At 62.4% G+C, this 57671-nt stretch carries 46 protein-coding genes and 4 tRNA genes (2 of these 50 running past the window's edge); 36 read left to right on the top strand and 14 right to left on the bottom strand.

Features of this window, described 5'->3' with window-relative positions:
- Together C8348_RS10730 and C8348_RS10725 are read left to right on the top strand one after the other, a co-directional pair.
- Positions 1-1592 carry the 3' portion of a valine--tRNA ligase gene (locus tag C8348_RS10730; RefSeq protein WP_106753317.1) on the top strand. The gene continues 1240 nt to the left of window position 1, outside the view, so only the last 1592 of its 2832 coding nucleotides appear in the window; the start codon falls outside the window, past its left edge; it ends in the stop codon at positions 1590-1592.
- Positions 1593-1732: 140 nt separating this feature from the next.
- The gene (locus tag C8348_RS10725) at positions 1733-2263 is read left to right on the top strand and encodes a DUF2155 domain-containing protein (RefSeq protein ID WP_425270816.1); all 531 of its coding nucleotides are present in this window, start codon (positions 1733-1735) and stop codon (positions 2261-2263) included.
- A 243-nt stretch (positions 2264-2506) separates the two neighbouring features.
- On the opposite strand, the gene aat is transcribed toward C8348_RS10725, so the two are convergent.
- The 6 genes from aat to C8348_RS10695 all read right to left on the bottom strand — a co-directional run bounded on the left by aat (position 2507) and on the right by C8348_RS10695 (position 7898).
- A complete protein-coding gene (gene aat, locus C8348_RS10720) occupies positions 2507-3205 on the bottom strand; it encodes a leucyl/phenylalanyl-tRNA--protein transferase (protein ID WP_106753315.1) in 699 nt (232 codons plus the stop codon).
- 28 nt (positions 3206-3233) lie between these two features.
- Positions 3234-4580 (bottom strand): acetyl-CoA carboxylase biotin carboxylase subunit, encoded by a 1347-nt coding sequence (gene accC / locus C8348_RS10715; RefSeq protein ID WP_106753314.1) that lies wholly within the window; start codon positions 4578-4580, stop codon positions 3234-3236.
- Positions 4581-4591: 11 nt separating this feature from the next.
- Positions 4592-5062, bottom strand: a complete 471-nt coding sequence (gene accB / locus C8348_RS10710; RefSeq protein WP_106753313.1) for an acetyl-CoA carboxylase biotin carboxyl carrier protein — start codon at positions 5060-5062, stop codon at positions 4592-4594.
- Positions 5063-5086: 24 nt separating this feature from the next.
- Positions 5087-5527, bottom strand: a complete 441-nt coding sequence (aroQ, locus tag C8348_RS10705; RefSeq protein WP_106753312.1) for a type II 3-dehydroquinate dehydratase — start codon at positions 5525-5527, stop codon at positions 5087-5089.
- A gap of 125 nt (positions 5528-5652) precedes the next feature.
- Entirely contained in the window at positions 5653-6411 is a 759-nt protein-coding gene (locus C8348_RS10700; protein WP_106753311.1) for a DsbA family protein, read from the bottom strand.
- Between the two features lie 53 nt (positions 6412-6464).
- A complete protein-coding gene (locus tag C8348_RS10695; protein WP_244293982.1) occupies positions 6465-7898 on the bottom strand; it encodes a M48 family metalloprotease in 1434 nt (477 codons plus the stop codon).
- 308 nt (positions 7899-8206) lie between these two features.
- Between C8348_RS10695 and C8348_RS10690 the strand changes: the two genes are divergently transcribed.
- Together C8348_RS10690 and C8348_RS10685 are read left to right on the top strand one after the other, a co-directional pair.
- Positions 8207-9322, top strand: coding sequence for an aminotransferase class I/II-fold pyridoxal phosphate-dependent enzyme (locus tag C8348_RS10690; protein WP_106753310.1), 1116 nt, complete (start codon positions 8207-8209; stop codon positions 9320-9322).
- Positions 9323-9381: 59 nt separating this feature from the next.
- Positions 9382-10194 (top strand): hypothetical protein, encoded by an 813-nt coding sequence (locus C8348_RS10685; RefSeq protein WP_106753309.1) that lies wholly within the window; start codon positions 9382-9384, stop codon positions 10192-10194.
- Positions 10195-10273: 79 nt separating this feature from the next.
- Here the strand turns inward: C8348_RS10685 and C8348_RS10680 are convergent, their stop codons facing one another.
- Entirely contained in the window at positions 10274-12973 is a 2700-nt protein-coding gene (locus C8348_RS10680; protein ID WP_106753308.1) for an Rne/Rng family ribonuclease, read from the bottom strand.
- 779 nt (positions 12974-13752) lie between these two features.
- On the opposite strand from C8348_RS10680, the gene C8348_RS10675 reads away from it, so the two are divergent.
- The 4 genes from C8348_RS10675 (at position 13753) to C8348_RS22525 (ending at position 19090) form a co-directional block, all read left to right on the top strand.
- Positions 13753-15063, top strand: coding sequence for an N-acetylmuramoyl-L-alanine amidase (locus C8348_RS10675; protein WP_244293979.1), 1311 nt, complete (start codon positions 13753-13755; stop codon positions 15061-15063).
- 169 nt (positions 15064-15232) lie between these two features.
- Complete coding sequence (locus C8348_RS10670; RefSeq protein ID WP_106753307.1) at positions 15233-17674, top strand: penicillin-binding protein 1A; 2442 nt, start codon at positions 15233-15235, stop codon at positions 17672-17674.
- 125 nt (positions 17675-17799) lie between these two features.
- Positions 17800-18934, top strand: a protein-coding gene (gene prfB / locus C8348_RS10665; RefSeq protein ID WP_106753306.1) for a peptide chain release factor 2 whose coding sequence is annotated in 2 segments (ribosomal slippage) — positions 17800-17868 and positions 17870-18934 — 1134 coding nt in all. Because the reading frame shifts where the segments join, the coding sequence is not laid out codon by codon here.
- A gap of 24 nt (positions 18935-18958) precedes the next feature.
- A complete protein-coding gene (locus C8348_RS22525; protein ID WP_279629386.1) occupies positions 18959-19090 on the top strand; it encodes a hypothetical protein in 132 nt (43 codons plus the stop codon).
- A gap of 130 nt (positions 19091-19220) precedes the next feature.
- Here the strand turns inward: C8348_RS22525 and C8348_RS10660 are convergent, their stop codons facing one another.
- The 3 genes from C8348_RS10660 to bcp form a co-directional block, all read right to left on the bottom strand.
- Complete coding sequence (locus C8348_RS10660; protein WP_157950419.1) at positions 19221-20555, bottom strand: M23 family metallopeptidase; 1335 nt, start codon at positions 20553-20555, stop codon at positions 19221-19223.
- A gap of 114 nt (positions 20556-20669) precedes the next feature.
- Positions 20670-21506: a ferritin-like domain-containing protein gene (locus C8348_RS10655; RefSeq protein ID WP_106753304.1), complete on the bottom strand. Its 837-nt coding sequence runs from the start codon at positions 21504-21506 to the stop codon at positions 20670-20672.
- Between the two features lie 32 nt (positions 21507-21538).
- The gene (bcp, locus tag C8348_RS10650) at positions 21539-22006 is read right to left on the bottom strand and encodes a thioredoxin-dependent thiol peroxidase (protein WP_106753303.1); all 468 of its coding nucleotides are present in this window, start codon (positions 22004-22006) and stop codon (positions 21539-21541) included.
- Between the two features lie 220 nt (positions 22007-22226).
- Here bcp and C8348_RS10645 point away from each other — a divergent pair, with 220 nt between their 5' ends.
- Positions 22227-25475: a YhdP family protein gene (locus C8348_RS10645; RefSeq protein WP_198647005.1), complete on the top strand. Its 3249-nt coding sequence runs from the start codon at positions 22227-22229 to the stop codon at positions 25473-25475.
- Between the two features lie 277 nt (positions 25476-25752).
- On the opposite strand, the gene tyrS is transcribed toward C8348_RS10645, so the two are convergent.
- On the bottom strand, positions 25753-27006 hold the full coding sequence (gene tyrS / locus C8348_RS10640; RefSeq protein WP_106753301.1) for a tyrosine--tRNA ligase: 1254 nt from the start codon (positions 27004-27006) through the stop codon (positions 25753-25755).
- Positions 27007-27189: 183 nt separating this feature from the next.
- On the opposite strand from tyrS, the gene C8348_RS10635 reads away from it, so the two are divergent.
- Entirely contained in the window at positions 27190-28416 is a 1227-nt protein-coding gene (locus C8348_RS10635) for a hypothetical protein (RefSeq protein WP_157950418.1), read from the top strand.
- 264 nt (positions 28417-28680) lie between these two features.
- Here the strand turns inward: C8348_RS10635 and glnA are convergent, their stop codons facing one another.
- Both glnA and C8348_RS10625 read right to left on the bottom strand, forming a co-directional pair.
- Positions 28681-30090 (bottom strand): type I glutamate--ammonia ligase, encoded by a 1410-nt coding sequence (gene glnA, locus C8348_RS10630; RefSeq protein WP_106753299.1) that lies wholly within the window; start codon positions 30088-30090, stop codon positions 28681-28683.
- Between the two features lie 120 nt (positions 30091-30210).
- On the bottom strand, positions 30211-30549 hold the full coding sequence (locus tag C8348_RS10625; RefSeq protein ID WP_106753298.1) for a P-II family nitrogen regulator: 339 nt from the start codon (positions 30547-30549) through the stop codon (positions 30211-30213).
- Positions 30550-30963: 414 nt separating this feature from the next.
- Here C8348_RS10625 and C8348_RS10620 point away from each other — a divergent pair, with 414 nt between their 5' ends.
- The 7 genes from C8348_RS10620 (at position 30964) to C8348_RS10590 (ending at position 39840) form a co-directional block, all read left to right on the top strand.
- The gene (locus C8348_RS10620; protein WP_244293977.1) at positions 30964-32535 is read left to right on the top strand and encodes an NAD(P)H-hydrate dehydratase; all 1572 of its coding nucleotides are present in this window, start codon (positions 30964-30966) and stop codon (positions 32533-32535) included.
- Positions 32536-32633: 98 nt separating this feature from the next.
- Positions 32634-32718: transfer RNA gene (locus tag C8348_RS10615), tRNA-Leu, on the top strand.
- Positions 32719-32932: 214 nt separating this feature from the next.
- A complete protein-coding gene (tig, locus tag C8348_RS10610) occupies positions 32933-34303 on the top strand; it encodes a trigger factor (protein ID WP_106753297.1) in 1371 nt (456 codons plus the stop codon).
- 210 nt (positions 34304-34513) lie between these two features.
- The gene (gene clpP, locus C8348_RS10605; RefSeq protein ID WP_106753296.1) at positions 34514-35149 is read left to right on the top strand and encodes an ATP-dependent Clp endopeptidase proteolytic subunit ClpP; all 636 of its coding nucleotides are present in this window, start codon (positions 34514-34516) and stop codon (positions 35147-35149) included.
- 207 nt (positions 35150-35356) lie between these two features.
- Positions 35357-36619 (top strand): ATP-dependent Clp protease ATP-binding subunit ClpX, encoded by a 1263-nt coding sequence (gene clpX, locus C8348_RS10600; RefSeq protein WP_106753295.1) that lies wholly within the window; start codon positions 35357-35359, stop codon positions 36617-36619.
- Positions 36620-36946: 327 nt separating this feature from the next.
- Entirely contained in the window at positions 36947-39376 is a 2430-nt protein-coding gene (gene lon / locus C8348_RS10595) for an endopeptidase La (protein WP_198647004.1), read from the top strand.
- A gap of 188 nt (positions 39377-39564) precedes the next feature.
- Positions 39565-39840 (top strand): HU family DNA-binding protein, encoded by a 276-nt coding sequence (locus C8348_RS10590; RefSeq protein ID WP_106753294.1) that lies wholly within the window; start codon positions 39565-39567, stop codon positions 39838-39840.
- A gap of 247 nt (positions 39841-40087) precedes the next feature.
- Here the strand turns inward: C8348_RS10590 and C8348_RS10585 are convergent, their stop codons facing one another.
- On the bottom strand, positions 40088-40468 hold the full coding sequence (locus C8348_RS10585) for a VOC family protein (protein WP_106753293.1): 381 nt from the start codon (positions 40466-40468) through the stop codon (positions 40088-40090).
- 39 nt (positions 40469-40507) lie between these two features.
- Here C8348_RS10585 and C8348_RS10580 point away from each other — a divergent pair, with 39 nt between their 5' ends.
- From C8348_RS10580 to nuoN, 19 genes are all read left to right on the top strand, one after another.
- A complete protein-coding gene (locus C8348_RS10580) occupies positions 40508-41047 on the top strand; it encodes a winged helix-turn-helix transcriptional regulator (RefSeq protein ID WP_106753292.1) in 540 nt (179 codons plus the stop codon).
- Positions 41048-41328: 281 nt separating this feature from the next.
- Positions 41329-41404: transfer RNA gene (locus C8348_RS10575), tRNA-Val, on the top strand.
- Between the two features lie 436 nt (positions 41405-41840).
- Positions 41841-41917 (top strand) — tRNA-Asp (locus tag C8348_RS10570).
- Between the two features lie 45 nt (positions 41918-41962).
- Positions 41963-42039: transfer RNA gene (locus C8348_RS10565), tRNA-Asp, on the top strand.
- Between the two features lie 429 nt (positions 42040-42468).
- Entirely contained in the window at positions 42469-42834 is a 366-nt protein-coding gene (locus tag C8348_RS10560; protein ID WP_106753291.1) for an NADH-quinone oxidoreductase subunit A, read from the top strand.
- Positions 42825-43406 carry a NuoB/complex I 20 kDa subunit family protein gene (locus C8348_RS10555; RefSeq protein ID WP_198647003.1) on the top strand — a complete coding sequence of 194 codons (582 nt, stop codon included), beginning with the start codon at positions 42825-42827 and terminating at the stop codon, positions 43404-43406. The genes C8348_RS10560 and C8348_RS10555 overlap by 10 nt, the downstream gene beginning before the upstream one ends.
- 126 nt (positions 43407-43532) lie before the next feature.
- Entirely contained in the window at positions 43533-44138 is a 606-nt protein-coding gene (locus C8348_RS10550) for an NADH-quinone oxidoreductase subunit C (RefSeq protein WP_106753289.1), read from the top strand.
- Between the two features lie 10 nt (positions 44139-44148).
- The gene (locus C8348_RS10545; protein WP_106753288.1) at positions 44149-45333 is read left to right on the top strand and encodes an NADH-quinone oxidoreductase subunit D; all 1185 of its coding nucleotides are present in this window, start codon (positions 44149-44151) and stop codon (positions 45331-45333) included.
- A gap of 224 nt (positions 45334-45557) precedes the next feature.
- Entirely contained in the window at positions 45558-46730 is a 1173-nt protein-coding gene (locus C8348_RS10540) for an NADH-quinone oxidoreductase subunit E (RefSeq protein WP_106753287.1), read from the top strand.
- A 9-nt stretch (positions 46731-46739) separates the two neighbouring features.
- Positions 46740-48041 (top strand): NADH-quinone oxidoreductase subunit NuoF, encoded by a 1302-nt coding sequence (gene nuoF, locus C8348_RS10535; RefSeq protein WP_106753286.1) that lies wholly within the window; start codon positions 46740-46742, stop codon positions 48039-48041.
- Between the two features lie 28 nt (positions 48042-48069).
- Positions 48070-50139 (top strand): NADH-quinone oxidoreductase subunit NuoG, encoded by a 2070-nt coding sequence (nuoG, locus tag C8348_RS10530; RefSeq protein WP_106753285.1) that lies wholly within the window; start codon positions 48070-48072, stop codon positions 50137-50139.
- A gap of 16 nt (positions 50140-50155) precedes the next feature.
- Positions 50156-51205 carry an NADH-quinone oxidoreductase subunit NuoH gene (gene nuoH, locus C8348_RS10525; protein ID WP_106753284.1) on the top strand — a complete coding sequence of 350 codons (1050 nt, stop codon included), beginning with the start codon at positions 50156-50158 and terminating at the stop codon, positions 51203-51205.
- 4 nt (positions 51206-51209) lie between these two features.
- Entirely contained in the window at positions 51210-51440 is a 231-nt protein-coding gene (locus C8348_RS10520) for a hypothetical protein (protein ID WP_106753283.1), read from the top strand.
- A 22-nt stretch (positions 51441-51462) separates the two neighbouring features.
- Positions 51463-51951 (top strand): NADH-quinone oxidoreductase subunit NuoI, encoded by a 489-nt coding sequence (nuoI, locus tag C8348_RS10515; RefSeq protein ID WP_106753282.1) that lies wholly within the window; start codon positions 51463-51465, stop codon positions 51949-51951.
- Between the two features lie 123 nt (positions 51952-52074).
- Positions 52075-52689 (top strand): NADH-quinone oxidoreductase subunit J, encoded by a 615-nt coding sequence (locus tag C8348_RS10510; protein WP_106753281.1) that lies wholly within the window; start codon positions 52075-52077, stop codon positions 52687-52689.
- A gap of 90 nt (positions 52690-52779) precedes the next feature.
- A complete protein-coding gene (nuoK, locus tag C8348_RS10505; RefSeq protein ID WP_106753280.1) occupies positions 52780-53088 on the top strand; it encodes an NADH-quinone oxidoreductase subunit NuoK in 309 nt (102 codons plus the stop codon).
- Positions 53089-53094: 6 nt separating this feature from the next.
- Entirely contained in the window at positions 53095-55122 is a 2028-nt protein-coding gene (gene nuoL / locus C8348_RS10500) for an NADH-quinone oxidoreductase subunit L (protein ID WP_244293976.1), read from the top strand.
- The gene (locus C8348_RS10495) at positions 55122-56648 is read left to right on the top strand and encodes an NADH-quinone oxidoreductase subunit M (RefSeq protein ID WP_106753279.1); all 1527 of its coding nucleotides are present in this window, start codon (positions 55122-55124) and stop codon (positions 56646-56648) included. The genes nuoL and C8348_RS10495 overlap by 1 nt, the downstream gene beginning before the upstream one ends.
- 27 nt (positions 56649-56675) lie before the next feature.
- Positions 56676-57671, top strand: the 5' portion of a protein-coding gene (gene nuoN / locus C8348_RS10490) for an NADH-quinone oxidoreductase subunit NuoN (RefSeq protein ID WP_106753278.1). It continues 447 nt past the right edge of the window; the window shows 996 of its 1443 coding nt (coding positions 1-996); the start codon lies at positions 56676-56678; the stop codon falls past the right edge of the window.

Here is a 57671-nt window from a genome sequence, read left to right as displayed (position 1 = left end):
TCCGCGAAGGCCGCACAAAGTTCGTTCCCTCGAACTGGGACAAGACCTATTACGAGTGGATGGAGAACATCCAGCCCTGGTGCGTCTCGCGCCAGCTGTGGTGGGGACATCAGATTCCGGCCTGGTATGGGCCGGACGGCAAGGTCTTCGTCGAGATGTCGGAAGCCGAGGCACTTGCCGCCGCCAGCGCTTTCTACGGCAAGCCGGTCGAGGTGACAGACACCGAAGCGGCCATTGCCTCCTGGGAAGCCGGGGCAGGAGACAAGGTCCTCATGCACCGCGACGAGGACGTGCTCGACACTTGGTTCTCCTCCGCTCTGTGGCCCTTCTCCACGCTCGGCTGGCCGGACAAGACACCGGAGCTCGCCCGCTACTTCCCGACGTCGGTCCTCATCACCGGCTTCGACATCATCTTCTTCTGGGTCGCCCGCATGATGATGATGTCGCTGCATTTCATGAAGACCGAGCCGTTCGAGACCGTCTACATCCATGCCCTCGTCCGTGACGAGAAGGGGCAGAAGATGTCGAAGTCGAAGGGCAACGTCATCGATCCGCTGCAGCTGATCGACGAATTCGGTGCCGATGCGCTGCGCTTCACGCTGGCTGCCATGGCGGCGCAGGGGCGCGACATCAAGCTGGCGACGAGCCGGGTCGGCGGCTATCGCAACTTCGCCACCAAGCTCTGGAACGCGGCCCGCTTCGCCGAGATGAACGGCTGCAAGCGCGTCGCCGGCTTTGATCCCGCCCGTACCAGCCACACACTCAACCGCTGGATCGCGACAGAGGTCGGCCGCTGTGCTGAAGAGGTCACGGCAGCACTCGAAGGCTACCGCTTCAACGACGCAGCCAACACGGTCTACCGTTTCGTCTGGAACACTTATTGTGACTGGTTCCTGGAACTGGCCAAGCCTGTGTTCAACGGCGATGATGAAGCGGCAAAAGTGGAAACGCGGGCCACGGCTGCCTGGACGCTGGACGAGATCCTCAAGATCCTGCACCCCTTCATGCCCTTCCTGACCGAAGAGCTGTGGGAGCGTCTTGGCGAGGAGACGGGCAAGCCCGAGCAGATCCTGATGTTGACCCGTTGGCCGGCTCCGGCTCTGGCCGACACGGTTGCTGCAGACGAGATCAACTGGCTGGTCGGCCTGATCAGCGAGATCCGGTCGGTCCGCTCCGAGATGAATGTACCGGCAGGTGCGCAGGTTCCGATCGTTGTCGTCGGCGCCGATGCTGTTAGCCAAGGCCGCCTGGCGACCCATGACGGCGCCATCCAGCGGCTTGCCCGGGCAAACAGCCTGACCCAGGCAGATGAATTGCCGAAGGGCGCAGCGCAGATCATATATGGCGAGGCAACGATCTGCCTGCCGCTGGCAGGCGTCATTGACCTGGCCGCGGAGCAGGCGCGCCTGAACAAGGAACTGGCCAAGGTCACCGACGAGATCGGTCGCATCGAGAAGAAGCTGTCGAACCCGGCCTTCATCGAAAAGGCGAAAGAAGAAGTGGTCGAGGGAGAACGCGAGAAACTCGTCGAACTCACTGCCCGCAAGGTCCAGACAGAACTGGCCCTGAGCCGTCTGGCGCAGATTGGCTGACAAAACCGGGGCCTCGCACTCTGCGGGGCTCCGACTGCTTTGCTGGCCTTTTCGGGGCCGCAATCGGGTGTTAATTGCCCTGTTGGTTTCGTGCAGCAATTTCATTGCCGAAGGATGTCATGCGGCTTTCTATCAGGATGATGCAGATCGGGTTGGGCCTTGCCGTTCTGGCGGGCCCGTGTCTGTCGCCGGCCCTTGCCGACAAGATCGAGAACCCGGTTGCAGTGTTCGCCGGTCTTGACAAGATCACCGGACGGATCACCAGCTTCGATGTCTATATCGGAGAGACGGTGCAGTTCGGTGCGCTGCAGGTCACCCCGCGCGTCTGCAACACCCGGCCGCAGACGGAAAACCCGCAGACGACATCCTTTGTCCAGGTCGATGAGATCACGCTGAACAACGAGGTCCGGCGAATCTTTTCTGGCTGGATGTTCGCGGCCAGCCCGGGCCTGCATGCGGTTGAACACCCGGTCTATGACGTCTGGCTGACAGACTGCAGCCAGACCTCGACGGTCGCTCCGCCCGAAGGTTACTCCGGCCCGCCGGTTCAGGTGGTGGAGGAGAGCGCTGATACGCTGGGCGCTGGAGCCCCGGTTGCCCCCGATGCAGCAGCCGCGCCGCTGGATGCTGTTGCGGTGCCCGTGCCCCGGCCCAAGCCGCCGCTGTTCTGAGCAGGGCGGCCTGCGCTCATCAAATCTCTGACACGCCCTCTGTCGTCATCCCGGCCAAGCGAAGCGCCGAGCCGGGACCGGTGAGCAGCGGTATCGATAGTTCCATGAGCAAATACCGGCGAGGCTTAGGCTTTCCGGTCCCGGATCTTCGCTGTGCTGCGTCCGGGATGAGTCGGAGAGGGCGAGCTATGCGATCAGGACCGCCGGCTTTCGCCTCTCACCCTATCCTGATTGACGCCTCGATCAGGCCGTGACTGGAGCCTCTGAGCAACGGTCCAGGATATCCATGACCATCGCGCCTGTCGCAGCGGCAGGGAGGGCGGTGTAGTTGCCTTCATGCGGCAGCGCGGCCTGCAGCAGGATCTCGTAGTCCTGCTTGTCGACCTCGACCGCACCAAAGCGGGCGAGGTGCTCGGTGACAAACTGCGTGTCGAGCAAACGATAACCACCGGCCATGAGCCGGGCGGCAAGGTGCACGAGCGCAACCTTCGAGGCATCGCGCTCGAAGGAAAACATGCTTTCCCCGAAGAATGCGCCGCCCAGGCTGATGCCATAGAGCCCGCCGACCAGTTTGCCCTCGCGCCAGGCTTCCACCGTGTGGCAATGGCCAAGGTCGAAGAGGTCGCCGTAGAGGCGGCGGATTTCGCTATTGATCCAGGTCTTGCGCCGGCCCGGCGCCGGCGTGGCGCAGCCGTCAATGACGCCCTGGAACGTGCTGTCGATGCGGATCTCGAACAGATCGGCGCGGACGGTGCGGGCGAGACGCCGGGGCACATGAAACGTCTCGAGCGGCAGGAGACCCCGCCGCTCGGGTTCGACCCAGAACAGGTCCGGATCCTCGGCAGACTCTGCCATCGGGAAGATGCCGCAGGCATAGGCGCGGAGCACCAGCTGCGGCGTGATCTCGGGCAGGTCGCCGTTCTTGTTCTTGCGCTTTGCCATGACCGTTTCCGGGGCCTCAGGCCCCCGTTCAGGCCTTGTCTTCCGCCAGGTACTTCTCCAGCCAGTGGATGTCATACTGGCCGTTGGCGATGTCCTGGTTGTCGACGAGGTCGCGGAACAACGGGATCGTCGTCAGCACGCCGTCCACGACAAACTCGTCGAGGCAGCGGCGCAGGCGCATCATGCATTCGACGCGGTTGCGGCCATGCACGATGAGCTTGCCGATGAGGCTGTCGTAATAGGGCGGGATCTTGTAGCCCTGATAGACGCCGGAATCGACGCGTACGCCAAGGCCACCGGGCGGATGGTAGTAGGTGATCATGCCGGGAGAGGGCGCGAAGGTGCGCGGGTTCTCGGCATTGATGCGGCATTCGATGGCATGGCCTTCGAACAGGATATCTTCCTGGCGCAGGCCAAGTGTGCCGCCGGCGGCAATGCGGATCTGCTCGTTGACGAGGTCGATGCCGGTGATCATTTCCGTCACCGGATGCTCCACCTGCAGACGGGTGTTCATCTCGATGAAGTAGAACTCGCCGTCCTCGTAGAGGAACTCGACCGTGCCGACACCGCGATACTTCAGCTTGCGCATGGCATCGGCGACGATCTCGCCGATCTGGGAACGCTGCTCGGCGTTCAGGCACGGGGAGGGCGCTTCTTCCAGCACCTTCTGGTGACGGCGCTGCAGCGAGCAGTCCCGTTCGCCCAGATGGATGGCATTGCCCTGCCCATCGCCAAGGACCTGGATCTCGATATGGCGCGGCTTGGCGAGATACTTTTCCATGTAGAGCGCATCATCGCCAAACGCAGCCTTGGCCTCGGCGCGGGCCGTTGCCAGCGCGTTGTCGAGGTCATCTGCGGTGAGGGCGACCTTCATGCCGCGGCCACCACCACCGGCAGCAGCCTTCACGAGCACCGGGAAACCGATCTCGCGGGCGATGGCGTGGGCGTCGTCCTTGGGACCGACGGCGCCATCAGACCCGGGCACCACCGGAATGCCGAGGCGCTTGGCAGTCTGCTTGGCCTCGATCTTGTCACCCATGATGCGGATATGGTCCGACGTCGGGCCAATGAAGGTGATGTTGTGCGCTTCGAGGATCTCGGCAAAGCGGGCGTTTTCCGACAGGAATCCGTAGCCGGGGTGTACCGCATCCGCGCCGGTGATCTCGCAGGCAGCGAGCAGCGAGGGGATGTTGAGGTAGCTGTCGCGCGCCGGGGCCGGACCGATGCAGACGCTCTCGTCGGCAAGGCGCACATGCATCGCGTCGGCATCCGCCGTCGAATGTACCGCAACGGTGGAGATGCCGAGCTCCTTGCAGGCGCGAAGCACCCGGAGGGCAATCTCGCCGCGGTTGGCGATCAGGATCTTGGTGAACATGAGGTCGCCCCTTATTCGATGATGAAGAGCGGCTCGCCGTATTCAACCGGCTGCGCGTCCTTGACGAGGACCTGCTTCAGCACGCCGCTGCGCGGAGCCGGGATCTGGTTCATGGTCTTCATGGCCTCGACGATCAGCACCGTCTGGCCCTCGTTGACGCGCTCGCCGACTTCGACATAGGCCCGTGCACCGGGCTCCGGCGAGAGATAGGCCGTGCCAACCATCGGCGAGGGAACGACGCCGGGATGCTTGGCCGGATCCGAAACTTCGACCACTGCTGCGACCGGAACTGCGGAGGCAGCTGCCGCGACTGGGGCCGGGGCGGCATAGGTCGGGACAGAGGCCTCGATGCGCAGCTGGCGCGCGACCCGGATGCGGAAATCCTTCTGCTCCAGCTCGATTTCGGACAGGTTGGTCTCATCGAGGAGAAGAGCCAGCTCACGGATGAGATTCTTGTCGAAACCGTTGTTTTCTTTGGTCATCACGGAGTTCTTTCGGTTCTGGCGTCAAGCGCCGATCTTGTGTGCCAGGGCCTCGATCGCCAGGTCATAGCCCTTGGCGCCAAAGCCGCAGATCACGCCCAGGGCGACCGGCGACACATAGGAATGGTGCCGGAACGCCTCACGGGCGAAGACATTGGACAGATGCACTTCCACCGTCGGAATGGCCGCCGTGCGGATCGCATCGTGCAGGGCCACCGAGGTGTGGGTATAGGCCGCCGGATTGATGATGAGGCCGCGCGCGATGTCGCCTGCCTCCTGAATCCAGTCGACCAGGGTGCCTTCGCTGTTGGACTGGCGGAAGACGATGTCGAAGCCATGGCGCGCGCCAGTCGCACGGCACTGGGCCTCGATATCCGCAAGTGTGGTCCGGCCATAGGTCTCCGGCTCGCGCGTGCCGAGCCGGTTGAGATTGGGGCCGTTCAGAATGAACAGGGTTGCGGGCATTCCGTCTCCAGGGCCGCGAAGTCCGCTCTCTTATAGGGACTTGCAGGCGTCAGGAAAAGCCCAGATCAGGGGGCATGACCTTCATGCCCCCAGGAAGTGTAACGACAAGATGAATGGCGTCTGGGTCAGCAGCTTGATTGACCGCATTTGCGGACCGAGGCAATCGCCGTTTTCAAGCTGTCGTAGCCGACGGCGCCGGGAATGACCTCCGAGCCGACCACATAGGCGGGTGTGCCGGACAGGCCGAGCTGGTTGGCAAGGCCATAGACCTCCTCCAGCGTGGCCAGGATCTCGTCGGAGCGGATGGCCGCTTCAAGGTCCTTGACGGGAACGCCGGCGTCCTTGGCCAGCTCCAGGGCGACAGACCGGTCTGCCTTGCCGCGATTGCTCATCAGGGCAGAATGGAACACGCCGTATTTGTCCGGAGCAACTGCGTTCACGGCGATGGCAACCTGCGCGGCCTCGATGGATGCCTGGCCGAGCACAGGGAACTCCTTCAGCACAACCCGCAGGTTCGGGTCTTCCTCGATCAGCCGCTCCATGTCGGACATGGCGCGCTTGCAGTAGCCGCAGTTGTAGTCGAAGAACTCGACCAAGGTGACATCGCCCTTCGGGTTGCCCAGAACCACCTGCCGGGTGGAGTTGAACAGGATGCCGGAGCTGTCGCTCACCAGCTTCGCGGTCGCAGCTTCAGCCTCAGCCTTTTCGCGGCGATCCAGTTCGACCAGGGCATCGCGGACAATCTCTGGATTGTTGAGGAGATACTCCTTCACAATCGCTTCGACAGCAGCCTTGTCCAGCGGCTTGTCATTGGCCTCGGCAGGCAGCAACGGAAGGGTGAGGAGCATCAAGGTGCCAAGAGCGGCAGAAAGCAGGCGGTTCATCGTCGTCTCCGGCGGGACCCGACAGCCGGGTCCGTAGTTTTCAGGGGCGAACATCACCGCCCGAGCTTGGGGGGCTTATACGCGACAATATCATCGGCTTGCAGCCATGCGGGTGAACCGCGCTTCAAATTCTTTTGAGCCCGGGCGGCATAGCGTCGCGCGCCCTCCAAGTCGCCGGACATTGACAGACCCTGCGCGGTGGCAACATCCGCCTCGGCCTGCTTGCCCTGGCGTCCGAGGGCAATGGCGAGCTGGCTGTAAGCAATGCCGGAATTCGGATCGCGCTGGATCCCGGCCCGCAGCACTCGCTCGGCCTCCGGTAGCAGCGACATGTCATTCGCGCCCACGAGAGCATAGCCAAGCCAGATATGAAACTGGCCTTCGTTCGGGCGCAGGGCAAGCGCGCGCTGGAACGAAGGGATTGCCTCGCGCGGGCTGCCTGATTCGAGCAGGGTCTGGCCTTTGAGCTCATGGAAATACGGATTGTCCGGCTGCTGCCGGATCAGCGCGTCGATCTCCTTCAATGCCCCCTTGCCACGCGACTTCATCGCAGCAATGGCGCGGGCATACTGTGCCGGCAGGCTGGTGTTTGAACTGGAATAGGCACGGGCCACAGCATTGGGATGGCTGGAGAAGGCAATCAACTTGGCCCGTACCATGTCATGCCGGGCCTGGAGGGCTGGCGGTGCAGGCGTGTCAAAAAACTTGCTCTTGGCCGCAGCCTCCGCAAGCGCCGCATACCGCTCGCGGGCCATCGGATGGCTGAGGGCGTAAGGGTCGGCATATTTCGAGGCGACGAGTTGCTGGTCGGCGAAGCGCTCGAAAGTCTTCAGCATGCCCTTTGCGGACTGCCCGGTCATCTCGAGATACCGAAGCGCGGCCTTGTCGGCGGCGGCTTCCTCGCCGCGCTGATAGGCCAGCAGCGAGCGCTGACCGATGCTGCCGGCGCTCAGCGCCATGGCAGCGCCCCGGCCATCGATGCCGCCGGCCCCCTGGGACGCACCGGCGACGACTGCGCCGGCGCCCAGAACCGTGCCGATTACGGACATTATCTGCGCATTGGCCAGAGCCTCGCGCAGGCGCACCAGATGGCGGCCGGCGATGTGACCGGATTCATGCGCGATCACTCCGATCACTTCGCCGGGCGTTTCAGCATCCATGATGACGCCGATGTTGATGAACATGCGCCGGGCATCCGGAACGAAGGCGTTGAAGTCCTTGTCATTGACCAGAATGATCTCGACCTGCCCCTGTGCGATGCCAGCTGCCTTGAAGATCGGACGGGCATAGTCGCGCAGCAGTTCTTCGGTTTCCGCGTCGCGCACCAGCGGGATCTTGCGTCCCTGAGCCTTGGCACTCGCCATAGGGCCGGAGAAGGCAAGGGAGAAGGCTAGGGCACAGGCAAGCGCAAGCGCCAGAAAACGGCGGCAGGGCGCCCAGGTCCCGGGGGGGCGACGATCGGTCGGCTGCAGTGTCTTGTCGCTCACGGGCACGCGCACCTCTGGTCTCGTTGTCAACCGGAACAGACTTCGGCGATCGGGCGACACCCGCTCCGTCTGGGGAATGCTGCCTGAAAAGGTAGGCAGGACCGTCCGGCAGGTCAACCTCACCCCGACATGCCTACTCAACCCATGGAATGAGGCGACAGCGCGACAATGATGGAGTAGGGAAGCGGCCGGGGTCCGCGTTGCGGCGGACTTGCCCCTGATGCCGATGCCCAAGTTCGTGGAGTATTTCCGTGTCCTCGTCCCAGTTCGCCCCCTCCCGCCGCAGTTCTGTTCACCCTTTCATCGCGATGGACATCCTGGCAGCAGCCCGCAAGCTCGAGGCTGAAGGGCGCAGCATCATCCACATGGAAGTGGGGCAGCCCGGTGCACCGGCTCCGGCTCTGGTTCTGCAGGCTGCACGCCAGGCGCTGGAGAGCGGACGCCTTGGCTACACGGAAGCCGCCGGCATCCAGCCTCTGCGCAAGCGCATATCCAGGCATTACCTCGACACTTACGGTGTAGACGTGCCCGAGAACCGCGTCATGGTGACCACCGGTTCTTCGGCAGGTTTCAACCTCGCGTTTCTGGCAGCGTTTGATCCGGGCGACCGGATTGTCCTAACGGCACCGGGCTATCCGGCCTATCGCAATATCATCCGGGCTTTGGGGCTTGTGCCGGTCGAGATCGAGGTCGGGCCGGAAACCCGCTGGAGCCTGACCCCGGAGTTGATCGAGGCTGCCCGCGCAAATGGTCCGGTCAAGGGCGTCCTCGTTGCAAGTCCGGCCAATCCGACCGGGACCATGATGGCCCCTGAGGCCCTGGCGGATCTGGTGCGATATTGCGAGGAGGAAGGCATCTGGTTCATCTCCGACGAGATTTACCACGGGCTCGTCTACGAGGGGCAGCAGGCGACGGCACTGTCCACCTCCGACACCGTGATCCTGATCAACAGCTTCTCGAAATACTATTGCATGACCGGCTGGCGCATCGGCTGGATGATCCTGCCGGAATGCCTGATGCGTCCGGCCGAGCGCATTGCCCAGTCGCTCTACATCTCGCCGCCGGAACTGTCCCAGATCGCCGCCATGGCCGCTTTTGACGCGACAGCCGAGCTGGAACTGGTCAAGGCCGGCTATGCCGCCAACAGGGCCATGCTGCTCGATCGTCTCCCGCGCATCGGCTTCGACCGGCTGCTGCCCGTGGATGGGGCGTTTTACGTCTACGCGGACATCGGCGGTTTCTGTGACGATTCGCTCGGCTTTACCCGGGCCATGTTGACCGAGGCCGGCGTAGCGGCCACGCCTGGCGCGGATTTTGATCCGGTGCACGGTGCCAGTTTCATGCGGTTCTCCTTCGCCGGGGCGACAAGCGACATCGCAGAAGCGCTGGATCGTCTGGGCGTCTGGATGCAGCGGCGCGGCTGAACTCACGGATCGTCCTGTCCGGCGTCTCTCCCGGTGTGACCAACCTCCGGGAGATGCCAATGTCGTTCCAATTCTCCATCCTGAAACGTCTGATTATCGGGGCTGCCCTCGCGGCTGCGCAGGTTTCCGCAGCCCTTGCCGACAGTGCGGTGCTGATGACCTCGGCCATCTGCGACAACCCTCGGGATTCCATCGACAGCCAATGGTTCGCCCTGCATCACGGGGCAACGGATGTCTTTTTCATGCGGGAAGACACCGGTGCGGTCATTGCCATGAACGCGGCTGACGGGTTCGACACCTACACAGACATCTATGTTGTCTCGCATGGCAATGAAGACGATGTCGGGCCGTTCCCGAAGGCGGATTTTGCCGCGAACTTCCATGCGGCACATCCGAGCCGGCCGGACACGGTCTATTTCGACAGCTGCAATACGGCACTTGGCGCCGATACGGTGCTGGCGCTGACCAATGCCGCCTATGGCAATCTGGTTCCGGAGATCTTTGGGCCTGCAGGCCTTTGCAAGATTGTCGGCAACGGCAACCCAGACCTTGCCACGGCCGTCAGTCGCTATAACGCGGACCTGCTGCCGGAGAACCAGTTCGACGCGGTTGCCGGCAACATCATGGAGATCTGGCAGAATGGGGATTACGCGGGCACAGGCCAGCCCTGGGAAACGGCCTGCAGGCAGTTCGCTGATGATGCAGACATGGCCGGTCTCGAAGCGTTCCGGCTCGCGGTCCAGGCGACGTTTCTCAATGCGCCGGTCTATCCGATCGGCGAGAGCCACAACTACGGTCTGCTGATCCAGTGGAACACCGGAGGCGAGGAGTTCTTCCAATGCGGCACGGCCAATGGCGTTGCCTGTCCCTGAGAGGCAGGGCAAGGGGCTGAAATGAAAACACCTCCGGGAGCGATCCCGGAGGTGTTTTCAGTTTCAGGTGTCACGCGGCTCAGAAGAACGAGCGGCGCTGCCACCAGCCGGAACGCTTCGGCTTGTCATCGTCGCCGTCACCCTGGCCGTTGCCTTCGCTGGTCACGACCGGCGTCAGCGGGGCGCGGGGCCGGGCAGGGGCCTCGACAACCGGTTCGGCCGGAGCCGCGTCAGCAACCGGGGCCGCAGCGACAACCTCAGGCTCCGCAGCCTCTGCCTGGTCAGCGACCGTCTCGGCAGATGCCTCGCCGTCAGTGTCAGAGGTAGCTTCGGCCCTGTCGGACCCTTCAGCTTCCGCTACGGCCGGCGTTTCAACGTCCGCGGATGCGTCGGCTGCCGCACCATCCGTTGCAGCTACAACCGGCTCAGTTGCCCCTGCGAGGATCTCGACCTCGGCAGTCACGGCGCCCGGTTCGGTCGTCAATGCCCCGCTCACGTCAGTTGCTTCCGATGCATCGGAGGTGTCCTGATCGGCGGCCGGGGTATCGGACGCATCGGCATTGTCGTTCAGCGCCTGAACTTCGCCGTCCTCGGATCCCTCGTCGTCCAGACCGCCTTCGCGATCGCCATTGCGGCGGCCACGGCGACCGCCACGTCGGCCCCGGCGCCGCTTGCGCTTGGTTTCGCCATCGGCACCAATGGCCGACTGTTCGTCGCCATTGTCATCCCCGTCGCTGTCCTCGTCGCCGTCCTGGTCGTCGGAAGTCTCCGAGTCGCCTGCGGCCCGGGGGGCGGAGCGGGTATCATCCTGTTCGCCGGCCTGGCCGGCTTCAGGGCTGCGCCGGCGCTTGCGGCGGCGGCGGCGGCGGTTGCGTTCACCCTCGCTTTCGTTGTCACCGTCCTCGGCAGCCTTCGGGCCACGGGACCGCTTGGCATCAGGCGTGGCGACCTCTTCCTCGTCGTCCTCTTCTTCGTCCTCGATCTCCTCGACGATGTCATCCATCTCATCGATGGTGATCGTGTGCGGCTGGACCATCGGCGGGGGCGGCAGGGGAATGCGTTCGCGGTCGATCAGGGTCGAGCGCTCCAGCACATAATGCTGGCCATGGCCGATGTCCTCTGCCAGGACGCTGATCTCGAGGCCGAAGCGGGCCTCCAGATCGCCCAGATGCTTGCGCTTCTGGTTGAGGATGTAGAGGGCTACCGAGGCATTGGTGCGCACGATGATGTTGTGCGTTACGCCCTTCAGCAGGAAGTCTTCCAGCGACCGCAGCACATGCAGGGCAACCGACTCCACGGAGCGGATCATGCCGGTGCCATGGCAATGCGGGCAGACGGTGGTCGAGCTTTCCAAAACACCGGTGCGGATGCGCTGACGCGACATTTCCAGCAGGCCGAAGTGCGAGATGCGGCCGACCTGGATGCGGGCGCGATCGTTCTTCAGGCAATCCTTGAGCTTGCGCTCGACGGACCGGTTGTTCTTGTTCTCCTCCATGTCGATGAAGTCGATGACGATGAGGCCGGCCAGATCGCGCAGGCGCAACTGGCGGGTGATCTCTTCGGCGGCTTCAAGGTTGGTCTGGAGGGCGGTGTCCTCGATGTTGTGCTCGCGCGTTGACTTGCCCGAGTTGACGTCGATGGAGACCAGCGCTTCGGTCTGGTTGATGACGATGTAGCCGCCCGAGCGCAGGGTGACCTGCGGCGAGAACATCGCGTCCAGCTGCGGCTCGACGCCGAAGCGGGTGAAGATCGGAGTCGCATCGCGGTAGGGCTGGACGTTCTTGGCATGGCTCGGCATGAGCATGCGCATGAAGTCCTTGGCCTCGCGGTAGCCGTCTTCGCCTGCAACGAGAACCTCGTCGATGTCCTTGTTGTAGAGATCGCGGATCGAGCGCTTGATCAGGCTGCCTTCCTCATAGACGAGGCAGGGCGCCGACGACTTCAGCGTCAGGTCGCGAACGTTCTCCCACAGGCGCATCAGATATTCGAAGTCGCGCTTGATCTCGGCCTTGGTGCGGCTGGCGCCTGCGGTGCGCAGGATGACGCCCATGCCCTCCGGCACGTCCAGCTCCGAGGCGATCTTCTTCAGGCGCTTGCGGTCGGTCAGCTGGGTGATCTTGCGGGAAATGCCGCCACCGCGACCGGTGTTGGGCATCAGCACGGAGTAGCGGCCGGCGAGCGACAGATAGGTGGTGAGGGCCGCGCCCTTGTTGCCACGCTCTTCCTTGACGACCTGGACCAGCAGCACCTGGCGGCGCTTGATCACTTCCTGGATCTTGTACTGCCGGCGCTGGCGCTGACGGCGTTCCGGCACCTCTTCCATGGCGTCCTCGGCGCCGACGGATTCAACGTGATCCGCGTCGTCATCGCCGTGGCTGTCGTGGCCGTTCTCGCTGTCGCCGTTGGCTTCGCTGTCGCCTTCTTCGTCGGAATGATCGTCCTCGCCCCGGCGGGCCTGGGCAGCGCGCTCAGCCGCCTCGCGGCGTTCGTCCTCGGCGCGTTCGTCGTCGATCAGCGCCTGCCGGTCAGCCATCGGGATCTGGTAATAATCCGGGTGGATTTCGCTGAAGGCGAGAAAGCCGTGGCGATTGCCGCCATATTCCACAAAGGCGGCCTGCAGGGACGGTTCGACACGCGTCACTTTGGCCAGATAGATGTTTCCGCGTAACTGCTTGCGATTAGCCGCCTCGAAGTCGAATTCTTCAACCCGATTGCCACGGACCACGACGACCCGGGTCTCTTCCGGGTGCGCCGCGTCGATCAGCATCTTGTTTGCCATAGACTGGGATCTCCACGATCACCGATCCCTCTGGGCGCGGCGAACGCGCTCCATCTCTGAGGGCACGGCTGATCGTTTTCTTGTCGCTTGATGTGAAGATGAAAAAGGCGGGCCTGCGCGCGCTGATACCTGCGGACCGGCGGGCCCTGAAGGGATGATCCGCCGTTTGTCTTGTCCCCGCCTGCATCGCGAAAATCGTCAAGGCAGTGCCTGCCGTCGTTGAACTGGTGTTACGCTATGAGGCCTGGTGCGCCGGCCCTTGCCTTTGCACCCTGTCTCTGATGATCCGGATCCGGGCCGCACTCCCGGCAAGCAACCACGTCAAAAAGGCGGGCATTCCCGTGAAGCCTGCAACACGCTGCCGGTTGTTTCGCCATCCGGTCGGGCCGCAGAAGGCGGGGATGATTTGGCCTCTCCCCCTGCCGTGCGTCCGGTCAAACCTGCGATGACATGTGGAAAGCCATGCTGTTCCATCTGTCTAACCGGTATCGGTTGCAAACCGAAATCCGTAAAGTCCCTTTTACGGTCCGTTGCGCGCCTTGGCAAGCAATGGAAATGGTGGAGGTGCGCTTGCATCGAACGATGTCAAGCGTTAGCGAAAGGTTAACCTGAGAAGGGCAGCCTTGTCGGGCAATCAATCCGGCGAACTGGCGAAAGTTTGTGTCTGTGGATGCCGGTCTTCGCTTGTGGTGCCGCAAGGGCAGAAACGGCTGGAAACCGGCCATCGCGAGGCTTCAAAAGCCGCCGCTGGCCTGTTGGCAGAGTTGGAGCTTCACGGAATGTATCGCCGCCGCCGCCCGCTGACACATCCAGAAGTGTCCGTGCCGCGTCCGTTCGCCGGGCGGTACGGCGCATTTGCAATGATGTTTGCCGCCTTGCTGTTTACACTTGCTTTTTCTCCCCAGCCGGTTGATGCGGCCTCCCAACCGGTTGCAGCAGCGACCGATGCGCGAATCGCCGGGGACGAAACGCGGACGCGGTTCGTTCTTGACCTTGATGCGCCGATCGCATTTTCCGTCTCAAAGCTGGCCGATCCCTACCGCCTGATCATCGATCTGCCGGCGATGGACTTCCGCCTGCCGCCGCGCGCCGGGGAAGAGGGGCGAGGCCTGATCAAGGCCTGGCGCTACGGCTCCTTTGCTCCGGGCAAGTCCCGCATCGTGCTGGATGTCGGCGAGCCGGTCGAACTCGACAAGAGTTTCGTGCTTCCGGCTGTCGAGGATCAGCCGGCGCGGCTGGTTCTGGATCTGGTCAAGTCGGACCGTGCGGCATTCCTTGCCGCTGTAGAGGCGACGCGCCAGCCGGCTGCCGGCGCTGATCCCGTTGCGGCCCCGAAAGGTGATCGTCTCGATACGGGCGCCAAGACGAAACCCGTGATCGTACTGGATGCCGGGCATGGTGGCCTCGACACCGGGGCTGTTGGCGTCCATGGGACGCTGGAGAAGGCGGTTGTGCTCGAGTTCACCCGGGAGTTGCAACGCAAGCTCGAGGCGACTGGCCGTTACACAATCCATATGACACGCGACAGCGACACGTTCGTTCCCCTGCGCAAGCGCGTGACCATCGGCCGCGAAAAGAACGCTGACCTGTTCATTTCCGTTCACGCCGATTCTGTGCGCAGCGGCAAGGACATTGTCCGTGGTGCGACCGTCTATACCCTTTCCGACCGGGCTTCGGACGACATTGCTGCGCAGATTGCCGAGTCTGAAAACCTGTCGGACGTCATCGCAGGCGTGGAACTCAGCGCCGAACCGGCAGAGGTCACGGATATTCTCATCGACCTTGCCCGGCGTGAGACAAAGGTGTTCTCGATCCACTTTGCCCGCACCCTGGTCGAGGAACTGAAGAGCGCGGTCAAGCTGATCAACAATCCGCACCGCTCGGCCGGCTTCCTTGTGCTGAAGGCCCATGATGTGCCGTCGGTGCTGATCGAACTCGGATATCTGTCGAATGAGCATGACGAGAAGCTGCTGATCTCTCCAGAATGGCGGGAACGGACCGCCACAGCCGTGGCCGAGGCGGTCGACGCGTTCTTCCAGCCGCGGTTTGCGATGGAAAAGCCGGCCGCAGCGCAGGCCACAGCGCAATAGGCGTGCATCTGCAAGATGATGTGCCGGTGATGCCTCAGCATCGCCATATTGCTCAAGGACTAAGGAGCGTAGGGTCGCGCCCGCACCGAAAACCGGTGCCGCTCCGTCACGAGTGTGTTAGGTGGGGCGCCTGATGACCTGAGGCCTGGATTTAGGGCGAGCCGGACGCATGAAGTTTCTGATCAAGTTTTTCGGGTATCTGTTTGGCATCGGCGCCGTTCTTGCGCTGCTGGTGGCCGCCGGTGTCTGGGTCTATCTCGACAACCTTTCCACGGATCTGCCGGACTACACTGCGCTCAAGAATTACGAGCCGCCGGTGATGACCCGCGTTCATGCGTCCGATGGCAGCCTGATGGCCGAATATGCCAAGCAGCGACGCATGTTTCTGCCGATCCAGGCAATCCCGGATTTGCTGAAGCAGGCTTATATCTCCTCAGAAGACAAGAATTTTTACAGCCACGTTGGCATTGACCCGGAGGGGATTGCCCGCGCCACTGTCCGTTTTGTCCAGAACTACGGCTCAGGCCGCCGCCCGGAAGGTGCCTCGACCATCACCCAGCAGGTCGCCAAGAACTTCCTTCTGACCAACGAAGTGTCGATCGATCGCAAGATCAAGGAAGCGATCCTGTCGCTGCGCATCGAGCAGGCTTATACCAAGGACGAGATCCTCGAGCTGTACCTGAACGAGATCTATCTCGGGCTTGGTGCCTATGGCGTCGCGGCGGCCTCGCTGGTCTATTTCGACAAGTCCGTGCATGAACTGACGCTGGACGAGGTCGCCTATCTTGCTGCCCTGCCGAAAGCACCGAACAACTATCATCCGTTCCGAGGCCGCGAACGCGCCATCGAACGCCGCAACTGGGTGATCGACCGCATGGTCGAGAACGGCTACGTATTGGCTGCCGATGGGGAGAGCGCCAAGGCGCGCCCGCTGGAAGTCACCCCGCGCGAAACCGGCTCCCAGCTAGTTTTCGGTGAGTATTTCACCGAGGAAGTCCGGCGTGAGGTCGCCAATATCTATGGCGAGAACAGCCTCTATGAGGGCGGCCTGTCGGTTCGCTCGACGCTGGATCCCAAGATGCAGATGATGGCTCGCAAGGCGCTGATGGATGGTCTGCTTGACTTTGACCAGAAGCGCGGCAGCTGGCGTGGTCCGGTTGCGGAGCTTGCGCTGAGTGCAGATTGGGGCGTCGATCTTGGCAAGGTCGAGGCCCTGTCCGACCTGCCGGAATGGCGCCTGGCCGTCGTTCTTTCGGTCGGTAAGGACGAGGCGGATGTCGGTCTGCAGCCGGGGCGCCTTGTCAGCGGCCAGCTCGCTCCCGACCGCCAGACCGCGACGCTGAAACTCGCCGACATGAAATGGGCAAGGGTCAACAGCCGCGCACCGGCTGCCGTCAGCGATGTCCTGAAACAGGGCGATGTTGTCTATGTTGAGGCCGTGAAAGGCGAGTATCAGCTGCGCCAGGTTCCGAGAATATCGGGGGCGCTGGTGGCCATGGATCCGTTTACCGGCCGTGTCCAGGCGATGGTTGGCGGGTTCAGCTTTGCTCAGAGCGAGTTCAACCGGGCGACGCAGGCGATGCGTCAGCCGGGCTCCTCGTTCAAGCCGTTCCTCTATGCCGCCGCGCTCGACAATGGCTATACCCCGTCAAGCGTGGTGATGGATGCGCCGCTGGAACTGGCCGTTCCGGGGCAGGCTGTCTGGCGTCCGCAGAACTATGGCGGCAAGTTCTATGGTCCGTCGACCCTGCGTACGGGCATCGAGCTGTCGCGGAACCTGATGACCATCCGGCTTGCGCAGGACATGGGCATGCCACTGGTCGCCGAGTACTCCAAGCGCTTTGGCATCTATGACAATATGTTGCCGGTGCTGTCGATGTCGCTGGGGGCTGGCGAGACCACCGTGCTGCGCATGGTCACGGCCTATTCGATCCTCGCCAATGGCGGGCGCAAGATCACACCGACCCTGATCGACCGCATCCAGGATCGCTACGGGCGCACCATCTACAAGCATGACAGCCGCATCTGCGAAACCTGCTCCGACGCCGACTGGCGCGGCCAGGATGAGCCGGAACTCATCGACGAGCGCGAGCAGGTGCTCGACCCGATGACCGCCTATCAGATCACGTCGATGATGGAAGGCGTGGTCCAGCGCGGTACGGCGACCAGTGTCAAGGCACTCGGCCGTCCTGTCGCGGGCAAGACCGGCACCACGAACGAAGAGAAGGACGCCTGGTTCATCGGCTATACCCCGGACCTGGCGGTTGGCGTCTTCATCGGCTTTGACCAGCCCCGGCCGATGGGGCGTGGTGGCACGGGCGGTCAGGTGGCGGCCCCGATCTTCACCGAGTTCCTGTCCATGGCCCTCAAGGACAAGCCGGCGGTCGAGTTTCGCGTCCCGAAAGGCTTGCAGTTGATCCCGATCAATCGCCGCACAGGCTTGCGGGCAGTGGCAGGCGGGTCGGACACGATCCTCGAAGCCTTCAAGCCTGGCACCGCGCCGCCGGACACCTATTCCGTGATCGGCTTCCAGGATGAAATGGGCATTCCACGCACCGTTTCGCCGGAAGCGGGCGAGGCTGTGCTGACGGGAACCGGTGGCCTCTATTGATCGCCGAGACCGCAGTTTACACGGGCGCCCTGCGCAGTTAGGTTCACGCCCCAATGTTCCGGCCCGTCCCAAAGGCGGGCCGGTGCTCATTCAACCCTTCCGGCAACCCCGTAGCGAGGTATCCGATGCGCGCCGAAATGGAAGCCGTCGTCGACGAGATCAAGCAGGCCCTCAGCCTGCTGAGGAGGCATCTTTGACTGGGATCAGGCCCTTGTCCGGCTGGACGAACTGAACGCCCTCTCAGAAGATCCAAGCCTCTGGAATGACCCCTCCAAAGCTCAGAAGCTGATGCGCGAACGCCAGCAGCTCGAGGACGGCATCACCGGCGTTCGCCGGCTTGAGGGCGAACTTGCCGACAACATCGAATTGATCGAAATGGGCACCGACGAGGGTGACAAGTCGGTCGTCGAGGAGGCCGAGGCCGCCATGCGCAGCCTGAAGGCCGAGGTCAACAAGCTGCAGCTTGCCTCGCTGCTGTCCGGCGAAGCCGATGGCAACGACACCTATCTGGAAATCAACTCCGGCGCCGGTGGCACGGAGAGCCAGGACTGGGCGTCGATGCTGCTGCGCATGTACCGCCGCTGGGCGGAAAAGCGCGGCTACAAGGTCGAGTTGCTCGAATATCATGACGGCGAAGAAGCCGGCATCAAGTCTGCCACGCTGCTGATCAAGGGCGAGAACGCCTATGGCTGGCTCAAGACCGAGTCTGGCGTGCACCGCCTGGTGCGCATCTCGCCCTATGACAGTCAGGCCCGCCGCCACACGTCCTTTGCCAGCGCCTGGGTCTATCCGGTGATCGATGATTCGATTGACATTGAAGTCAATGAAAGCGACTGCCGCATCGACACCTATCGTGCCTCTGGTGCCGGTGGCCAGCACGTCAACACGACCGACTCGGCCGTCCGCATCACGCATATTCCGACCGGCATTGTCGTGCAGTGCCAGAACGACCGCTCGCAGCACAAGAACCGGGCCACTGCATGGTCGATGCTGAAGGCGCGTATGTATGAGGCGGAACTGCAGAAGCGCGAGGAAGCGGCCAACTCCGAAGCGGCCTCCAAGACGGCAATCGGCTGGGGGCATCAGATCCGTTCCTACGTTCTGCAGCCCTACCAGTTGGTCAAGGACTTGCGCACAGGCGTGGAAAGCACTGCGCCGAGTGATGTGCTGGACGGTGACGTCGACGTCTTCATGGAGGCAGCGCTCGCCCAGCGTGTCTACGGCAAGGACGAGGGAACCGAGATTCGCGACGTCGAGTAAGTCCGCGCGAATCAGGTCCTAGACATGACAGAAGCCGCCCGGGCAACCGGGCGGCTGTGGTTGATGACAAACCTCGACCTCTCCGAAGTCATCCCGGCCAAGCGCAGCGCCGAGCCGGGACCGGAGAGTTCAGGCCTCTATAATTCAATGAGTTAAGCCCGGAAAGACCTTTGCTCTCCGGTCCCGGATCTCCGCTTCGCTGCGTTCGGGATGACCATAGAGGGTTTGTCAGCAGTCTGAGCCGCCCAGGCAACCGGGCGGCTTTTTGAATATCAGACTTTGGACGTCAACGTTGCAGAAGGGCTGCGAGCCGGTCGCCGGCGATGACAAAGTTCGAGGGATCAAGCGGGGTTGCACCACGCCGCAGCTCGTAATGCAGATGCGGACCAGTTGACCGCCCGGTGCTGCCGACACGGCCCACCATCTCGCCTGCAAGGATCTCCTCGCCCTCGCTGACCATGATCCGGCTCATATGCGCATAGCGGGTGAGATAACCGCCGGGATGTTCGATCTCGACCATGTTGCCATAACCGCCCTGGTACGAGGCGGTGACCACGCGTCCAGCGCCGGCAGCGCGAATGGCCGTGCCATAGTCAGCCTTGAAGTCGATGCCGGTGTGCATGGCCAGCGTGCCGAGGAACGGATCCAGCCGGGGGCCGAAATCGCTGGAGACCTCGACATTGCGGATCGGCCGGGCAAGCGGCAGGCGCCGGGCCGTTCCACGCAACACGTCATAGGCTGCAATTGCCCGTTCGGCACGCCGCAGCCGATCGTCAAAATTTGTCGCCAGTGGTACGAATGGGCCGCCGACAGCTTCTGGCGCAAGGTCTTTCAGGTCGAGGCCGAGCGGCTGCAGAGTTGCCGCAAGCGTGCGAATGTTGCGTTCTGCATTGAAGGCAAGGGCATCAAGGGCCCGTTCGCTTTCAAAGTTCATCTGATCCAGTGTTGCGCCAAGCCCAAGGAGGTCATCGGCGCGTGCCTGCGGGGCGACGGCCGATGGACCCGAACCGGTTGCCGGGGCAGCGGCATCGTCGGCGCCGACATCGGACGAAGACCCGCGCAGCCCAAGCGAGGGGAGGGGGCCTGAGGGCAGCGGCGCAGGCTCGCCGCCAATGGCTTGGCCGTCGCCGGTTGGCAGGAAGGACAGGGCGCTGGAGGGCAGCGACGGCTTTTCGGCCGGAACCGGGGTGGCAAGCCCAGCTGTCAGCCCGGTGGCTGCGGCCTTGTCCAGGACGGCGCGAACACGGGCATGCTTGTCGGAGAGGCTGTTCTGCCGCTCGATCAGCGAATCGACCATTGTTTCAACCGACCGCCGCTCGAACACCTGCGAGCTGGCCAGCCGGTCGATCTCGGCCCGCAGGTAGGCAATGCGGTTCTCGTAGGACGCCTCGATCTGGTACCGCTCGCTCGCCCGGGCTGCAAGAATATCATCGCGCCAGAAAAGATAAGCCGTGGCGGACAGATAGCCGAGTGCAAAGACCCCGACACACCCAACAACAGAGCCAAGAACCCAAGGGCGGAACGTGAAGGTCCGGCTTCGGTCACCTGTGGTTATGGTGACATGGTGCAGGGACTTACGTTTTCCGAAGCCATGGCGGGAACTGGCTGTGGTGTCGGACATGTCGCTTGCCGTCATCCTCAAGGCAAGCTTCATGCCTGCCACTTGAGGTGATTAGAAAGCGGTAAGGTTAACAAAGCCCTTGCGGATTGACGAAACGGAAGCGCCCGGCCAGCCTCATCCGACGAGCTTCGCCAGTGGCCGGTAAAACCCGGGCGTCAGGCCGGCTTCGGATCGGGCGCGATCGTTGAAGGGCGGCTTCAAGGGGCCGCGAAAATGGGTCCGGACCAGTTCGTGGAATTTCGGTTCTGGCCGTTCACCGGTGCGGTCGCACAGGAACCGGAACCATTTCGCCCCGAACGCCACGTGATTCTTTTCGTCGCGGTAGATGACGCCCATCACCCGGGCGGTGGCATGGTCGCCGAGGGCCTCTGCCTTGGCGATCATCGGTGGCGTGATGTCGAGGCCGCGTGCCTCGAGCACCAGCGGAATGATCGCAAGCCGGGCCGCGAGATCGCGTCCTGTCGCCTGCGCGGCTTGCCACAGTCCGTCATGGGCCGGAAGGGCGCCATAGAACGAACCAAGCTCCGCCAGCCGGTCTTCCAGCATCGAGAAGTGCTTGGCTTCCTCCAGCCCCACCCGCACCCAATCATCATAGTAGGACCGCGGCAGGCGCGTGTCGGCAAAGCGGCCAATCAGGTCCCAGGTCAGGTCGACCGCATTCAGTTCGATATGGGCAAGGGAGTGCAGAAGTGCGATCCTGCCCGCTTCCCCTCCGAGCGCCCGCTTGGGCATGTCGCGTGGCGCCAGCAGAACCGGGTGCTCCGGCCGCCCGGGCCGGTCTGGCATCGGCCCGCTGAGCGACGGACTGCCGAGAGCCATCCGCCGGGAAAACCAGGCTTTTGCCGTGTCATAGGCGAGGCGGACCTTCTCGGCCGTGTCGGCGGTGCTGACGATGGCATTGGCGCGGGCAACGAGCGTGTCCGCGCGATCGGTTTCTGTGGACAGGGACATAAGGGTGGGGAACCGGAGACGGAGGGAAGGGCTCAGAGTGACTTGACGGTCTGCAGGACAGCCTCTGCGTGGCCAGGAACCTTTACCTTGCGCCAGATTGCGGCGATCTTGCCATCCGGCCCGATCAGGAAGGTACTGCGTTCTACGCCCATGTATTTTTTGCCGTACATGGCCTTTTCCACCCAGACGCCGAAGGCTTCACAGATGGCATTGGCGGGATCCGACGCGAGATCGACCGTCAGATCGTGCTTGGCCTTGAACCGGGCATTCTTCTTGGCCTCATCGGGAGAAATGCCGATTACTTCCGCGCCGGCAGCAGTGAACTCCCCCTTCATCTGGCTGAAGGCAATGCATTCCTGCGTACAGGCCGGCGTGTCGGCCTTGGGGTAGAAATAAAGGACAACGGACTTGCCCTGGAGCGAGGACAAGGACACGGACCGGTCCTCGCCGAGGGTGAGGTCGATCGTCGGGGCGGTGTCGCCAATCTGCAATTCGCTCATGCTGCCTTCCTTCCGTCATACTGCACCGGTTTATCCGGCACCTAAAAGGTCCGACCGGCCTCTGCGACAGAGGTTCCGGTTTTTGGCCGGGCTGAATTATCATAGTTTGCAAGCCGACTCGATCATTGGCCAAACTGCAAAAGGACAAAACGCGCTGACACAGCCCCAGCTCCAGACCACGTCGGACCTGCCAGCCATACGAACATCGGGTCGCGCCGGATTGCGTTGGCTGCGCCGGGTGCTGATTGCCCTGGTGCTGGTCGTCCTGGCTGGTGTCGGTGGCCTGGCGCTGCTCTTGGCGAATGGCGCGACGCCGATCCCTGGTGTTGCGAGCCTTATCGAGCAGCAGGCGAGGGGGGAGGGCGCCCGCTTGACCGTTGGCACTGTGCTGCTCGATCTCTTCGCGGACGGCGGCAGCCGGGTGATCATCGAGACTGCCGAGTTGACCGTCCCCGGAGAAGCCCGCATCGACCTGACGTTGCCGCGGGTTGTGGCCGTTCTTGAACTGGAGCCACTGCTGTCCGGCGCTTTGCGCTTCACCGCTCTCGACATTGATCGCCCGCATCTTCGCCTCAGACCCGATGATGCCGAGGCTGACATCCTGTCGATGGGCGAGATGATGGAAGCCGTTGACCGGATCGCCACCATCGTCGACGAGGAGTTCCGCAAGCGCGATCTCGCCGAGGTTCGCCTGCACAACGGCCGGGTCGATGTCGTTGGCCCGGTCCCCAGGCGGATCAACGAGATCGACGCTGTTCTTCGACGCGACGGCCAGGGTGGCATTCTGGCAGAAGCCGAGATTGCCGGTCGCATGGGGCTTTGGGATCTTGGCCTGCGCCGAGCCGTAAACCCTGAACACGGCCAACGCCAGATCGGTCTCTACATTCGCGACATGGCGCTGGCGGAGTTGTTTCCCGCCAACGAGCAGGTCGACAGCGGCAAGGGACTGGGCTTGCCTCTGGAGATCCAGTTCAACGCCAATCTCGGTGCCGACGGCAGGTTTGAGGCGGCCAATCTTGTGGCTCGCGGACAGGATGGCTGGTTCAGGTCCGGCCAGACCGTGATCCGCTTCGATGATGTGGCGCTGGCGCTCGGCTGGGGGGCGGGGCATCCAGGTGTGATCATTGGCAAGTCGCATGTCATTCGCGGGGATACGGAAATCTTTTTCACAGGAGCCGTGCGGCCACCTGCGAACGACGGGGCCGACTGGACATATGAAATCGACGCCGACCGGGCGCGGTTCGGCTCCGCTGATGTGCCGGAGCCGCCTGTCGTCGCCGATTACCTCAGTCTTGACGGTCGCGTTGACCTTGCTGCGAAGGTTCTGTTCCTCGACCGGCTGCAACTGCATTCCGGATCTGCACTGTTTCGCGCAATCGGCTCACTCGACCTGCGCGATGACGGGCCTTACCTTGCGCTGGCTGCGGACGCGGAAGCCATGCCAGTCTCGATGCTGAAGCAGATCTGGCCGATCACGCTGGCGCCGCCGGCGAGGCGTTGGGTTATCGAACATTTGAAGGGCGGGCTGATCCAGAGCGCCCGTGTCGATGCCTCGGTCCGTCCGCCAGCCTTTGATGAGGCCCATCCCGATCCGGGCTGGGGCGGGGATGATCTCAAGCTTGAGATCAGCCTGGTCAACACCGAGATCGCGCCGCTGACCACTCTTCCAGCGATCAGCGATCTTGCCGGCACCGTGAAGATCGAGAATGAACGGCTGTCAGTTGACTTGCGGTCCGGCAGCATTGTCGTGCCTTCGGGCGGCTCGGTTGCGGTCCCGGCGGGGCGGTTTGACATCCCCCATCTTGCAGACCGCGGCATCAAGATCGGCACATTGGATCTGAAACTGCAGGGCGGGCTTGGTCCTCTTGCCGAGATCGCCAATTCCGTGCCGTTCCGGATCCTCGACAAGGCGGATCTTGGCGGCGTCGAGTTGAAGGGATCTGGTGACATCGACGTCACAGCGAAGCTGCCGCTGAAACTTGCCTTGTCCGTTGATGAAGTGGGGTGGGCCGCGCGAGCCAAGCTCTCTGGCTTTTCTGCAGACAAGCCGATACGCGGCCACAAGATCACGGATGCCGCAATCCAGCTGACCGCGGATCCGACGCAGGTGGACATCAAGGGACGTGGTCGTATCGATGGCCTGCTGGCCAATCTCGACATTATCTATCCCCTGGACAACAGTGATGTCGTTGCGCGGCAGGATGTCGAGCTGAAAGTAACGGCAGCAGAACTCGCCAGGCGTGGCATCGACCTTGGGACGCTGGTTGGTGGGGCGCTGGCCCTGAAGCTTGGCGACACCCCGGAAGGCCAGCGGTTCGAGATTGATCTGAAGGACGCGAGCCTGCGACTTGCTGAAATCGGGTGGGAGAAGACCCCGGGCGTTCCGGCCAGCGCCTCCTTTCTCCTGACTGAGACAGCGACGGAGCGGCGCCTGAAGAATTTCTCGCTGCGCTCGGAAGGGGTCGCGCTCGAAGGATCAATTCTCCTGACCAAGTCCGGTGAATTCCGGGAGGCCGACTTCGGGACATTCCAGATCCGGCCAGGTGATTCCGCGGCTCTCAAGATTACGCGGGAAGGCACCGGCCGCTATCGCGTGTCCCTGTCCGGAGCCCAGTTCGACGGGCGCGGGCTGATCAAGCAGGTACGGGACAAGAAACCCGAAGAAAGTGACAAGGCAACCGGCACGTCGTCCTATCGTATCAGCCTGAAACTCGGCCGCCTTCAGGGCTTTCAGGGTGTTTTTGCGACAGATATCACCGGGGAGATTCAGGCGGAGAAGGGGGAACTGTCTCGTTTGAAAGTGACAGGTGCCACCAACAATCGCGGCGCCTTCCGGTTCGAGATCACCGGCGAGGGCGACGCGCGGGCCGCAAGCGGTGAGTTTTCGGACACCGGTGCCCTCCTGCGCTTTCTCGACCTCTATGAACGTATGCGCGGCGGAACTGGCCGCCTGCTGGTCTCCTTGCCCTCGGACAAATCCTGGTTCGGTACCCTCGGCGTGCGTGGATTCTCCATCACCGAGGATCCGGCATTGCGCAAGCTGGCCGAGTTGCCTCAGGTCTCGGCCCCTGGCCCCGACAACCGGCCTGTGTCCGGCAATGCAATCATGAGCGGAAGTGGAGAAGCCTCCTTTGACCGGATGGATATCCGGTTTTCCAGGAAAGGCGACACACTGACCCTTGAGGAAGGAATTCTTCAGGGGGCGGTGGTCGGCGGTACCGTCGGCGGCACTGTCGATCTGGGCAGCCGCGAGATGTCCCTGACGGGGACCTTCGTGCCGATCTTTGCGCTCAACAACCTGTTCGCCAAGATCCCCCTGCTTGGCTTTGCCTTGGGAGGCGGCAGCCAGGAAGGGCTGATCGGCGTGACCTATCGCCTGTCTGGCCCGATCAGTGCGCCGGTCCTGACCGTCAATCCGGTGTCAGCCATCGCGCCGGGCATCTTCCGCAAGATGTTCGAGTTCCGTTAAGCTCCACGCCGGCGAAAACGAGAAAGCCCGGCATAGGGCCGGGCTCGGAGGATGATGACAACCTCGACCTCTCCGACGTCATCCCGGCCAAGCGAAGCGCTGAGCCGGGACCGGAGAGCTGAGGTGTCGACAGGGCAACGAGTGCGTCTCGGAGAGGCCCGGCCCTCCGGTCCCGGGTCTCCGCTTCGCTGCGCCCGGGGTGGCGAAAACCTAGTTGTCTGCTGTCGAAGAACCCGGCACAAGGCCGGGCTCCTGAACTTGATCGAGAGCTGAAGGCTCAGAGCGGCTTCAGCAGCACGTGCTTCTTCTTGCCCATCGACAGCTTGATGACGCCTTCACCGGTGAGATCGGCGGTGCCGAGCACGCGCTTGTCGTCGGTGACAGAGACGTCGTTGATCTTCAGCGCGCCGCCGGCAATGTTGCGCCGGGCCTCGCCATTGGAAGCGGACAGGCCTGCGGTCACGAAGGCGGCCAGGACACCGATACCGGCGGCAAGGTCGGCAGCAGCGATCTCGACGGTCGGCAGGCCTTCAGCCATGGCGCCTTCCTCGAAGGCACGACGGGCGGTCTCGGCGGCCGCTTCCGCTGCCTCGCGGCCATGGACCATGGCGGTTGCTTCGGTCGCAAGCACCTTCTTGGCTTCGTTGATCCCTGCGCCTTCCAGCGCAGCAAGCCGGGCGATTTCGGCGAGCGGCAGGACGGTGAACAGCTTCAGGAAGCGCTCGACGTCGGCATCCTCGGTGTTGCGCCAGTACTGCCAGTAGTCATAGGCCGACAGCTGCTCCGGATTGAGCCAGACGGCGCCGGCGGCGGTCTTGCCCATCTTCGCGCCCGAAGAGGTCGTCAGCAGCGGGGCGGTGAGCGCGAAGGCCTCGACGCCGGCCTTGCGGCGGATCAGGTCGACGCCGGACAGGATGTTCGACCACTGGTCGGAGCCACCCATCTGCAGGCGGCAGCCGGTCTGCTGGTAGATCTCCAGGAAGTCGTAGCCCTGCAGCAGCATGTAGTTGAATTCCAGGAACGACAGGTGCTGCTCGCGCTCAAGACGCAGGCGCACGCTGTCGCGCTGGATCATCTGGTTGACCGAGAAATGCCGGCCGATGTCACGCAGGAACTCGACATAGTTGAGCTTCATCAGCCAGTCAGCATTGTCGAGCATGACGGCGTCGCGCGGACCGTCGCCGAAGGTCAGCAGCTTCTCGAAGACCTTGCGGATGCCGGCCTTGTTGGCCTCGATGTCCTCGTCGGAGAGGATCTTGCGGCTCTCGTCCTTGCCGGTCGGATCGCCGACGCGCGTGGTGCCGGAGCCCATCAGCGCGATCGGCCGGTGACCGGTCTGCTGCAACCAGTAGAGCATCATGATGGTGACCAGCGACCCGGCATGGAGGCTCGGCGCGGTGCAGTCGAAGCCGATATAGGCGGTCACGGTTTCCGTGGTGAGGAGCTTGTCCAGCGCCTCATGATCCGACACCTGATGGATGAAACCGCGCTCGGCGAGCGTTTTCAGGAACTCCGACTTGTATTCGGTCATCTTTCGCGCATTCCATGTCAAAAGCGGGTACAGGCGTCGAGGCTTGACCCTGGTCTGAAACTGATTGAGTCCGCTATATCGGAAGTCTGTGGTGATTTCACCGGTTCAGCAGCAAAAATCCTGATCCGCGCCGCAAGCTCTGGCATAAGCCGCATCTCTCATTCCCCAACGGTGCCGATCCCTTTGCTGCGACATATCGTTTTCATTCCCGGCTATGACCTGCGCCGGCCATCTTTCCTCCAGTCGGTGATGGCTGAAGAAGCCGAGGCGATGGGCCGGATCCGGGGCGTTGATGCGGAACTTGCCGGCTTTGCGGATGGCCAGGGGCCGGGCGGTGCGTCGGCGACCTGGAGCGGCCGGGCCGCATGGCCGGAAGGCGAGACTCGTACGGTCTTTCATCTCCTGGGCTGGCGTGATCTTGCCAAGCGCGATTTCCAGCGCTCGTGGCCGAAGCGGATGCTGGGAGCCTTTGCGAGCTTTGCCGGATTTGCGCGCAGCGGCGGATACATCGACAGCTTTCGCCGTCATTGGCCGAACGGGATCTTCCATGTCTACCCGGTCATCCTCCTGCTGATCTATCTGATGCTCCTGTGTGCGCCCGCCGTCATGCTTGAGCCGGTGCGAGGGGCGATGGACAGTGCCGGCTTGCCGGAGCTTGTCGCCTGGCCGGTCTGGCTGGCCGGATGGGGGATCTGGGCGTTCACAGTGCATGGCCTGTCCCGCCTCGTCGAGCCGTCGACCTACTTCTGGTATCTGGTCAATGACTGGCATGCGATCCGCCAGCTTGCCTTCGACCGTGATCCGGACATGACCGGACGCATCGCGCAGTTCGCCAGCGAAATCCTCCGGGTGGAACGTGAGGCGGGGGCGGATGACGACATCCTGCTTTGTGCCCATAGCTCCGGCACTTTTGTATTCATCCTGGCGCTGGCCAGGGCACTGGAGCATAAGCCGGACCTCGGTGTCTCGCGCGGCGGCATTGCGCTGGCAACGCTCGGCTCGGCATTCGGATACATCGGCGGATACCATGCGGGCGGCGCGTTCGAGCGCGCGGTTGCCCGTGTGGGGGCGGCTCCCGGCATCGACTGGAGCGACATTTATGTCCCGCAGGATGCGCTTTGTTGCGGCCGCGCCAATCCGGTCGCCGACTATGGCCGGCGATGGAGCGAGACGCCGATGCTGGCACCGCGCAGCTACAGTGGCAGGGCACCGGACGCACTGGGGCGGGACCGCTTCAACCGTCTGCGCTGGCGCTTCTTCGCGCTGCATTTCTGCTACTTCTTCGCCTCGCAGCGGGAAGACACGTTTGACTTCCACAGACTGACGCTCGGTCCCAACCCGGCGCGGGAGATGCTTGTCGCCTGGGCTCCAGAACGGGATCGGCAACGGGCGGTCGTGATGCCGGAATAGTTTGCGGATCACACGAAATTTGCAGCGTGGACGACCGTCAGGAGTTGGCTGACAAGCGCTTCATCGTCTTCCAGGGAGCAGCAAAGCGAAGACCCGGGACCGGAGAACCCTGGCTCGTCCGTATCGCGTTCATTGATCAAGTTTCGCCTCGGCTCCCCGGTCCCGGCTCTCGCGTTGCTCGGCCGGGATGACGTGAATGCAAGACCACAAAAACGAAAAGGCCGGGCGATTGCCCGGCCTTTCCTGTTCCAATCCCGGTGAGGATCAGACGGAGTAGTACATGTCGAACTCGACCGGATGCGGGGTCATTTCGTAGCGCATGTTCTCTTCCATCTTCAGCTCGATGTAGCTGTCGATGAAGTCGTCGTCGAACACGCCGCCGGCCTTCAGGAACTCGCGGTCGATGTCCAGCGACTGCAGGGCTTCGCGCAGCGAGCCGGCAACGGTCGGGATCTCGGCCAGCTCTTCCGGCGGCAGGTCGTAGAGGTTCTTGTCCATGGCATCGCCCGGATGGATCTTGTTCTTGATACCATCAAGACCGGCCATCAGCTGGGCAGCGAAGGCCAGGTACGGGTTCGCAGCCGGATCCGGGAAGCGGACTTCAACGCGCTTGGCCTTCGGCGACGAGGTGTAGGGGATGCGGCAGGAGGCCGAACGGTTGCCCGAGGAGTAGGCCAGCAGCACCGGAGCCTCATAGCCCGGGACCAGACGCTTGTAGGAGTTGGTCGACGGGTTGGTGAAGGCGTTCAGGGCCTTGGCGTGCTTCAGGATGCCACCGATGTAGTACAGGCACATCTCGCTGAGGTCAGCATAGAGGTTGCCGGCGAACATCGGCTTGCCGTCTTTCCAGATCGACTGGTGGCAGTGCATGCCCGAGCCGTTGTCGCCGAACACCGGCTTCGGCATGAAGGTTGCGGTCTTGCCGTAGGCATGGGCGACCTGGTGCACCACGTACTTGTAGATCTGCATGTGGTCGGCGCAGGTGGTCATGGTGTTGAACTTGATGCCAAGTTCATGCTGGGCAGCAGCCACTTCGTGGTGATGCTTCTCAACGACCACACCCATTTCGGACATGACGGACAGCATCTCGGAGCGGATGTCCTGGGCGCTGTCGATCGGCGGAACCGGGAAGTAGCCGCCCTTGATGCGCGGGCGGTGACCCATGTTGCCGGCCTCGTACTCGGTGTCGAGGTTGGTCGGCAGTTCCGAGCAGTCCAGCTTGAAGCCCGTGTTGAACGGCTCCGAGGCAAAACGCACGTCGTCGAAGATGAAGAATTCAGCTTCCGGGCCGAACACGATGGTGTCGCCGAAACCGCCAGCCTTCACATAGGCTTCGGCCTTCTTGGCGATGGTGCGCGGGTCGCGGTTGTAGGTCTCGCCGGTGCGCGGGTCGACGATGTCGCAGAGGATCACCATCGTGGACTGGGCGAAGAACGGGTCCATGTGCACGGTGGCCGGATCGAGGACCAGCGTCATGTCCGAGGCGTCGATGGCCTTCCAGCCCGCGATCGACGAGCCGTCAAAGGCCACGCCTTCAGCGAACATGTCTTCGTCGACAAGGCCGGCATCCATCGTGACATGGTGCATCTTGCCGCGCGGATCGGTAAAGCGCAGGTCGACGAACTTGATGTCCTTGTCCTTGATATCCTTGAGGATCTCAGCAGCGGTGGTCATGTATTCACTTCCCTGGTGTTCTGGTTGTCACTTGGGCTTGTTCTCGGGCCCGGGATGGCGCTCGAGGGCGCCGGATCCATCAGGACCGAAAGGGGGAGCGGGCGAAGCCCGCAAAAAGGATCAGATCGCGTCGACGCCGGATTCGCCGGTGCGGATGCGGACCGCCTCCTCGATGTTGGAGACGAAGATCTTGCCGTCGCCGATACGGCCGGTCTGGGCAGCGTTGCGAATCGCATCGACTGCTTTCTCGACCATTTCATCCGGCAATACGACCTCGACTTTGACCTTGGGCAGGAAGTCGACGACATATTCCGCGCCGCGATAGAGCTCGGTGTGGCCCTTCTGGCGGCCAAAGCCCTTGGCTTCGGTCACGGTAATGCCTTGCAGACCAACCTCCTGCAGCGCCTCCTTCACCTCGTCGAGCTTGAAGGGCTTGATGATCGCTTCGATCTTTTTCATCGCCTTGGGTCTCTCTCCGTGTCTGAGGCCTTGAGGCCGGTGTTGTTGCGTGGGGCGGACGTCGTGTCGGGCCTGCCGTGGTCGCCTCAATGTAAGCACATGGCGTGCCAGTTCCTGCAAGGGACCGAAACGGTGAAAAAAGCAGCATGTCTGAGGGCAAAAACTCCGCGGCTTGCGTGGGCTGCGCGTCATGCTGCCGCTAAATTTAGCAGATGCACACCAAATAAGCAGCATTTCGATGCGGGTGGTTGGAAGGATGGTGCCGAATCCTTGTGCAGCTTGCCGGGCCCCTGCGCAGGCTTTGGCCCCGAATTGGCAGGGTTGCCTGTGCCCTTCAATGGTGTTGGCAAGTGGCTGCTCCGGACGTGGTTCGCGGCTATGCTGCGATGACAATGTGCAGATCGGACCAGACACATGACGAGCAACATCCCGTGGGGCTGGGATGCCCACCAGACCGCTTCTGCGCTTCTGACGCCATCAGAGATGGCCGAGGCAGATCGGCGGACCATCGCGTCGGGCACGGCGGGGATTGTCTTGATGCGCCGGGCAGGGGCTGCCGTGGCACGGGCGGCCATTTCGCTGCAGCAGCAGAAGGGCCTGGCAGGACGACCGGTCCTGGTGTTGTGCGGTCCTGGCAACAATGGCGGCGATGGCTTTGTCGCGGCTGCGGTCCTGCGCAGCTGGGGGCTCCCTGTGCAGCTTTATCTGCTGGCGGCGCGGGAGGCGCTGTCCGGCGACGCAGGCGTAGCCGCGAACACATTCGAGCGGGCAGGGGGCGTCACCGAGGTCCTGGCTGACGCCGGTCCGATCCGGACTGCACTGCAGGCGGCCGGAGGCCACGTGGTGATCGATGCCTTGTTCGGTGCCGGTTTGTCGCGGCCGCTGGAGGGGCTGGCGGCCGCAGTCGTCGAGGCCGTCAACCTGTCCGGCTGCCCGGTGCTGGCCGTGGATGTTCCCTCAGGCCTCGATGGCGCCAGCGGCTTGGCGCTGGGGCCCGTTGTCCGGGCGGATCGGACAGTTACCTTTGCCCGGAAAAAGCCTGGCCATCTGCTTCTGCCGGGTCGCCTTTTATGCGGGCGAACAGAGGTCTGCGATATTGGCATCAGCAATGAAACGATTTCCGCCCTTGCGCCGGCAGTCCGGCGAAATGGTCCGGCCGCCTGGCCCTGTCCGTTGCCGCGTCCGGGGCGGGAAGCCCACAAATATTCCCGGGGGGCCGTGCTCGCCTTTTCTGGCCCCTTCAGCATGACCGGTGCCATTCGCCTGTCGGCAGAGGCCGCCCTGCGGGTCGGGGCGGGTCTGGTCACGGTAGCCTGCGAGCCATCTGCAACGGCGGCGCTGGTGACGCATCTCACAGCCATTATGGTCCGGCCCCTGCGCGATCCTGCCGAGCTTGAGGCTGCCCTGGCCGACCCGCGCCTGTCGGCCTGCCTCGTGGGGCCGGGGGCAGGGCGGACCGAAGCCCGGGCACCGGCTCTTGTTGACCGAGTGTTGCAGCTTGCCTCAGCCCGGCCAGCGCTCGTCTTGGATGCAGATGCCCTTTCGGTCTTCAAGAGCGCGCCGGAACAACTTTTGATGCGACTGGGACAAAGGCCTGATCCAGCTGTCCTGACACCGCATGCCGGCGAGTTCCGGTCGCTCTTTCCTGATCTTCTTCAGTTGGATCGCCTGTCGGGCGCCCGACAGGCCGCGCAACGATCTTCATCCATCATCGTCCTCAAGGGGCCTGATACCGTGATCGCTGCCCCGGATGGCCGCACGTATATCAATGACAACGCCCCACCTTGCCTTGCCACAGCCGGATCGGGCGATGTGCTGGCCGGACTGGTCGCCGGACTTCTGGCGCAAGGGGTGCCGGCGTTCGAGGCGGCTGCCATGGCGGTGTATCTGCATGGCGCTGCCGGAGCGATCTGCGGCGAAGGAATGACCGCCGAAGACCTTTTGCCGGCTCTGCCGCAGCTGCTTGCCGGGCTGCTGCCGGAATAAAGGCTGCGTGTTTTAGCCGTGCGCGGCATTTTTGCTTTGATGCGGCAAGGTCGGGTGTTATAGAGGCCGCGCCCTGGCTTCGGGCGTCCTAAGCCGTCGCGGGCGTGGTGGAACTGGTAGACACGCCAGATTTAGGTTCTGGTGGCGTAAGCCGTGGGGGTTCAAGTCCCTCCGCCCGCACCATGGCGATATGGCCCGGATCCGCCAGCCGAGGCTGAACCGGTCGACTGCGCGCCGGTCCCCATCTTCCTAAGATCCGACAGATACTTCGTCGAGATTGCAGGCAGTCATGTGGATCCTGAGCGTCGCGATCGCCCTGATGAGGGCCCTCCGGGGTCGATTGAAAACATGAGTTGGGATCCAGCCGGGTTCCACACCAAGGACGAAGCACACTATCATGCAGGTGACCGAAACCCTTTCCGAGGGCCTCAAGCGCGAACTGAAGATCGTCATCCCGGCAACCGAGCTGGCGTCCAAGCTTGATTCGTACCTCGATGAACTGAAGGACAAGGTCCGGATCAACGGCTTCCGTCCGGGCAAGGTTCCGGCTGCGCACATGAAGCGCATGTACGGTCGTCAGGCGATGGCGGAAATCGTCTCCACGACCATCCAGGAATCCAGCCTGAAGGCAATTGAGGACCGCTCGGAGCGCCCGGCGCTGCAGCCGGATATCGATCTGGCTGATGACCAGGCGGAAGCCATCATCGAAGGCACCGCAGATCTGGCCTTCAAGGTCATCTATGACCTGCTGCCGACCTTCGACATCGTCGACTTTTCCACGATCGAGCTGGAACGTGAGATCGTCGAGGTCTCCGAAGCCGGCGTGATGGAACAGGTCGAGGCGATTGCCGCCAACAACCGTCCGTTCGTCAGCAAGGGCGATGGCGCCGTTGCCGAGAACGGCGACCGCGTCACCATGTCCTACCTTGGCAAGCTCGACGGCGTTCCGTTCGATGGCGGCGCCGACGAGAACGGCCAGCTGGTCCTCGGCTCGAACCAGTTCATTCCGGGCTTCGAAGAAGCTGTTGTCGGCATGAAGCAGGGCGAAGAGAAGGTCATCACCGTCTCCTTCCCGGCCGACTACCAGGCCGAGCATCTTGCCGGCAAGGAAGTCACCTTCGACATCGTCCTCAAGGACGTGGCTGCAGCGGGTGAAGTCACGATCGATGACGAGTTCGCCAAGAGCCTTGGCCTTGAGTCGCTCGACAGCCTGAAGGACATCATCCGCGGCCAGATCGAGAGCCAGTTCGGCGCCATGACCCGCCAGCGCGTCAAGCGTCAGCTGCTCGACAAGCTCGATGCGGTCTACACCTTCGACCTGCCGTCCAAGCTGCTCGACACCGAATTCCAGAACATCTGGAACCAGGTCGAGAACGACATGACCCGCAACGGCAAGACCTTCGAAGACGAAGGCACCACGGAAGAAGCCGCCAAGGCTGACTACCGCAAGATTGCCGAGCGCCGCGTGCGCCTGGGTCTGGTGCTGTCGGAAGTCGGCGAGAAGAACTCTGTCCAGGTGACCGACGAGGAAGTCCAGCGCGCGCTGTTCGACCGCGTGCGCCAGTTCCCGGGCCAGGAGCGTCAGGTGTTCGAGTTCTACAAGAACAACCCGCAGGCGCTCGCAACCCTGCGCGCTCCGATCTACGAAGAGAAGGTTGTCGATTTCATCCTGTCCCTTGCCAAGGTCACCGACAAGACCGTGACCAAGGAAGAGCTGCAGAAGCTCGTGGCTGAGGACGAGGAAAAGGACGAGGCAGCCGCCGGCTGACCGTTTCATTGCTCCTGCGGCGTGATGGCTTTAACCTTGCCTTCACGCCGCATCGACCACAATCTTGCGATCTGGGCGGCATCCCCTATGTATGGGTGTCGCTCTTTTCGACTCATGGGGCCAGAGTGCCGCTGTGAACTCGAACATCGCGTGTCTTCGCCTGTCGGCCGGCATCCCCCGGTCCGGCACGCGCCAGCAAATGGATAAGGTATGAAGGATCCCGTCGAATTCTACACGAACACGCTCGTGCCGATGGTTGTCGAGCAGACGAACCGGGGTGAGCGGGCCTTCGATATCTATTCCCGCCTCCTGAAGGAGCGGATCATTTTCCTGACCGGTCCGATCGAGGATCATCTGGCGACGCTCGTCTGCGCCCAGTTGCTGTTCCTGGAATCGGAAAACCCGACCAAGGAAATTGCAATCTACATCAATTCGCCCGGCGGCCTCGTGACGGCTGGCCTTGCGATCTATGACACGATGCAATTCATCCGGCCGGAAGTGTCGACGCTGTGCATCGGCCAGGCCGCCTCGATGGGCTCGCTGTTGCTGGCCGCCGGCCACAAGGGCAGCCGCTTCTCGCTGCCCAATGCCCGCGTGATGGTGCATCAGCCCTCCGGCGGGTTCCGTGGCCAGGCCGCCGACATCATGCTGCATGCCCAGGAAATCCTGAGCCTGAAGCGCCGGCTGAATGAAATCTACGTGAAGCACACCGGTCAGTCGCTTGACCAGGTGGAAGAAGCGCTGGAACGTGACAACTTCATGACTGCCGAGGTGGCGAAGTCCTTCGGTATTGTCGATGCCGTGATCACCGACCGCGCCAGCCTGTCGGCGACGCCGGCAACCTGACGCAGGCTGACAAAGCAAAAGGGCCAGCTTTGTCTGGCCCGCTTAAACGAATATTGATTTTTACGGGCGAAGCATGAAACGATCATCGTCCGTGGAAGTCGCCAGAAAAGCGGTCATGGACCGATTGTCGGATCAGGCGGGCAACGCCCGGTCCGGAACGACAAGGGGAAGGGCATATGCCCTCTCGGAACCTGCGGGGTTGATTAGATGACAAAGGCCAGCGGCAGCGACTCCAAGAATACGCTCTACTGCTCCTTTTGCGGCAAGAGCCAACACGAAGTTCGCAAGCTGATCGCCGGCCCGACTGTTTTCATCTGCGATGAATGTGTCGAGCTGTGCATGGACATCATACGCGAGGAGAACAAGTCCTCGCTGGTGAAATCGCGCGATGGCATCCCCACGCCGCAGGAAATTCGCCATGTCCTGGATGATTATGTGATCGGTCAGAACAGCGCCAAGAAGGTGCTGTCGGTGGCCGTGCACAACCACTACAAGCGCCTGAACCACGCGTCGAAGAACAACGACGTTGAACTGGCGAAGTCGAACATCCTGCTCTGCGGCCCGACCGGTTGCGGCAAGACGCTTCTTGCCCAGACCCTGGCACGCATCCTGGATGTGCCGTTCACAATGGCTGATGCCACGACGCTGACCGAAGCCGGCTACGTCGGCGAGGATGTCGAGAACATCATCCTCAAGCTGCTGCAGGCCGCCGACTACAATGTCGAGCGGGCACAGCGCGGCATCGTCTACATCGACGAAGTCGACAAGATTTCGCGCAAGGCCGACAACCCGTCGATCACCCGTGACGTTTCGGGTGAAGGCGTGCAGCAGGCCCTGCTGAAGATCATGGAAGGCACCGTGGCTTCCGTTCCCCCCCAGGGCGGGCGCAAGCATCCGCAGCAGGAATTCCTGCAGGTGGACACGACCAACATCCTGTTCATCTGCGGCGGAGCCTTTGCCGGCCTCGACAAGATCATTTCCGATCGTGGTCGCAAGTCGTCGATGGGCTTCAAGGCCGACGTGGTCGGTCCCGATGACCGCCGAATCGGTGAATTGTTCTCGGAACTTGAGCCCGAAGATCTGCTGAAGTTCGGTCTGATCCCGGAGTTCGTGGGCCGTCTGCCGGTCATCGCGACGCTTGAGGATCTCGACGAAGAAGCCCTGATGACGATCCTGACCGAGCCGAAGAACGCTCTGGTCAAGCAGTACCAGCGCCTGTTCGAGATGGAGAACGTCGAGCTGTCCTTCCATGAGGATGCGCTCAAGGCCATCGCCCGCCGCGCCATCGAGCGCAAGACCGGTGCGCGTGGCCTGCGGTCGATCCTGGAATCGATCCTGCTCGACACCATGTACGAGTTGCCGGGTCTCAAGGGCGTGAAGGAAGTCGTGATCTCGCCGGATGTGGTGGAGGGCAAGGCTCGCCCGCTCTACATCTACGAAGACCGCGCCGAGACAGCCACCTCGGCCTGATCAGGCAGACTTGCCGAATGCATCATATGCCGCCCGGTTTTCGGGCGGCATTTTGCTTTTTTGATACTATTTCTGCAGGAAGCGGTGGGAAGGCTGTCGTCTTCAACAGCCTAGGCCACCCATCTTTCGGCGCTGCCTTGACACCTTGCCCCCCGGTGTCCACCTAATAGACAGAACGATGGTTCGGCGGTTCAGCGTCGTTGCCCAGTGGGGACGTCCGGAGCCGGCCAGGATCCGCACCACTTCCGGGGCGGAAGACCATCCAAGGAGAGCCGCAGGCACCCCCTTCCTCCCCGGGGTGCCATGGGCCCGCAGAAAGGAATGGACATGAGCGAAATCGAAACGCGCTCCCTCGACGAGGCCGGAAAGAGCGTCTATCCGGTGCTCCCGCTGCGCGACATCGTTGTGTTCCCGCACATGATTGTCCCGCTGTTCGTCGGGCGTGAGAAATCCATCCGCGCCCTCGAAGAGGTCATGACTTCCGACAAGCACATCCTGCTTGCTACCCAGAAGAATGCTGCGGATGATGATCCGGCCTCGGATGACATCTACGAGATCGGCACGCTGGCGACCGTTCTCCAGCTTTTGAAACTGCCGGACAACACCGTCAAGGTGCTGGTCGAGGGCGGTGCCCGTGCTCGGATCACCCAGTACACCGACCTCACTGACTTCTATGAAGCCGAAGCGGAAGTGCTGCCGGAGAAGGATGGCGAGAACATCGAGGTCGAGGCGCTGGCCCGCTCGGTGGTCGCCGAGTTCGAGAATTACGTCAAGCTGAACAAGAAGGTCTCGCCCGAGGTTCTGGGGGCGGTCAACCAGATCGAGGATCACTCGAAGCTGGCCGACACCATTGCCTCGCATCTGGCGATCAAGATCCCGGAAAAGCAGGACATCCTTGCCATCGACTCCGTCGCCGAACGCCTTGAGCGCGTGCTGGGTCTGATGGAAAGCGAGATCTCGGTCTTGCAGGTGGAAAAGCGCATCCGCTCGCGCGTCAAGCGCCAGATGGAGAAGACCCAGCGCGAGTACTATCTCAACGAGCAGATGAAGGCGATCCAGAAGGAACTCGGCGACGGTGAGGACGGCCGCGACGAACTGGCTGAACTGGAAGAGCGCATCAAGAAGACCAAGCTCAGCAAGGAAGCGCGCGAACGCGCTCATGCCGAGGTCAAGAAGCTCAAGCAGATGAGCCCCATGTCGGCGGAAGCCACCGTGGTGCGCAACTATCTGGACTGGATCCTCGGGATTCCGTGGGGCAAGAAGAGCAAGGTCAAGAATGACCTGGCGCTTGCCGAGCAGGTGCTGGACACTGATCACTACGGCCTCGACAAGGTCAAGGAACGCATCGTCGAGTATCTCGCGGTGCTGGCCCGTGCCAACAAGCTGAAGGGGCCGATCCTCTGCCTCGTCGGCCCTCCGGGCGTCGGCAAGACCTCGCTTGGCAAGTCGATTGCCAAGGCGACAGGCCGTGAGTTCGTGCGCATGTCGCTCGGCGGTGTGCGCGACGAGGCCGAGATTCGTGGCCATCGCCGGACCTACATTGGCTCGATGCCCGGCAAGGTCATCCAGTCGATGAAGAAGGCGAAGAAGTCGAACCCGTTGTTCCTTCTCGACGAGATCGACAAGATGGGCATGGACTTCCGCGGCGATCCGTCGGCTGCCCTGCTCGAGGTGCTCGATCCGGAACAGAACAACGCCTTCATGGATCACTATCTGGAGGTCGAATATGACCTGTCGGACGTGATGTTCGTGACGACGGCCAACACGCTGAACATCCCGGCGCCTCTGATGGACCGCATGGAGATCATTCGCATCGCCGGTTATACCGAGGATGAAAAGGTCGAGATCTCCCGCCGTCACCTGTTGCCGAAGGCGGAGAAGGACCATGGCCTGCGCGATGGTGAGTTCTCCGTCGATCAGGAAGCCCTGCGCAAGGTCATCCGCCGCTACACCCGCGAAGCGGGCGTGCGTAACCTTGAGCGCGAGATGGCGACACTGGCCCGCAAGGCCGTGAAGGACATCCTGATGACCGGCGTCAAGACGGTGCATGTGGACAGCGACATGGTCGAGAAATATCTCGGCGTGCCGCGCTACCGCTATGGCGAGGCCGAGCTTGAGGATCAGGTCGGTGTGGTCACGGGCCTTGCCTGGACGGAAGTGGGCGGCGAATTGCTGACCATCGAAGGCGTCATGATGCCCGGCAAGGGCAAGATGACGGTCACGGGCAACCTGCGTGATGTGATGAAGGAATCGATTTCGGCGGCGGCATCCTATGTCCGCTCCCGTGCCATCGATTTCGGCATCGAGCCGCCGCTGTTCGACAAGCGCGACATCCACGTGCACGTGCCGGAAGGCGCGACGCCAAAGGATGGACCGTCAGCCGGCATCGCGATGGCCACGGCCGTGATCTCGGTCATGACCGGCATCCCGGTCCGCCGCGATGTTGCCATGACCGGCGAGATCACCCTGCGTGGTCGCATCCTGCCCATCGGCGGCCTCAAGGAGAAGCTTCTTGCAGCCCTGCGTGGTGGCATCAAGACCGTGATGATCCCGGAAGACAACGCCAAGGACCTGGCGGATATCCCGGACAGCGTGAAGAACGCGCTCGACATCATCCCGGTCTCGAGCATGGAGGAAGTGCTGAAAAACGCCCTTCTGCGCATGCCGGAAGCCATCGAATGGGACGAGGCACGCACTGCTGCGGCGGCCGACAAACGCCCCGCTGACGATGATGCATCGGGTGTCGTGGCCCACTGATACGGCAAAATTTGTCTAGACGAGCGAAAGCCCCGGTCTCCACCGGGGCTTTTTGCATCTGAATCGCGTGAAAATGGCGGATTTCTGCGAGAAATGGCTTGATTTGAGGGGCGTTTCCCACGAATTTCCGGCCAGCGGCTTTTGGCGTGAATCGCCTGCTTTTCGCCGTTTTGTAGAAAGGGACTGCTATGAACAAGAACGATCTGATCGCGGCTGTGGCCGAGAAGACCGGCCTGACCAAGGCGCAGGCTGGTGAAGCTGTTGATGCGACCTTTGAAGCCGTGACCCAGGCGCTCAAGGGCGGTGATGAAGTCCGCATCATCGGCTTCGGCAACTTCTCGGTATCCGAGCGCGCCGCCACCGAAGGTCGCAACCCGCGCACCGGCGAGACGATCCAGATCCCGGCCTCCAAGACGCCGAAGTTCAAGGCCGGCAAGGGCCTCAAGGACTCCGTTAACGCTTGATTTGGCGGTCCGTCAGGACAAAAAATTTCCCGCGCATTCGATGGAATGCGCGGGTTTTTTTGTGTCCTTGCTTGGGTGCGACATTAACTGCGGGTGCATGCAGTGACTTGGTGACCGGGAATACGCGACATAAAACGACGCAGGCGCTGTTCGAATGAAGGGGCGACCTGTGGTGAGGGGCGCTCACTTCCTCCAGTCGAAAGCCCTGATCAAGCAGTCAACGACGCCCTGCACCAACAGCGATGCATCACGAGGCGGCGGCCATCAGGTTTTGTGCAAGCATCAGGGCATTGCCGTCGGGATCATAAAAGGTCGCGGTCTTGACCATGCCTTCGACGACGACTGTCGGACCATCAAACTGGACGCCGACCTGTTCCATGCTGGCACGCGCCGCATCGAGATCGGCAATGCCGAAGACCGGAACGCAATTCCCTGGCACCGGCTCTACATGCTCCCCAAGGCCAAGAGTTACATTCTGGGTGTTCGTCTGCAGCTCTGACCAGCCGGCGTCATCGATATGGAAGATCGTCTCGAAGCCCAGCATCTCCTTGTACCAGTCTGCGCTTTTGTGCCGGTCCTTGACGGACATGGCGATGGTGATTGTTTGATCCAATGTGATGAGTGCCACGGGCTGTCCTTCCATACCAAAATATAGTAACTATACTTTATGGACATAAATCTCATTGTCAAGATCACCTCGCGAGCCTGGGCGCTGCCTATTCTCGACAAGCTCCATCTCGGTATTCCGGGGCGGCAGGCTACGCTGCTGGCAGCCACGGGGGCCGGCAGGACGGCTTTTCTGCAAAGCCTTGATCACCTCCTGATGATTGGGCTGCTAGAGCGAAATCCCGGCCACGGCCACCCACTGCGCCCGGAATTCCGGCTGACGCCGGCGGGGGAGGTGGCTGCCAGAATGGCCAATGAGGTTCTGAATATCGTCAAGGCAGACGAGCAGGACCTCCTGCGTCTCTCCTGGACCTTACCGGTGTTGACGACGTTGCAGACGCCACAACAGTTTGGTGAAATAAGGCGGAGCTTGTCGTCCATCTCGGACCGGGCCTTGTCTCAGTCGTTGCGGTGTATGGAGCAAAGAACCTGGATCCACAGGCGCGTTGACGAAGCGACGCGGCCGCCAAGGCCGTTCTACTCTGCCATAAACAACGGGGCGATGATCAGCAGTGTTACAAACACAATGCTTGTGCGCTGAAGGTGCTGAAGCCGCTCCATAGATCACTTGAGACAGCGTCGACGTTTAAAAAGCGGCTTAAACGCAGCCTGTCTCCGGTTTCAGCTTGCTGCTCTCTTTCAAACGCTGTTCGCGAGGAAGCGTGTTATCCCCATCTAGTAGCAAGCAGCAATCGAAGGAAGTCCGTAGCCGAGCGGGCAGGGCACTGAAAATTGCCCACAGGCCACAGCTGAAAAACAAGCGCTTCTTTAATTGCCTCTTGCCAAGCTGGAGCGAAGCCCCTATGAGCCACATTCATCGGCGGGCGGTTAGCTCAGTTGGTAGAGCGCCTCGTTTACACCGAGGATGTCGGGAGTTCGAGTCTCTCACCGCCCACCATCCCGCACGATGATCGCGGACAAACGGATGAGACGAACCTGGCACGAAAGTCGCCGGGTTTTTTTGTGTCTTGCGATGCCTGAAGCTTTGCCGGCGGTCTTCCGCAAGGCACAAGACAGGTTGCTGGTGAGGGACGCGCGCGCCGATCCGCCGGGTCTGACGCACTTCACGTCATCTGACCCCTAGGCACCCAATATCGCATTCGCTGTGGATAACCTTTTGCCGGAGAAGAGATTTTCGCCGGTCGAAGTTTTTAGTTGGCTGCGGAAACGACGGTTATTCACAAGGGAAAACGAGGGGTTCCGCAGGGGATCGGCGCATGTTTTTGCCCTCGCCGAAAAACCGCACGGAAGGCTGTTTCAGGTGCTTGACTTCCCGCTCTCAGCGCCGTACACCACGCCCACTTCTTGCGGGCCACATGGCTTGCGGGAACGAAGCGGGTGTAGCTCAGTTGGTTAGAGTGCCGGCCTGTCACGCCGGAGGTCGCGGGTTCGAGCCCCGTCACTCGCGCCATTTTCTCAAGTCTCTTGGGGATATGGCGACCGCTTCGTGAGATGTGCGGGTGTAGCTCAGTTGGTTAGAGTGCCGGCCTGTCACGCCGGAGGTCGCGGGTTCGAGCCCCGTCACTCGCGCCACTCACGAAAAGAACAGGCCCCCTCGTGGGGCCTTTTTCTTTATCGCCGGCGGTTTGCGCTGCGCCGGATCGTTTGCTTCCTCTCTCCCTCTCGTTTGCCAGCCAATAACCATCGCCGCAAGCTGTCCTGCGTCGAGGTGCCGCCGCGCCCGGGCAGGGCAGGGCTTGAATTGCGGCGGCTTGTGGGCGGATTTCAGCCGCTTGCAAGGCGTCAGAGCCGTAAAATGCCGTCCCCAGGCAGCAGGCGGAACGAATTGTGCTTGTGTTTGACCGGTCTGGGCTCTTGCGTTGCCCATGTACGTGGGCTAAGCGTGCGCTCGCATATTGGTTAAACCGGGGCCGCTGCGGGCATGAGTCGCGTCATCGCGCCTGTCCGTTGCGACTGGATCTCCTCCCGATCCGGCCCGCCAGATGCAAGGACGCGAAAGACATGGAAGATCTGTTGCGGGATTACATCCCGATTGCCGTCTTCATCGGCATCTCGCTGGTCATCGGCCTGGCGTTGCTGGTGTCGCCGTTTTTGCTGGCCTATTCGAAGCCGGATCCTGAAAAGCTGTCCGCCTATGAGTGCGGATTCAATGCTTTTGACGACGCGCGCATGAAGTTCGATGTGCGCTTCTACCTCGTCTCGATCCTCTTCATCATCTTCGATCTGGAAGTTGCCTTCCTGTTCCCCTGGGCCGTCGTGTTCGGTGATCTGGGCTGGTACGGCTTCTGGTCGATGATGGTCTTCCTCGGCGTGCTGACGATCGGCTTCATCTACGAATGGAAGAAGGGGGCTCTGGAATGGGACTGACCACATCTTCCGGCCCGCTTGTGGCACCGCAGCCCAAGGGCCTGATCGATCCTGCCACCGGCAAGCCGATTGGCTCGAACGATGCATTCTTCTCGCAGGTGAATGACGAACTGGCCGACAAGGGCTTTCTCGTAACCTCGACCGACAGCCTGATCCAGTGGGCCCGCACCGGCTCGCTGATGTGGATGACCTTTGGTCTGGCCTGCTGCGCAGTCGAAATGATGCAGATGTCGATGCCGCGGTATGACGCCGAGCGGTTCGGCTTTGCTCCGCGCGCCAGCCCACGCCAGTCCGACGTGATGATCGTCGCCGGCACGCTGACCAACAAGATGGCCCCGGCCCTGCGCAAGGTCTATGACCAGATGCCGGAGCCGCGCTATGTCATCTCCATGGGCTCCTGCGCCAACGGCGGCGGCTATTATCACTATTCCTACTCGGTGGTGCGCGGCTGTGACCGCATCGTTCCGGTCGACATCTATGTCCCGGGCTGCCCGCCGACGGCTGAAGCGCTGCTCTATGGCGTGCTGATGCTGCAGAAGAAGATCCGCCGCACCGGCACGATCGAACGCTAAGGCTCGGGCCAGGCGCAAGTCTGGCCGGGCAGGACGGGCGGGGGCAACCTGCCAGCGGCACCGGCGACGGTGCCTTGAGGGAGAGCCCCGCGTGACGCACACGGGGACATTGTCGAGGTCGATACGATGGACGAGACGCTCAAGGAACTCGGCGAGCACATCCAGCAAGGGCTCCAGGACAAGCTTCTGTCCTGGTCCGTTGCCTATGGCGAACTAACCCTTGTGGTCGCGGCGCCGGCAATCGTGGATGCGATCCGCTATCTGCGGGACGACGCAAGTTGCAAGTTCCTCAACCTGACGGACATCTGCGGTGTGGACTATCCGGCCCGCGAAAAGCGGTTCGACGTGGTCTACCATCTGATGTCCCCGGTCCAGAACCAGCGCATCCGTGTGAAGGTCGCGACCGATGAGGACACGCCGGTGCCCTCGCTGATCGCCGTGTTCCCGTCGGCCGAGTGGTTCGAGCGCGAAGCCTACGACATGTACGGCATCCTGTTCTCCGGGCACCCGGATCTGCGCCGCATCCTGACTGACTACGGCTTCGACGGTCACCCGCTGCGCAAGGACTTTCCCGTCACCGGTTACGTCGAAGTGCGTTACGACGACGAGAAGAAGCGCGTGGTTTACGAGCCCGTGCGTCTGAACCAGGAATTCCGCAACTTCGACTTCCTCTCGCCCTGGGAAGGCACGGACTACGTGCTGCCGGGCGATGAGAAGGCAACGACGAATTAAGGCGGGCGAGATGGCTGAGGCTCAGGTTCGCAATTTCAACATCAACTTCGGTCCGCAGCATCCGGCGGCGCACGGCGTGTTGCGCCTCGTGCTGGAACTGGACGGCGAAGTTGTCACGCGCGTCGATCCGCATATCGGCCTGCTGCATCGCGGCACCGAGAAGCTGATCGAGCAGAAGACCTATCTGCAGGCCGTTCCGTATTTCGACCGCCTCGATTACGTGGCGCCGATGAACCAGGAACATGCCTTCGCGCTGGCCGTGGAAAAGATGCTCGGCATCACCGTGCCGATACGTGGCCAACTGATCCGCGTTCTCTTCTCGGAAATCGGCCGCATCCTGTCGCATCTCCTGAACGTGACCACGCAGGCCATGGACGTTGGTGCGCTGACCCCGCCACTGTGGGGCTTCGAGCCGCGTGAAGAGCTGATGGTGTTCTATGAGCGCGCCTGCGGCGCCCGCATGCACGCAGCCTATGTTCGTCCGGGTGGCGTGCACCAGGACCTGCCGCGTGCGCTGCTGGACGACATCTGGGACTTCTGTGACCCGTTCCTGAAGACACTGGACGACATCGAAGGCCTGCTGACCGAAAACCGCATCTTCAAGCAGCGCAACGTCGACATCGGCGTCGTGACGCTTGAGGAGGCCTGGGCCTGGGGCTTCTCCGGCGTCATGGTGCGCGGTTCTGGGGCGGCGTGGGACCTGCGCAAGTCGCAGCCCTATGAGGTTTATGGCGATCTCGATTTCGACATTCCGATCGGCAAGAACGGCGACTGCTACGACCGCTATCTCATCCGCATGGAAGAGATGCGCCAGTCGATCCGCATCATGAAGCAGTGCCTGGAGCGCCTGACCAAGGAGACGGGTCCGATCTCGTCGACCGACGGCAAAATCGTTCCGCCGAAGCGCGGCGAGATGAAGCGGTCGATGGAAGCCTTGATCCATCACTTCAAGCTCTACACCGAGGGCTACCATGTCCCGGCCGGCGAAGTGTATGCCGCTGTCGAGGCGCCGAAGGGCGAATTCGGCGTCTATCTTGTGGCTGACGGCACCAACAAGCCGTACCGCTGCAAGATCAAGGCTCCGGGCTACGCTCACCTGCAGGCGATGGATTACCTGTGCCGTGGCCATCAGCTGGCCGACGTCTCGGCGATCCTTGGATCGCTCGACATCGTGTTCGGCGAGGTCGACCGTTAGGCCGGGCTTTGTGCTGATATCAGCGCCCTGACGCGCTGCTGTCGCGAGACTGTGATCTGGAGCCGGGCAGGGCCGTGTGCCCTGTCGGCAGAATTTCAATCGGCACAGGGACTTGTCCCGGTGCAACCCGCAACCGCTGCGGAGCGGATCATCTGGATCGGCCTGATTGCAGGCTTCAGAGGGATCGTCCGGACGGCTGAGACATACGGAACGGGGATTAGACCATGGCGGTTCGCAGACTTGCCGCGGAACAACCGGAGAGCTTCGCCTTCACGGCGGAGAATCTCGCCTGGGCACAGAAGGTGATCGATCGCTATCCGGCGGGTCGCCAGGCCTCGGCGGTGATCCCGTTGTTGTGGCGTGCACAGGAGCAGAACGAGGGCTGGGTGAGCGAGCCGGCAATCCGCTGTGTGGCGGACATGCTTGGCATGCCCCACATCCGCGTGCTGGAAGTGGCAACGTTCTACACGATGTTCCAGCTCCAGCCGGTCGGCAAGAAGGCGCATATCCAGGTCTGCGGCACCACGCCGTGCCAGCTGCGGGGCGCTGAGGACCTGATCCGCGTCTGCAAGTCGAAGATCGCGGCGCATTCGCACGAACTGTCGGCTGACGGCAACTTCTCATGGGAAGAGGTCGAGTGCCTTGGTGCCTGCGTCAACGCGCCAATGGTCCAGATCTTCAAGGACACCTACGAAGACCTGACACCTGAGAGCCTCGAGAAGCTGATCGAGGACATCGCCGCAGGCCGCGAAATCACCCCGGGTCCGCAGATTGACCGCCGCTTTGGCGCTCCTGAGGGCGGGGCAACGACCCTGACCTCGCTGAGCGACGATACGGTCGGCGCGCTGCCCTTCGCTCATGTTGTCGACGGCAACGCCAAGGCATCGCATGCCTTCGCCGGCGCGTCGATCAACGGCGGCGGACATGACTACAACGGCGTTCCGACGCCGGCTGAGGATGCGGTCGCCCGCGTCAAGGCCGAAGTTGCAGCCCGCAAGGCGGCAGCTGCTGCAGCGCCTGCGCCGGCTGCTGCGCCGGCTCCCGCTGCTGCTGCCGCACCCGCCAAGCAGGAGGCTGCAAGCCCGGTTGTCGAGGGCGAGAAGCCTGGCCTGCTGACGGCGGCCCGTGAAGGCAAGGCGGATGATCTCAAGCGGATCAAGGGGATTGGTCCGAAGATTGAAGCGACGCTTCATGAACTCGGTGTCTATCATTTTGACCAGATCGCCGGCTGGAGCGAAGCCAACAAGGCCTGGGTCGAGAGCATTCTGAACTTCAAGGGTCGGATTGACCGTGAAGAGTGGATCGTTCAGGCCAAGACGCTGGCAAGCGGCGGTGAAACGGAATTCTCCAAGCGCGTGGACAGTGGCGATGTGCCGTCCAGCAAGAGTGAGGGGTGAGTTGGCGAGATGCTGAAGGATCAGGATCGGATCTTCACCAATATTTACGGCCTGCACGACTGGGGTCTTGAGGGTGCGCGCAAGCGTGGCCATTGGGATAACACCAAGGCGTTGATTGAAAAGGGCCGTGACTGGATCATCGACGAGATGAAGGGGTCGGGGCTGCGCGGCCGTGGCGGTGCAGGCTTCCCGACCGGTCTCAAGTGGTCCTTCATGCCGAAGGCCAGCGATGGCCGTCCGTCCTACCTCGTCGTCAACGCCGACGAGTCCGAGCCGGGCACCTGCAAGGACCGCGAGATCCTGCGCCACGACCCGCATACGCTGGTCGAAGGCTGCCTCGTTGCCGGCTTCGCCATGGGCGCCATTGCGGCTTACATCTATGTCCGCGGCGAGTTCATCCGCGAGCGTGAGCGCCTTCAGGGTGCCATCGATCAGGCCTACGAGGCTGGCCTGATCGGCAAGAACAACAAGAACGGCTACGATTTCGACATCTACGTCCATCACGGCGCAGGGGCCTACATCTGCGGTGAGGAAACCGCGCTGCTCGAAAGCCTGGAAGGCAAGAAGGGCCAGCCGCGCCTGAAGCCGCCGTTCCCGGCCAACGTCGGCCTCTACGGCTGCCCGACGACTGTGAACAACGTCGAATCCATCGCTGTCGCTCCGACCATCCTGCGTCGTGGCGGTGCCTGGTTCGCCAGTCTCGGCAAGCCGAACAACACCGGCACCAAGCTGTTCTGCATCTCCGGTCACGTCAACAAGCCGTGCACCGTGGAAGAAGAGCTGGGCATTCCGTTCCGCGAACTGATCGAACGCCACTGCGGTGGCATCCGTGGCGGCTGGGACAATCTCCTGGCGGTGATCCCGGGCGGTTCGTCCGTCCCCTGCATTACCGGCGAGCAGATGAAGGACGTCGCCATGGACTTCGACACCCTGCGCGGCCTTGGCTCCGGCCTTGGCACGGCGGCGGTGATCGTGATGGACAAGTCGACCGACATCATCAAGGCGATTGCCCGTCTCAGCTACTTCTACAAGCATGAGAGCTGCGGCCAGTGCACGCCGTGCCGTGAAGGCACGGGCTGGATGTGGCGCGTCATGGAACGCATGGTCAAGGGTCAGTCCTCGCGCGAGGAGATCGACATGCTGTTCAACGTGACCAAGCAGGTCGAAGGCCACACGATCTGTGCCCTTGGCGATGCGGCTGCCTGGCCGATCCAGGGCCTGATCAAGAACTTCCGTCCGGTGATCGAGGCGCGGATTGACGACTATGTCGCCAAGACCCGTGCGCCCAAGACGCTGGTTGCGGCCGAGTGAACCGGGAACGAGGATTCGGAGACACGCGATGACAAAACTGATCATCGACGGCAATGAAGTAGACGTTCCGGCGGACTACACCCTGCTGCAGGCCTGCGAAGAGGCCGGCGCTGAAGTGCCGCGCTTCTGCTACCATGACCGTCTGTCCATTGCCGGCAACTGCCGCATGTGCCTCGTCGAAGTGAAGGGCGGCCCCCCGAAGCCGACCGCCTCCTGCGCCATGGGCGTCAAGGATCTGCGTCCGGGCCCGAATGGCGAGCCCCCCGTCGTCCTGACCAAAAGCCCGATGGTCAAGAAGGCACGCGAAGGCGTGATGGAGTTCCTGCTGATCAACCACCCGCTGGATTGCCCGATCTGCGATCAGGGCGGCGAGTGTGACCTGCAGGACCAGGCGATGGCCTATGGCGTCGACGGCTCGCGGTTCCAGGAGAACAAGCGCGCGGTCGAGAACAAGAACATCGGTCCGCTGATCAAGACGATCATGACCCGTTGCATCCACTGCACGCGCTGCGTCCGTTTCACGACGGAAGTGTGCGGCGTCGCCGACATGGGCCTGATCGGCCGCGGCGAGGATGCCGAGATCACCACCTACCTGGAAGCCGCGCTGTCGTCCGAAATGCAGGGCAACGCCGCTGACCTGTGCCCGGTGGGCGCGCTCACGCACAAGCCTTACGAGTTCAAGGCCCGTCCCTGGGAACTGGTGAAGACCGAAAGCATCGACGTGATGGATGCGCTCGGCTCGGCCATTCGCGTCGACACCCGTGGCCGCGAAGTCATGCGCGTCATGCCGCGCCTCAATGAAGAGGTTAACGAGGAGTGGATCTCGGACAAGTCCCGCTACATCTGGGATGGTCTGAAGACCCAGCGCCTTGATCGCCCCTATGCCCGCAAGGACGGCAAGATCGTCCCGGTCTCTTGGGCCGAGGCGTTCCAGATCATCGCCGACAAGGTGAAGGCAACGAGCGCCGACAAGATCGGCGCGCTCGTCGGTCAGTTGTCGGGCGTTGAAGAAATGTTTGCGCTGAAGCTGCTCATGGACAGCCTCGGCGTGAAGAACCTCGACAGCCGCTTCCCCGGCTCGCCGCTGCATCCGAAGAACGGTCGCGCCAGCTACCTGTTCAACGCAACGGTTGCCGGCATCGACGAGGCAGATGCCATCGTCCTGATCGGCACCAACCCGCGCGTCGAAGCCCCGGTGCTGAACGCCCGTCTGCGCAAGCGTTGGGTCAAGGGTCCGGTCGAGGTCAACATCATCGGCCAGAACGCGGATTTGACCTACCCGGCGACCTATCGCGGTGCTGGCCCGGACACGCTGGCAGCCCTGATTGATGACGCGTCGTTCCTCGCAGGCGCCAAGAAGCCGCTGATCATCGTTGGTCAGGGCGCGATCAACCGTCCGGATGGCGCGGCTGTCCTGGCGCTGGCCGCCAAGCTTGCCGAGAGCCGCGGTGCGGTCCGTGCCGACTGGAACGGGTTCAGTGTCCTGCACACGGAAGCTGCCCAGGTTGGTGCACTCGACATCGGTTTCGTGCCGGGCGAGGGCGGTCTGACCACCGGTCAGATCCTCGCCGAGAACAGCCTCGATGTTCTGTTCCTGCTCGGCGTGGATGAGATCCAGATCCCGGCAGGCGCTTTTGTCGTCTACCAGGGCACCCACGGCGACAAGGGCGCACACCGCGCCGACGTCATCCTGCCGGGTGCGGCCTACACGGAAAAGTCGGCGCTCTACGTCAACACGGAAGGCCGTGTGCAGCTCGGCGAGCGCGCCGGCTTCCCGCTTGGCGAAGCCCGTGAAGACTGGGCCATCCTGCGTGCGCTCTCGGCGGTTCTGGGCAAGGCGCTGCCGTTCGACACGCTGGCGCAGCTGCGCGCCAAGCTGTTCGAGGCCCATCCGCATCTGGCCGCGATCGACAGCATTGCCGCCGGTGATCCGGCGGACGTGGCGAAGCTGGCTGCTGCCGGTGGCAAGGCCAACTCGGCGGCGTTCCACAACGTCATCAGCGATTTCTATCTGACCAACCCGATTGCCCGTGCGTCGAAGGTCATGGCGGAATGCTCCGCCCTGGCCAAGGCGCGCATGGCAGCGGCAGCGGAATAAGGGGCAGGGGACAGACATGTCGGAGTTTATGACGACCTACGGCTGGCCTTTCCTCTGGATGGCGCTGCAGAGCGTGGTGATGCTCGTGGTGCTCCTGGTGGTCATCGCCTACATCCTCTACGCCGACCGCAAGATCTGGGCGGCCGTGCAGATCCGCCGTGGCCCTAACGTGGTTGGCCCCTGGGGGCTTTTCCAGTCCTTCGCCGATCTTCTGAAGTTCGTGCTAAAGGAGCCGGTGATCCCGGCAGGCTCGAACAAGGGCCTGTTCCTGCTGGCCCCGCTGCTCAGCGTGCTCCTCGCATTGAGCGCCTGGGCAGTCATGCCGGTGGCTGAAGGTTGGGTCATTGCCGACATCAATGTCGGCATTCTCTACATCTTCGCGATCTCGTCACTCGGCGTCTATGGCATCATCATGGGTGGCTGGGCGTCGAACTCTAAATACCCGTTCCTGTCGGCCCTGCGCTCAGCCGCTCAGATGGTGTCCTACGAAGTCTCCATCGGCTTCGTCATCGTCACGGTCCTGCTCTGCGCCGGTTCGCTGAACCTGACCGAGATCGTCCATGCCCAGAAGACGGGTCTGGCGAGCTATGTCGGTCTGCCGTGGCTGTCGATCCTGAACTGGTACTGGCTGCCGCTGTTCCCGATGTTCGTCGTGTTCTTCATCTCGGCGCTCGCCGAGACGAACCGTCCGCCGTTCGACCTTGCCGAGGCAGAGTCCGAGCTGGTCGCCGGCTTCATGGTGGAATACGGCTCGACCCCGTACATGATGTTCATGCTCGGTGAGTATGTCGCCATCGCCCTGATGTGCGCGATGATGACCATCCTGTTCATGGGCGGCTGGCTGCCGCCGCTCGACATCGCGCCCTTCACCTGGGTGCCGGGGATTGTCTGGTTCTCGCTCAAGGCACTGCTGGTCTTCTTCATGTTCGCCATGGTGAAGGCAATGGTCCCGCGCTATCGCTACGACCAGCTGATGCGTCTTGGCTGGAAGGTGTTCCTGCCGCTGTCGCTGTTCATGGTGGTCCTGGTGGCCGGCGTGCTGCAGCTGATGGGCTGGGCTCCGTAAGGCGATGGAGTTTTCCATCGCCGGGCTGATCGGGGCTGGTATCGGTCTCTACATCGGCTGGATCGACTACGGCATCCTCAACGGGTTGCTGTCGGCGATGGTGGAAAAGCAAAAGCGCAAGGGCGGCGGTTTCGCCGTCCGGTTCGAACCCGCCCTGCGCAAACTGGTGTTCATTCTCCCGGTCTTCGGTTTTCCGGTGATCGGGTATCTGGCCGCGTGGCAGCTGGTTGGCTGAACGCGAGAGGAAGGCAACGGCGATGGGACTTGATCAGGCCGCTAAATCGCTCTTCTTGAAGGAATTCGTGTCGGCGTTCTTTCTCGCCATGCGGTACTTCTTCAAGCCGAAACCGACGGTGAACTATCCCTTCGAAAAGGGACCGGTGAGCCCGCGCTTCCGCGGCGAGCATGCCCTGCGGCGCTACCCCAACGGGGAAGAGCGCTGCATCGCCTGCAAGCTGTGCGAAGCGATCTGCCCGGCACAGGCGATCACTATCGAGGCCGGTCCGCGCCGCAACGATGGCACCCGCCGCACGACCCGTTATGACATTGACATGGTCAAGTGCATTTACTGCGGCTTCTGCCAGGAAGCCTGCCCGGTGGATGCCATTGTCGAGGGACCGAACTTCGAGTTCGCCACTGAGACGCGCGAAGAGCTCTACTACTCCAAGGAAAAGCTCCTGGCCAACGGCGACCGCTGGGAACGCGAGATCGCACGCAACATCGCAATGGACGCGCCTTACCGCTGAGGCGCGCCCAGATCCAGGGTCCTTGGCCGGCTGATCCGAGCCGGGCAGGGGCCGCACCCAGATGCCAGCTACCGACAGGGGCAGTTGCCCCGAGGCATGAGACCGAGACAGGCAGGTCCTGACATGATCCTGAAAGCCCTCTTCTTCTATCTGTTTGCCGGCGTGACGGTGGCATCGGCCTTGATGGTCATTGCCTCGCGCAATCCGGTTCACTCGGTGCTGTTCCTCATTCTCGCCTTCGTCAATGCGTCCGGCCTGTTCATCCTGCTCGGTGCCGAATATCTGGCGATGCTGCTGATTGTGGTCTATGTCGGCGCGGTGGCGGTGCTGTTCCTGTTCGTCGTCATGATGCTCGACGTGGATTTCGTCGAACTGCGCCAGGGCTTCCTGCAGTACATGCCGATCGGCGGCCTTGTCGGGCTCATCATGCTTGTGGAACTGCTGATGGGCATCGGCGCCTGGGTGATCGCACCCGAGATGCTGGGTCACGGGTCTGAGCCGACACCGCCGATCGATCAGGTGAGCAACATCGAGGCCATCGGCCAGGTGCTCTACACCAAGTACATCTTCTTCTTCCAGGCGGCTGGCCTTGTCCTGCTGGTCGCCATGATCGGAGCGATCGTTCTGACCCTGCGCCACAAGGAAGGCGTCAAGCGTCAGGACATTGCTACTCAGGTTGCCCGCAACAAGGCGAGCGCGATCGAGATCCGCAAGGTGGAGCCGGGCAAAGGCATCTAAGCGCGGCAACGCGCACGAAACCCGGCCCGGCGGCCCTTTAAGCCGCCATCGGCCGGATCAGGTTAAACGAGGGAGCACGGAGCGGCGCCCATGGAAATCGGTCTGTCGCACTACCTGTCGGTCGCGGCCATCCTGTTCACGATCGGGATCTTCGGGATCTTCCTGAACAGGAAGAACGTCATTGTCATCCTGATGTCGATCGAGCTGATCCTGCTCGCAGTCAACATCAACTTCGTCGCCTTCTCGTCGTTCCTCGGCGACCTGATGGGCCAGATCTTCACGATGCTCGTCCTGACCGTTGCCGCCGCCGAGGCGGCCATCGGTCTGGCCATCCTCGTCGTGTTCCATCGTAACCGCGGCTCCATTGCCGTGGAAGACGTCAACATGATGAAGGGGTGAGGAGAGATGTTGTTTCAGGCTATTGTCTTCCTGCCCCTGATCGGCTTCCTGATTGCGGGCCTCTTCGGCCGGGCCATCGGCCACAAGGCGAGCGAACTGGTCACCTCCACCCTGGTGGTGATTGCAGCGCTCCTGTCCTGGGTCGCGTTCTTCCAGATCGGCTACGGTGAGACGGCGCTGGTCCAGATCGAGATCCTGCGCTGGATCACCTCCGGCACGCTGGATGTGTCCTGGTCCCTGCGCATCGACACGCTGACCGTGGTAATGCTGGTGGTGGTGAACAGCGTCTCGGCGCTCGTGCACATCTATTCCATTGGCTACATGCATCACGACCCGCACCGGTCGCGCTTCTTTGCCTACCTGTCCTTCTTCACCTTCGCCATGCTGTCGCTGGTGACTGCCGACAACCTGCTGCAGATGTTCTTCGGCTGGGAAGGCGTGGGCGTTGCCTCCTATCTGCTGATCGGTTTCTGGTATCAGAAGCCCTCGGCGAATGCCGCAGCGATGAAGGCCTTCGTCGTCAACCGCGTCGGTGACTTCGGCTTCATCCTTGGCATCTTTGGCGTCTTCGTGATGTTCGACACGATCAACCTGTCGACCATTTTCGCCAATGCTCCTGCAGTGGTCGGTGTCCTCGCCCATGGCGCGGAAGCGGCTGCCACGGCGCATGGGCCGGAAGTTCTGAACTTCCTCGGCTATCACCTGGACGCCCAGTCGGCGATCACCGTGGTCTGCCTGCTGCTGTTCGTCGGCGCGATGGGCAAGTCGGCCCAGTTCCTGCTGCACACCTGGTTGCCGGACGCGATGGAAGGCCCGACCCCAGTGTCGGCTCTCATCCATGCCGCAACCATGGTGACCGCAGGCGTCTTCATGGTCGCCCGCATGTCGCCGCTGTTCGAACTGTCGACGACGGCGCTGACGGTGGTGACCATCTTCGGTGCGACCACGGCCTTCTTCGCCGCAACCGTCGGTCTGGTCCAGAACGACATCAAGCGGGTCATCGCCTACTCGACCTGTTCGCAGCTCGGCTACATGTTCGTGGCTCTTGGCGTCGGCGCCTACTCGGTCGGCATCTTCCACCTGTTCACGCACGCCTTCTTCAAGGCGCTGCTGTTCCTGTGCGCCGGTTCGGTCATTCACGCCGTCTCGGACGAGCAGGACATGCGCCGCATGGGTGGCCTGCGCAAGCACATCCCCTATACCTACTGGACGATGATGATTGGCACGCTGGCGCTCACCGGCGTCGGCATTCCGCTCACCTATATTGGTTTTGCGGGCTTCATCTCGAAGGACGCGGTGATCGAGGCGGCCTTTGCCGGCCATAATCCGGCGGCTCAGTATGCCTTCTGGATGACCGTTGTGGCCGCTGGCCTGACGTCGTTCTACTCCTGGCGGCTGACTTTCATGACCTTCCACGGCAAGCCGCGTGCACCGGTCGATGTCATGAAGCACGTGCATGAATCGCCGATGGTGATGCTGGTTCCGCTGTTCCTCCTGTCGGTTGGCGCGATTGCGTCGGGCATGGTATTCAAGCCGCAGTTCATCGGCGATGCCTATGACGCCTTCTGGAAGGGTGCCCTGTTCACCGGTCCGGACAACCACATCCTGCATGCGATCCACGACGTCCCGAAATGGGTGAAGGTTTCGCCTTTCGTGATGATGGCCGGTGGCTTCATCGTTGCCTGGTACTTCTACATCCGCTCGCCGGAGACGCCGAAGCGCCTCGCCGCCGAGCAGGAGGGGCTGTACAAGTTCCTCCTCAACAAGTGGTACATCGACGAACTCTATGACTGGATCTTCGTCCGCCCGGCAATGTGGATTGGCCGCATGCTGTGGAAGAAGGGCGATGGCGTGGTCATCGATGGCTGCGGTCCCGATGGCGTTGCTGCCCGGGTCCAGAACGTCACCACCTGGGTCGTGCGTCTGCAGACCGGGTATCTCTACCACTATGCCTTTGCGATGCTGATCGGTGTGGCGGCGCTCGTCACCTGGTCGATGTTCACCGGTGTTTCGACCGGCGGGGGAGCGCACTGATGATCGACTGGCCGATCCTGACGACCACCACCTTCCTGCCGCTGGCAGGTGTGCTGGCCATTCTCCTGGTGCCGGGGGAAGACGAGGGCGCCAAGCGCAACATCCGCATGGTTGCGCTGGTGACGACCCTCTTCACCTTTGTGCTGTCCCTGTTCATCTGGGGCGCGTTCGACTACGCCAACCCGGGCCTGCAGCTCGTCGAGACCCAGGAATGGCTCGGCGGCAACATCGGCTACAAGATGGGCATCGACGGCATCTCGATGCTGTTCGTGATCCTGACCACGTTCCTGATGCCTTTCTGCATTCTCGCCTCCTGGGAGAGCGTCCAGAAGCGCGTCAAGGAATACATGATCGCCTTCCTGGTGCTCGAGACGCTGATGATCGGCGTGTTCTGTGCCCAGGATCTGGTGCTGTTCTACGTGTTCTTCGAGGCCAGCCTGCTGCCGATGTTCCTGATCATCGGCGTGTGGGGTGGCAAGCGCCGCGTCTACGCCAGCTACAAGTTCTTCCTCTACACGCTGCTTGGCTCGGTCCTGATGCTCATTGCCATCATGACCATGTACTGGAGCGCCGGCACCACTGACATCACGGCACTGGCCAAGTATCCCTTTGCCTCCGATGTGCAGACGTGGCTGTGGCTTGCCTTCTTCGCCAGCTTTGCGGTGAAGATGCCGATGTGGCCGGTGCACACCTGGCTGCCAGATGCACACGTGGAAGCCCCGACAGCCGGTTCGGTCCTGCTCGCTGCGATCCTCCTGAAAATGGGTGGCTACGGCTTCCTGCGCTTCTCGGTGCCGATGTTCCCGGAAGCGAGCGAGATGTTCGCACCGATGGTCTTCACCCTGTCGATCATCGCCATCATCTACACCTCGCTGGTGGCACTGGTTCAGGAAGACATCAAGAAGCTCATCGCCTACTCGTCCGTCGCTCACATGGGCTACGTGACCATGGGCATCTTCACGATGACGGAGCAAGGCATCCAGGGCGCCCTGTTCCAGATGCTGTCGCATGGCATCGTCTCCGGCGCGCTGTTCCTCTGCGTCGGCGTGATCTACGACCGCATGCACACGCGTGACATCGCGGCCTACGGCGGCCTCGTGAACCGGATGCCGTTCTACGCAGTGGCCTTCCTCATCTTCACGATGGCGAATGTCGGTCTTCCGGGCACCAGCGGCTTTGTCGGCGAGTTCCTGACGCTGATGGGGGCGTTCGAGGTCAACACCTGGGTTGCGCTCTTTGCCGCAACGGGGGTCATTCTCTCGGCTGCCTATGCCCTCTTCCTCTACCGCCGCGTTGTCTTCGGCGCGCTGGACAAGGAAAGCCTCAAGTCGATCACCGACCTGTCGCTCCGCGAGCAGGTGATCCTGGTTCCGCTGATCATCCTGACGATCCTGTTCGGCTTCTATCCGGCACCGATCCTGGATGTGACGCAGGGCTCCGTGGATGCGCTCATCACCAACTATCAGGCAGCCATCGAGGCGGCAGGACATACGGTCCAGGCCGGCGCCCCGGCGGTTGCCCACTGATCCCCGACAGGACGAAAGACGCGTGCAATGACTGAACTCACCCAGTTGCCCGACCTTCTGCCCGTGCTGCCGGAGATCTTTCTGGCCGTGGGGGCGCTCGCCCTGCTGATGATCGGCGTCTTCGGCGGTCAGCGCATCAGCTTCCTGGTCAATGGCATGGCGATGGGCCTCATCGCCGCCACGGCCCTGTTCGTGATGCCCTATGGTGCGCAGCTTGGAACCACGTTCCAGGGCGCCTTCGTGCTCGACAGCTTCGCCTACTACCTGAAGCAGCTCGTGCTGATCGGCTCGTTCTTCGCCATTGCCATGTCCTGGGCCTATGCGCGCAGCCAGAACTTCGACAAGTTCGAGTATCCGGTGCTGATCCTGCTGGCGACCGTCGGCATGATGCTCATGCTGTCGGCCAATGACATGATCGCGCTGTATCTTGGCCTCGAGCTGCAGAGCCTGTCGCTTTACGTCATTGCCGCGATCAACCGTGACAGTGTCCGCTCGACGGAAGCCGGCCTGAAGTATTTCGTGCTCGGCGCGCTGTCCTCCGGCATGCTGCTCTATGGCATGTCGCTGGTCTATGGTTTCACCGGCAACGTCGGCTTTCCGCAGATCGCCGAAGTCCTGACCCGGGATGGTGCCTCGCTCGGGCTGATCTTCGGCCTGGTGTTCATGCTGGCAGGCCTCGCCTTCAAGATCTCGGCCGTACCGTTCCACATGTGGACACCGGACGTCTATGAAGGCGCTCCGACGCCGGTCACCGCCTTCTTCGCCGCCGCGCCGAAGGTTGCCGCCATGGGTCTTCTGGTTCGCGTCGTCATCGACGTGTTCCAGCCGGTGACGCATGAATGGCAGCAGATTATCGTCTTTGTCTCCATCGCCTCGATGGTTCTGGGTGCCTTTGCGGCGATCGGCCAGAGCAACATCAAGCGTCTGATGGCCTATTCCTCAATCGGCCATATGGGCTATGCCCTTGTCGGTCTTGCGGCTGGCACGCAGACCGGTGTCGAAGGTGTGCTGTTCTACATGACC

The sequence above is a fragment of the Pannonibacter carbonis genome, assembly GCF_003012935.1.
GTDB lineage: Bacteria > Pseudomonadota > Alphaproteobacteria > Rhizobiales > Stappiaceae > Pannonibacter > Pannonibacter carbonis.
Note: the sequence above shows the minus strand (reverse complement) of the source record. Positions and strands in the feature narration are given on the sequence as shown.

Coding starts and splice junctions, on each gene's coding strand:
- C8348_RS10685 (WP_106753309.1), top strand. CDS start 9,382: ATGTCGTTCCAATTCTCCATCCTGAAACGTCTGATTATCGGGGCTGCC.
- accB (WP_106753313.1), bottom strand. CDS start 5,062: ATGACCAAAGAAAACAACGGTTTCGACAAGAATCTCATCCGTGAGCTG.
- clpX (WP_106753295.1), top strand. CDS start 35,357: ATGACAAAGGCCAGCGGCAGCGACTCCAAGAATACGCTCTACTGCTCC.
- aat (WP_106753315.1), bottom strand. CDS start 3,205: ATGGCAAAGCGCAAGAACAAGAACGGCGACCTGCCCGAGATCACGCCG.
- glnA (WP_106753299.1), bottom strand. CDS start 30,090: ATGACCACCGCTGCTGAGATCCTCAAGGATATCAAGGACAAGGACATC.
- C8348_RS10700 (WP_106753311.1), bottom strand. CDS start 6,411: ATGAACCGCCTGCTTTCTGCCGCTCTTGGCACCTTGATGCTCCTCACC.
- nuoG (WP_106753285.1), top strand. CDS start 48,070: ATGACAAAACTGATCATCGACGGCAATGAAGTAGACGTTCCGGCGGAC.
- C8348_RS10510 (WP_106753281.1), top strand. CDS start 52,075: ATGATCCTGAAAGCCCTCTTCTTCTATCTGTTTGCCGGCGTGACGGTG.
- C8348_RS10690 (WP_106753310.1), top strand. CDS start 8,207: ATGGACATCCTGGCAGCAGCCCGCAAGCTCGAGGCTGAAGGGCGCAGC.
- C8348_RS10660 (WP_157950419.1), bottom strand. CDS start 20,555: ATGTCCGACACCACAGCCAGTTCCCGCCATGGCTTCGGAAAACGTAAG.
- tyrS (WP_106753301.1), bottom strand. CDS start 27,006: ATGACCGAATACAAGTCGGAGTTCCTGAAAACGCTCGCCGAGCGCGGT.
- clpP (WP_106753296.1), top strand. CDS start 34,514: ATGAAGGATCCCGTCGAATTCTACACGAACACGCTCGTGCCGATGGTT.
- C8348_RS10580 (WP_106753292.1), top strand. CDS start 40,508: ATGGACATAAATCTCATTGTCAAGATCACCTCGCGAGCCTGGGCGCTG.
- tig (WP_106753297.1), top strand. CDS start 32,933: ATGCAGGTGACCGAAACCCTTTCCGAGGGCCTCAAGCGCGAACTGAAG.
- C8348_RS10520 (WP_106753283.1), top strand. CDS start 51,210: ATGGAGTTTTCCATCGCCGGGCTGATCGGGGCTGGTATCGGTCTCTAC.
- C8348_RS10725 (WP_425270816.1), top strand. CDS start 1,733: ATGCAGATCGGGTTGGGCCTTGCCGTTCTGGCGGGCCCGTGTCTGTCG.
- C8348_RS10540 (WP_106753287.1), top strand. CDS start 45,558: ATGGCGGTTCGCAGACTTGCCGCGGAACAACCGGAGAGCTTCGCCTTC.
- C8348_RS22525 (WP_279629386.1), top strand. CDS start 18,959: ATGACAGAAGCCGCCCGGGCAACCGGGCGGCTGTGGTTGATGACAAAC.
- nuoH (WP_106753284.1), top strand. CDS start 50,156: ATGTCGGAGTTTATGACGACCTACGGCTGGCCTTTCCTCTGGATGGCG.
- C8348_RS10655 (WP_106753304.1), bottom strand. CDS start 21,506: ATGTCCCTGTCCACAGAAACCGATCGCGCGGACACGCTCGTTGCCCGC.
- C8348_RS10675 (WP_244293979.1), top strand. CDS start 13,753: ATGTATCGCCGCCGCCGCCCGCTGACACATCCAGAAGTGTCCGTGCCG.
- C8348_RS10495 (WP_106753279.1), top strand. CDS start 55,122: ATGATCGACTGGCCGATCCTGACGACCACCACCTTCCTGCCGCTGGCA.
- nuoF (WP_106753286.1), top strand. CDS start 46,740: ATGCTGAAGGATCAGGATCGGATCTTCACCAATATTTACGGCCTGCAC.
- lon (WP_198647004.1), top strand. CDS start 36,947: ATGAGCGAAATCGAAACGCGCTCCCTCGACGAGGCCGGAAAGAGCGTC.
- C8348_RS10620 (WP_244293977.1), top strand. CDS start 30,964: ATGACGAGCAACATCCCGTGGGGCTGGGATGCCCACCAGACCGCTTCT.
- C8348_RS10555 (WP_198647003.1), top strand. CDS start 42,825: ATGGGACTGACCACATCTTCCGGCCCGCTTGTGGCACCGCAGCCCAAG.
- nuoI (WP_106753282.1), top strand. CDS start 51,463: ATGGGACTTGATCAGGCCGCTAAATCGCTCTTCTTGAAGGAATTCGTG.
- C8348_RS10680 (WP_106753308.1), bottom strand. CDS start 12,973: ATGGCAAACAAGATGCTGATCGACGCGGCGCACCCGGAAGAGACCCGG.
- C8348_RS10550 (WP_106753289.1), top strand. CDS start 43,533: ATGGACGAGACGCTCAAGGAACTCGGCGAGCACATCCAGCAAGGGCTC.
- C8348_RS10625 (WP_106753298.1), bottom strand. CDS start 30,549: ATGAAAAAGATCGAAGCGATCATCAAGCCCTTCAAGCTCGACGAGGTG.
- C8348_RS10670 (WP_106753307.1), top strand. CDS start 15,233: ATGAAGTTTCTGATCAAGTTTTTCGGGTATCTGTTTGGCATCGGCGCC.
- accC (WP_106753314.1), bottom strand. CDS start 4,580: ATGTTCACCAAGATCCTGATCGCCAACCGCGGCGAGATTGCCCTCCGG.
- nuoL (WP_244293976.1), top strand. CDS start 53,095: ATGTTGTTTCAGGCTATTGTCTTCCTGCCCCTGATCGGCTTCCTGATT.
- C8348_RS10590 (WP_106753294.1), top strand. CDS start 39,565: ATGAACAAGAACGATCTGATCGCGGCTGTGGCCGAGAAGACCGGCCTG.
- bcp (WP_106753303.1), bottom strand. CDS start 22,006: ATGAGCGAATTGCAGATTGGCGACACCGCCCCGACGATCGACCTCACC.
- aroQ (WP_106753312.1), bottom strand. CDS start 5,527: ATGCCCGCAACCCTGTTCATTCTGAACGGCCCCAATCTCAACCGGCTC.
- nuoK (WP_106753280.1), top strand. CDS start 52,780: ATGGAAATCGGTCTGTCGCACTACCTGTCGGTCGCGGCCATCCTGTTC.
- C8348_RS10545 (WP_106753288.1), top strand. CDS start 44,149: ATGGCTGAGGCTCAGGTTCGCAATTTCAACATCAACTTCGGTCCGCAG.
- C8348_RS10560 (WP_106753291.1), top strand. CDS start 42,469: ATGGAAGATCTGTTGCGGGATTACATCCCGATTGCCGTCTTCATCGGC.